The organism is Clostridium sp. DL-VIII (assembly GCF_000230835.1).
Lineage (GTDB): Bacteria > Bacillota > Clostridia > Clostridiales > Clostridiaceae > Clostridium.
The window spans coordinates 1,444,559-1,502,229 of the sequence record NZ_CM001240.1 but is presented as its reverse complement, the minus strand read 5'-3'; the positions used below and the strand labels follow the sequence as shown (position 1 = coordinate 1,502,229).

Here is a 57,671-nt window from a genome sequence, read left to right as displayed (position 1 = left end):
CCTCCTTAACTGCTCCGCAACCACTAACTTGTCCAATTCTTGGCTTAATTTAATAGTTACAGGCGATAATTTTCCATTTACATTAATGCTTGTATGCATCTTTTCTCTTACCTCTTCGATTGCTTTTTCTAATTGATTACCTTTAATCCCAACTAAAAAGCCTTGCATTATCTTTCCTCCAAAATAAATAATATTTATTATGTTAATTACTGGTAAATAGAAGCATCTAACATTGATCTATTCCCTGATAAATTTACTCTTACCAGTTCCATCTTTATTTATTGGAGATACCATACAGCCTATATTAAGTGGTTTCATTTTTTTAATAGCTTCATCCAATTCTTTTTCATTATGAATTCCATACTTTAATAGTGCTTTTTTAACTGCATCCATTTTTACGTTTCTCATACTTTCAGGTAACTTGTTTGATTGCTGCTCTTGTGATACTCCAAGAGCAGCATCTTTCTTTGTCCTTACCTTTTTCTTCTCCATCTAACTCATCTCCCTTTAAGTTATTTTTGATTAATTAAGTTTTGACATATCCATTCCTACAAGTATCCCTTGAACATAAGCAGAAACCGCCATTCGCTTTTCGTATGATAGCTTTCCAATATCCATCATTAGCTCCTGAAATTGAATTAAATTTTTATCTGTTAATTGTTCTTTCAAAATTTCTTTTTTCATGTTTATACCTCCTTATTGACTATGCCATAATTATATAATGTCATAGTCAAGTTTGTCAATATTTTTATTCAATTTTTCTTGACTCTGCCAACAAAAATTGATACTATCATTATTGAAAGGAGGAATTTATGAATGAATGAACGCTTAAAAGCTATCAGAAAAGAACTGAATTTAAGTCAAGATTCCTTTGCTAAACAACTTGGTATTACTGGGCCTGGAATTTCTAAAATTGAAAGCGGCTCTAGAAATTTGACTGAGCAAATGATAAAATCCATATGTAGAGAATTTAACGTTAATGAAAAATGGCTGAGAACTGGCGAGGGTGATATGTTTGATAATCTATCTAAGGCAGAACTTGTTGCTAACATAGTTGGAAATGCTCTTAAAACAGATGATGAATTTGTTCAAAATATTTTTATTGCCCTAGGGAAAATGTCTCCAGAGCAATGGGATAAAGTAAAAAAATTTGTAAAAGATCTAAAATAAAAGGTAGCTGAAAAGCCGCCTTTTATTCATGGAGGTAAAAAACTATAATGGAAGTTTATGAACGACTTAAAGACTTAAGAAAAAACGTCTTAAAATTGAATCAAGAAGAATTTTCAAAAAATATAGGATTGTCAAGGTCTAATATTGCCAATATAGAAGTCGGTAGAATAAATCTTACTGACAGAGTTATTTCTGATATTTGCAAAGAATTTAACGTTAATGAAAATTGGCTAAGGACTGGTGATGGTGATATGTTTAATGCTTCATTCAAATCAGATGATTCATTTATAAAGAATGTCTTCACTGTACTTGAGCAGCTCTCAAATGAAGAATGGGCATTATTAAAAAAAATTGTAGACAAACTAAAATAAAAGGCAGCTTCATAGCCGCCTTTTATTTTCCACTTATTCCAAGAATAAATTGATAAATAATTTTTAATTTTCTTTCCTCCCTAATATTGCTTAAGATTTCATAAATTTTTTCCCTCATCTCTTCCATCTTTCAACATTCCTTCCGATAAACGATATCGCTATTATTGATAAATAAATTATATCACTTACGAACATACATTCGCAATATGCAAATAAGATTTTATCTTTCTTTAGCAATTCATTTAGTTTTATTCATATGTTTTTCTCTTATACAGATACTATAACACACCTAAATATCCCTGACAGCGATATTTTCAGTCTATTTACGACAATTGTCAACATTTTCTACTTGTATTTTTATTTATTTTGTCGTATTTTAAGAGTAAAAAGGAGTTGGATGCTTTCAAGATATTATTTAAACTTAAGAAAAAGCGGATTGAGAAATGTAAAACTCAAAAAGATGTAGCCAGAATATCAGGGATATCTCAAAGTCATATAAGCGAAGTGGAAAATGGACTGGAGAGTCCGACGTTGAGGACAGTAGAACAAATTGCTAATTCCCTAAAGGTAAATCCTCTTGAATTATTAGAAATTGTAAACTAGTAAAATAACTGTTATCATTAATGCCAATTCTATTAACACGTATTTTTTAAATGTCTGTATAATCAGCACATGCCAATTATATGTTCCTATATAATTGAATTAAAGTTAATTGTAAGGAGCATATAAATTGTTTGGTGAAAGATTGAAAGAACTTAGAGAACGTCAAGGCATGAGTCAAACCGATTTAGCAGAATATTTAAATGTATCTCGGCAATCTGTTGGTGGATATGAAAATTATACAACTATTCCTCCGTCTGATATCGTTATAAAAATTGCAGACCTATTCAATGTTACCAGTGATTATTTACTTGGTCGCACCGATGAAAAATATAACTTTAATGAATTAAATGCTGATGATAAGAAACTTCTATCAATGCTATATGAAGATAAAGATATATTATTTAAATTGTATGAAAATAAAGATATATTATTAAAACTTTATGAGATTATAGTTTCTCACAAAATAACAAAAAAGTAATCTACATGCCATAATGACTGTAAGATTACTTTTTTTGTTATAAAAAACTATATTGTTAAGAAAGTGACTTTTGAAAAATACAGTATTACCTATATAAAAAATATTTTATCTGAAAATAATCCTTTGCAATTTTTCTCTTTACACGTATTATAATACGTGTTATAATATATTTGTAAGGAGGAATCCTAATGAAGTCATACTCTTCAAGGGAACTTGTTAAAATACTATTAGCTGATGGCTGGTATGAAGTTGCGTGTATTGGTGATCATCATCAATATAAACACCCATTAAAAAAAGGTAAGGTAACGATTCCTCATCCTAATAAAGATTTACCTATAAAAACGGTAAAAAGTATTTTTAAACAAGCAGGGATTGATTTAAATTAATCCCTCTTCCTTAACATTTTAAAAGGAGTGATTGTTATGAATCAGAAAGACTCATATACTTTTCCCGCTATTTTCACTTATGATGATGATGGAGTATCGGTTGAATTTCCAGATTTACCCGGATGTTTTTCTTGTGGTGATACTACTGAAGAATCAATCAAGATGGCTAAAGAAGCTTTAGCACTTCATTTATATGGCATGGAAGAAGATAACGATATAATACCAGATGCAGCTCTTATAAATAAGCTTAGTTTATCAGAAAATCAAATTCCAATGCTAATAGAGGTTTATATGCCTCTCTATAGAACTGCTATCGAAAATCAATCTGTAAAGAAAACTTTAACAATACCTCAATGGTTAAATAAATTAGCCGAAAAAAATAAAATTAATTTTTCTCAAGTCTTACAGCTCGCAATTAAGGAACAACTTGGTATCAAGGATAGAAAATAATTTAATGAGCTATGTATTTCATGGCTCTTTGAATTAGATTGGAGGTAATTTTTTTGAAAAAATCAGCACTTTACATAAGAGTAAGTACACAATATCAGATTGATAAGGACTCCTTACCTCTCCAGCGTGAAGATCTTATAAATTATTCAAAATATGTACTTGGAATTGATGATTATGAAGTCTTTGAGGATGCTGGCTTTAGTGGAAAAAATACAGATAGACCAGCGTTTCAAGATATGATGCATAGAATTAAAAATCATGAATTTTCTCACTTGATTGTATGGAAGATAGATAGAATATCTAGAAATCTTTTAGACTTCTGCACTATGTACGATGAACTAAAAGAATATAACTGCACATTTATAAGTAAGAATGAAAAATTCGATACTTCTTCAGCAATGGGAGAATCAATGTTGAAAATTATTTTGGTATTTGCAGAATTAGAAAGAAAGCTTACTAGTGAAAGAGTCTCTGCTGTAATGTTAAGTAGAGCTGAAAAAGGTCTCTGGAATGGTGCTAGCGTTCCTCTAGGATATAAATATACTAAAGGCATGAAATTTCCTGTTATAGATGATACTGAAGCCATTACAATAAAATATATTTATGATCTTTATGTCAATAACGGTTCGACTCCAAAAGTTGCTTATCAATTAAATCAAGAAAAGGTTAAAACTAAAAGAGGTGGAGTATGGACTCCAAAGACTGTAGGAGATATTCTTAGAAACCCTTTTTATGTCGGCACATATAGATATAATGTAAAAACTAGTGGCACAAGACGTTGGAAAGAAAAAAGTGAATGGGTTGTTATAGAGAATAATCATCCTGGAATAGTCCCAGTTGAATTATTTGAAAAGGTTAATACAATGCTATCAGATAACTATAAAGGCAAAAGACAATTCCAAAGAGAAAACACTAATACGCATATTTTTTCACAAATTTTAGTATGTGGAAAATGCGGATCTAATTTAACTGCTGGACTTGATGCTCCTCGAAAAGATGGTTATAGGCCATCACGTTATACTTGCTATTCTAGCCGAAATGACAATATGAATAATTGTAATAACTTTATAAGTGATATAACACTCTTACCGTTTATACTTAATTATATTGCAAATTTTATTAATCTGCAAAATAGAATAACACAGAGACATTCCCTTAGAGATATAGAAAAAATCTTGCTTCGCGGAAAATACTTTGCTGATGTAGAATGTATTGACAGAAAAGGCCTAGAAGAAACTTATCTTTCTTTTTCTATAGGCTTTACTGACTCTTCATTAAATAATCAATTAGATAACTCCGAAAATAACACAAATTCTGAATTAGAAAATCTAAAAAAAGAAAAAATTAAATATGAAAAAGCTTTGTCTAGACTTGAAGATTTATATTTATTTGATGAACAAGGTATCTCTAAAAAAGACTATTTATTTAAAAAGCGTGATATAACTGAGCATATACAAAAAATAAATGAGGATATTTCAAATGTTAATAAGAAAAATTCTAATATTACAACAGATATATCATTTTTAAATAAAGCAGGTAATTTCCTTATTCATAATGAACTTTCAAATAAAAAAAATATAGATTATAGAGAACTTTTACAAACAATTGATATTTCTCTTATTAAAGATTTTGTTAATACTGTTATTAATAAAATAGAAATAAACGATAAAAAAGTATATTCTATAACCTTTAGCAATGGGATTACTCATAGATTTTTATATAAAGTTAAATATCTCCAAGTGATTAGAACAAAAGAAAAGTTTTTATATAGAAAATTCGAACCACAAATAGTAGAATACCTAAATGAAAATAATTCTATAACTCGAAAGGATATTGAAACTATAACAGGGCTATCTCATTCAAGTGCAAATGCTCTTCTATTAGAATTATTAGAAAAACAAATTATTGAGAAAAAGGGAAATTCAGTTGCAACAAGATACTTTTTAAGGGCATAGGGTTACTATTCTAAGAAATAGTAACCTTTTTCCCATCCATCTAACCCCTTACATATCAAGGCTTAAAAGGAATCATATTTCAATTTACTTTCCGACAGCCTAGAGTAGCAAAAGCAACTAATCTTTTCCCACTTGAAGATTTTATTAGCTCTTTATATGTCATTTTTTTTAATACAGTCTTTCCATTACTTATTTTTATTTTTTTCATTTGATTTTCTTCCATTATAGTAGCATTCCTCCTAAATCTCCTAATTCATACTGAATTAATGCTGCACTTATAAATCCTGCTGTTTCCGTTCTAAGTATCCTGTTTCCAAGAGTTACAATATAAGCTCCTTGCGCTTTTAATGTATTTATTTCTTCCTCTTCAAATCCACCCTCTGGACCAATTAAGATTCCAACATCATTAATATTACTTAAATCTACATTTTCTTTTTCAAGCTGTCTCATAAGACTTTTAATACCGAAAGCTTCCGCATTTTCATAAGGTACTAAAGCTAAATCCATATCTTTTAGCTTGCTTAATGCCTCCTCAAAGTCAATAACTTCTCTAACTTGTGGTATAATGCTTCTTTTAGATTGCTTAGATGCCTCTAATGCTATTCTATTTAATCTATCAAGTTTTTTAAATTCTCCCTTAAGCTTAACGTCAACCCTTGCTGTGATTGTTGGGATAAATTCATGCATTCCAAGCTCAGTTCCCTTCTGCACTATTAAATCCATCTTTTGCCCTTTTGGTAATCCTTGAAATAAATGCACTTTAATTTTGCTTTCATTATTTATATCTAATTTTTTAATTATGCTGACTACAACTTCACTCTTTGTTATAGTCTTTATCTTTCCTAAATATTCTATGCCTTCACAATTATTTAATACTACATCTTCACCTTCGGATAATCTTAAAACTTTATATATATGTTTTACATCATCTCCAAGTATTCTTCCTTCTATATCTGTGATATTATAAGGTTCTGTAAAAAATTTATGCATAAAACCACCCTTCATTCAGTTACAAGTTAAGATTAATTAACCGCTTTAGCCACTATGCAGTTCCATTCTCCATCTTTATTTATTTCTATAACTTCAAAGCCGCACTCAGCAAACTTCTTTGTAACCATATCAACTCTATCATGTATTATACCTGATGTAATAAACAAACCGCCTTCATTCAATGCCTTTTTAACGTCCTCTGTTAATATACATATAACTTCTGCAATTATGTTTGCAACAACTATATCTGCTTTTCCTTCAACTACATCTAAAAGATTTCCTTCTAAAACTTCAATATTATCTAAATCATTAAAGCTTATATTTTCTTTAGATGAATCAACTGCTACTGGATCTAGATCAACACCTACTACATGTTTAGCTCCAAGCTTTGCAGCCGCTATTGCAAGTATTCCTGAGCCACATCCCACATCAAATACTGTTGTATTAGGCTTTACGTACTTATCTAGTGCCTGAATACACATTCTAGTAGTTTCATGAGTTCCTGTCCCAAATGCCATTCCTGGGTCTAATTCAATAATTATTTCGTCTTTCTTTTTTTCATACTCTTCCCAAATAGGTTTAATTACAATTTTATCTGTTATTTTAACTGGCTTATAATATTGCTTCCAATTATTTGCCCAATCCTCTTCATGCATTTTCTTTGCTTCTACTTTACCTTCACCAATATCAATTCCAAGATCTTTTATCTCTTCAAGCTTTTCTTTAACCTGCTCAACTATTTCTTCAACCTTATCATCCTGAGAAAAATATGCTTTTACAACAGCAGCATTTCCTTTATGTTCTAAGATATTTATATCTGCAAAATCCCAAGTCAATGGGCCTTGTTCTCTTGAAAGTAAATCCTCAGGGTCTTCAATTGCAACGTTTGGGCATCCTAGTCCATAAAATATTCCTGATATAGGCTCTAATGCCTCACTTTTTGTTATTATACTTACTTCAATCCATATTCCATCCATCTTTATATCAACCTTTCTCTGTGATTTATACTAATTTTTATGTTATCAACTTTCAACTGCAGCAATACGTCTCCTTAATTCAACCAATTATTAAACAATCAATCATTTTTTGTAGCAATTAAAAATTTTGTTTTTATTCCTTGCTCAGTAAACATTTTTTCATGTTCTGTCTCTACATTTCCTTCAAAGTCACTTTTATGAAGGTCATAAGTTATATATTTAATTCTAAACCCAGCTTCTTTAAAATATTCAAGAGATTCTTCAAATAATTCGTCATCATCTGTTTTAAAATATATTTCCCCTTCATCTTTTAAGAAAACCTTATATTGATTTAATTGATTTATGTGAGTTAATCTTCTCTTTTTATGCTTCTTTTTAGGCCAAGGATTACAGAAATTTATGTATATTCTGCTTACTATATCATCTTCGCCTAGCATTTCATTAATAATCCCTATTTCATGAGCCATTAATTTTATATTATCTGTTGATTTATTTTTTTCTTTATAAGCTCTTTCTATATTTCTCTTAGCTAAACCTAAAACCTCATCTTTTATATCAACTGCAATGTAATTAATCTCGGGATTCTCTGAACCATGTACTGCTATAAAAGTACCTTTTCCACATCCAAGTTCCAGATATATAGGTTTGTCATTTCCAAAAAACTCTTTCCATTTGCCTTTATATTCCTTAGGATTTACAACAAAAAAATCACTTGCTTCAAGTTCAGGTCTTGCCCATGGCTTTTTTCTCATTCTCATGCTAATTCACTCCATCTTTGGGCCAAAAAACAACAAGTAAATAATGCAATTTATATTTCGTGAGTAAAACAACGAAATATATTACATTATAATTACTCTTTCCATTAAGGATATAAGCGCAAAATAACTTTAGGCACAGAAATAAAATAATAAGTCCAAAACTTGCAGATGGACCTGTTATTTTTTTGATTGTGCATTATCTGCATTGTAACTTGCCGTTTTCAAAATGGCCATATGCTTTCATAATAATTATACCTATAAAAAATTTTATTGCAATTTTTTATTTTCTAATTTAATATCGCTTAACAATATGTTTAAACAGTATCAATAATATTCCCTAATGAATATAATGTATTATATTTTTATTTAACTATATAAATTTTAATTACAGGTTGCTATTTAAATTTCTCATATATGGACATACTAAAATATCAAATATTTAAGCAGGAGGTCCATATGAGAAAAAGATTAACTGTTAATACAAAGCATGCATCTTATGAAACTATAAAAGCGCTATATAAAAGTGAGAAAAATCCAAAAATTAAAACTAGATTATTAACTATATTGCATTTATTTGAAGGAAAATCTAGTGTTGAAATTTCTCTTCTTTTAAAACAATCTGATGCTACGATTAGAACGACTATTCATCGATATAATAAATTTGGATTAGAAGGCTTGAAAGACTTAGAGCACGCCCCAAAGAAAACAATTTTAACATCAGATGAACTTGCTATTGTTGATAATATTTTAAAAGAATCCCCCTATAATTCCGGTCTCAATTATAATAATTGGACTGGTGAACTTCTTGTAAATTGGGTAAGTTTAAACTTCAATAAAAAATTTCACTTGGTACAGCTTATAATATATTTTCTAGACTTAACTACTCAAAAACTAGAGCTAAAAGATTAAGTAATAAAATTGATAAAGAAACTTTAACTAATTTTAGAGAAAAACTATCGAATTTGATAATATCAAAAGACGAAAATACTGTGATTCTCTATGAAGATGAAGCTATTATAACATCAGAGCCGTCTGCGACTGCCGTTTGGACTAAAGTCGGAGTTCAGCCTATAGTTAAAACTTTACCAGGTGGCACAAGAAAAAGAGCTGTTATATTTGGTGCTACTAACCCTGAGACCGGTGATCTTATCTATAAGATTTCTGATAAAGGAAATTCAGATAATTTTAAGTCTTTTTTAAAATACGGTCTCTGAAAATTATCAAAATAAAAAGGTTATATTCATCGCGGACAATGCTAGATATCATCATTTTAAAGGTATAGATGATTTCTTAGAAGGTATAGAAAATATTTCTTTTTTATACCTTCCACCATATTGTTCTGAGTTAAATGCAATTGAGCACCTTTGGAAAAACTTACGCCAAGCTGTAATTCATAATACTGTATTTGAAGTTTTTTCTCAGTTAATTCAACAAATTAAGTCACATTTAGATGCATTAAATTTGGACAAGGGTAAACTAAAAAAGCTTTGTTATTTTATACAGTAGGTTTACCCCGTATGATATTAGCAGTTAGTTATTAAAATTTATATAAATTCAAAAACAAGGAGAGATACTTATGACAAAAGAAACACTCGATCCTGAGATAATACCAAAATACACGCAGGAACTAATTATTCCTCCAGTATTCTTGCCTAATAGAGTAACTGATTCTGTGAGTGGTGCTCTAAGCGATAATTATAAAATCAGTATGTGTCAATTTAAACAGCAAATTCTCCCTTCTGAATTTGCCCAAACTACTGTATGGGGATATAGCGGTATAATTAGAGATAAATTCACTGGAGAAAAAATTCAATTTAGGAGTTCTCCTGGAGCAACTTTTGAAGCCATACGAGGCATTCCTGTAAATGTTAAATGGATAAATGAAATTACAGACGCTTATTCATTAGCAGTTGATCCAAGTCTTCATTGGGCAAATCCTAATGACACCTCAATGATGCCTCCTGATGGGAAATGGCCTGATTTTCCACCTGGAGTTTACTGTGCTCAAAAAGATGTCCCATTAGTAACACATCTTCATGGAGGTGAACAGCAATCAACATTTGACGGTCACCCTGAAGCATGGTGGACTGCAAATGGTCTAACTGGCCCAAAATATATCACTGACACTTTTCACTACCCAAATACTCAAGAGCCAACTACATTATGGTATCATGACCATGCACTAGGCGTGACTCGTCTTAATGTAGTAATGGGACTTGCCGGTTTTTATATTATTAAAGATCCTGCTAATCCTTTTGATTACCCAGGTCCATTAATTACAAACTCAAAATATGAAATACCAATAGTTATTCAAGACCGTTCCTTTAATGCTGATGGCAGCTTAAATTTTCCTACTCAAGGTGACAATCCAGAAATCCATCCTTATTGGCAGCCTGAGTTTTTTGGAGACACCATTATGGTAAATGGAACAGTATGGCCTAATCTAGATGTTGACATGACCAGATATCGTTTTAGAATCTTAAATGGTTCAAATGCACGATTCTATAATCTTAAATTTTCAAATGGAATGCAATTTTGGCAAATAGGAACAGATGGCGGTTATCTTAACAAACCAGTACCACTAACTTCTATTCTTCTTGCTCCTGCAGAACGTGCGGATATACTTGTAGACTTTTCTGAGATTCCTAGCTGTACTAAAATAATTCTCTGTAATGATGCAAATGCACCTTATCCTACAGGTGATAAACCTAATCCTGATACTGTAGGACAAATAATGCAATTTACCATCAATCATAATACTGACATGATGATGCCTACTCCTCTTCCAAAAACACTAAGAGATACTCCTATACCACATTTGCCTGCTCCATCAAAAATAAGAATATTTACACTTTATGAAACTGCTGGAGCTAATGGTCCATTAATAGTAACATTAAATGGACAACGTTGGTCAGCTCCAATTTCCGAATTGCCAGTTGTAGGTTCAACAGAGGAATGGTATATAGTTAATCTAACCGCTGATGCACATCCTATCCACTTGCATCTTGTAGAATTCAAACTATCCTGCAGGCAAAAGTTCGAGGTAGATAAATATACCCAGGACTGGCTTAAATTAAATTCTGATTTAGGAAATCCACCATGGATGGTTAAACCGAAAACACTTTATACAACACCATATATAATAGGTAATCCTATCCCTCCAGAAGATAACGAAGCTGGCTGGAAGGATACTGTAAAAGCATATCCTGGAGAAATAACAAAAATGCGAATTCGCTTTGCTCCTCAAAATGCTAATTCACATCCTGGTGAAAATTTATTTCCATTTGATCCTTCCGCTGGTCCTGGTTATGTATGGCACTGCCACATCTTAGACCACGAAGATAATGACATGATGAGACCTTATCAGATTAAATCAGAAGAATAATCTAATTTTACACTGGAAAATACCATATTAACCAATTCATTAATATCTTATAATTATATTGGCCTAAAACCAAATGCACTAAACATTAAATTTAATAATGTCTAGTGCATTAAATTTATATATAGTATTTTTATTACTCATTTAAAATTAAATGTTATGATTCTATGTTTTGAAATAAATCCAGCTTTTTCAAGAGTTCTTTTTGAAGCATGATTATAATACCAGCAGCCGCAAATAGGTACCACATTATGTGCACAGCAATTTTCTCTTAATTTTGTTATAATATATGTTCCAATCCCCCTGTTTCTATACTCCTTTTTTACTATCATACCTATATCATAATAATCCATGCTTCTGAAAACTTTCTGAGCAACACCTGCTGCAAGTAAAGTTTCATCAGAATACAATACGAATATCTCTTCTTTTAAAATTTGTTCTTCTAAATTTTCAAAAAAGTCTTCGCTTATCTCAGAAATTTTTTCGCCATCTTTTAAATTTGCTAACCTAAAACATTTACTCTTAAATCCATCTAACGAATTTTTTACATTAACAAAATTTCTAAACAAATATCCTGAGCAAACAGCCTTTTTATTAAAATCTAAGCATAGGGACATCAACAAATAATCAAATGATTTACATTCTGCTGCTATAAAATATTCTTCCTCTAGCAAAGTTTTAAATATATCTTGCGCAAATGTTACCACTTCATCATTCAAATAAAACTCATACAGCACTTTATCTTTATCCACACAAAAATATCCCTGTGTTTTTGATTTTAGTTCAATTTTATAATAGTCACATCTATTAACTATCTGCTCAAGATATTCTTCTTGAGCAGAAGGCAGCGACCTCATATACACTTCTCTTTGCTCTTCTATTAATTCTATGGATTCTACCTTTTTTACTTCAATCATATCTAACCCCTTTCTCTCATACTCATATCGTTAATCATTAAAATAACTATACTTAAAATAATATTATTAATACAAACACCTTTATAGGTTTCCTTGCAGTAAAACCATTATTAGCAATTATATCTTTTTCAACACTTTGACTTCCTTCGTGCATAATCTTATTCAGAACTAGTATCTATTGATAATTTAGTATATCTAATCCTCAAAATATTTATATCAAACCATTATGCATAGCACATATTTAGTTTCTATATCCCTATAATTGAAAAATATTTTTTTACTATATTAAGCACAGTACCATAAATGAAATTTATACTATGCGGTGCCCTCCTCTATGTTTTCTCATATCGAATAAAAGTCCAGTAAACCAATAATCTATAAACTTTCCTTCTTTGACTAATTGTAAAATTTCATCTTTGCTTGCCCATTTCACTGATTGTACTTCTTCATATTGTAATTTTAGCTCTTTAATATTTATTTCTCGCTCAATAAAATAATAATCATCAAAACCAGCTTCAAAATTTATAGTAAAAAATGGTCGTTCACTTGATAGATCAATTTTATATCCTATTTCTTCTAGCGTTTCTCTTTCGGCAGCTTGTACGCTTGTTTCACCAGCCCAAGCGCTCCCTCCAACAGTTATATCCCACATATTAGGCCATCCTTCTTTCCATGGCTGACGTTGTTGAATAATCATCTCATTTCTTGAATTAAAAATACACACATGAACTACAAGATGAAAATCATCTTTTCCAAATTCACTGCCCCGCTTAATTTTTCTACCAGTTAAGTTTCTATTCTTATCATAAATATCCCACAGTTCCACTGTAACTCTCCTCACTTTTATAATTCTAATCAGTTCCTACTATACATAATCTTAAAACCTACTTTTTTTGCTAATTCAACAGATGCAATATTATTTTTGTCTACCCAATATACTGGTATAATATTATTTTCCGTTCATAAATTCGCAATATTTCCATATACAAATCAATTATAGCATATTCTGTAATTGTAGCATTTTTAAATCTATATCACTAATTTTTCTGACTTATTATATATAAAAAAAGAAACTGTTCAAATTTCAGCACAGCTGCTACTTAAACAGTTTCTTAAAAAAATTTGCTTATATTATCTATTTTTCCCGAATAATTTTTTCTTTGGAGCCACAGCTTCATCAACTTCTTCACCTGATGCTTTCATAAAGCTGTACAATGCCTCTCTCTGTTCTTTATTTAATGTCTTAGGAATATCAACTATGACTTTTACATATTGATCTCCTTTGCCACCTGAATTAACTCTTTGTATTCCCTTACCTTTTAATCTAAACATAGTTCCAGATTGAGTACCTGCCGGAACAGAATATTTAACATTTCCATCTACTGTAGCTACAGTTATTTCTGTACCTAAAGTAGCCTTAGCCATAGAAACATGAGCATCAATATATATATCATTTCCTTTTCTTGTGAATACCTTCGATGGAGTTACATTAATTCTAACATATAAATCTCCAGGGTTTCCACCTCTTAATCCATGTTCACCTTGACCACGTAGTGGCATAACATTACCTGTATCTACTCCTGCTGGTATGTTAACTTTTATCTTTCTTGTCTTTCTAACATTACCATTTCCTCTACAACTTGAACATGGTTTTTCTATTATTTTACCTGTTCCTCTACAAGTATCACAAGTAGAAGTTGAAACAAAGCTTCCAAGAGGAGTTTGTCTTTGAACTCTTACTTGACCTGAACCTCCACAAGTTGGGCAAGTCTTTGCACTAGTTCCAGGCTCAGCACCGCTTCCATTACAGTGTTCACAATTTTCATTTCTAGTTATTGAAATTTCTTTTTCTACTCCAAAAACAGCTTCTTCAAATGTTAAGGTTATTGTATATTCAAGATCATTACCTCTTACAGGACCATTTCTTCTTCTAGAACCTGATCCCCCTCCACCAAAGAACGATTCAAAAATATCTCCAAAACCTCCCATATCAAAGCCATCGAAACCTCCGAAGCCACCGCCTCCAAAGCCTCCACTTCCATCAAAAGCGGCAGATCCAAATTGATCATATTTAGCCTTCTTTTCTGGATCCGAAAGAATTTGATAAGCTTCATTTATCTCTTTAAACTTTTCTTCAGCTTCAGCATTCCCTTGATTTCTATCTGGATGATATTTTACTGCTAATTTTCTAAAGGCTCTTTTTATTTCATCATCACTTGCACCTTTTTCAAGCCCAAGCACCTCATAATAGTCTTTATTTGCCATTTGTTTATATTCACCACCTAGTACTTTATCAGTGTACAGTTCGCAATTCACGATTTACAGCGAACTGCATGCAATGTACAATGCATAATTTAAATTTAAACTCCACACAATCCAGATCATAAATGTATAAATAATAACTTCTCCAATTATAAATATACAATTTACAATAGTAAAATGTGCAACTTTTATTATTTTCTCTGCATACTTTAGAAAAGGGAAGACGAAATTGCCTTCCCCTATCTCTAATGAAACCCGACTCACATGCGTTCGCTGGGTAAGTTCGAATTGCAAAATACAAGATTTTGATTCTCACTTATATTAATAATTAAGTTTTATTACAACTAAACTATATTATTTATCTTCATCAACCTTGAAATCAGCATCTACTACATTATCATCATGTGGTGCACTTTGTGCTCCACCTGCTGCATCTTGGTCAGCACCTGCTTCTGCTCCAGCTTGTTGATACATCTTTGTAGCTATTGGATAGAATGATTGATTTACAGCTTCAATTGCTGCTTTAATTGCTTCTACATCATCGCCATCTTTAACTTTCTTAAGATCTTCAATCTTAGCTTTTACAGTAGCTTTTTCATCTTCTGTAGCTTTATCTCCTACTTCATTTAATGTCTTTTCTATTTGATAAATTGTTTGATCTGCGTTGTTTACAGCTTCAATCTTTTCTTTTCTCTTTTTATCTTCTTCTGCAAACTTTTCAGCTTCTTTTACAGCCTTATCTACTTCATCATCACTTAAGTTAGTTGAAGCTGTAATTGTGATGTTAGCTTCTTTTCCAGTTCCTTTATCTAAAGCTGATACTTTAACAATACCATTAGCATCTATATCAAATGTAACTTCGATTTGAGGAATTCCTCTTGGAGCTGGAGCTATTCCTGATAATGTGAATCTTCCAAGTGACTTATTATCCATAGCCATTTGTCTTTCACCTTGTACTACGTTGATTTCAACTGATGTTTGATTATCAGCAGCAGTTGAGAATACTTGACTCTTCTTTGTTGGAATAGTTGTATTTCTTTCAATTAATGGAGTAGCTATTCCACCTGCTGTTTCAATTCCAAGTGTTAATGGTGTAACATCAAGTAATACTACATCCTTAACTTCTCCAGTAAGTACACCTGCTTGAATAGCTGCACCAACTGCAACACATTCATCTGGGTTAACTCCTTTAGATGGTTCTTTTCCTGTAAAGTTCTTAACAGCTTCTACTACTGCTGGAATTCTTGTTGATCCACCTACTAAAATTATCTTATCAATATCACTTAATGAAAGTTTTGCATCAGCTAATGCTTTTTTCATTGGCTCAATACTTCTTTCAACTAAGTCATGAGTTATTTCATTGAATTTTGCTCTAGTTAATGTTAAGTCTATGTGTTTTGGACCTGTTGCATCTGCTGTGATAAATGGTAAATTAATGTTTGTTTGCATTGATGAAGATAATTCGATCTTTGCTTTTTCAGCAGCTTCTTTTAATCTTTGAACTGCCATCTTATCTTGCATTAAATCAATTCCATTTGAAGCTTTGAAATCATCAGCAATATAGTGCATTACTTTTTCATCAAAGTCATCTCCACCAAGTTTAGTATCTCCGTTAGTTGATAATACTTCAAATACTCCATCTCCAAGATCTAAGATAGATACATCGAAAGTACCACCACCTAAATCATAAACTAAAATCTTGTGTGCTGAATCCATTTTATCTAAACCATAAGCAAGTGATGCTGCTGTTGGTTCGTTGATTATTCTTAATACTTCAAGACCAGCAATTTTTCCTGCATCTTTAGTTGCTTGTCTTTGGCTATCGTTAAAGTAAGCTGGTACAGTTATAACTGCTTGTGTTACAGTTTCACCTAAATAGCTTTCAGCATCAGCTTTGATCTTTTGAAGTACCATAGCAGAAATTTCTTGTGGTGAATATTGTTTTCCATCTATATCAACTTTGTAACTTGTTCCCATGTGTCTCTTTATTGAGATAACTGTCTTATCTGGATTTGTAATCGCTTGTCTTTTTGCAACTTGACCAACTAATCTTTCTCCATTTGCTTGGAATGATACTACTGAAGGAGTAGTTCTAGCTCCTTCTGAATTTGCTATAACAGTTGGTTCTCCACCTTCCATAACGGCTACACATGAATTTGTAGTTCCTAAATCAATTCCTATAATTTTTCCCATGATATTATTCCTCCTAAAACTCTATTAGTTTATTTTAATTTGAATTTTTCAATTAAATATTTTAATAAGTAATTTTACTTTTTTAGTTAGCTACTTTAACCATTGTATGTCTTATTATTTTGTCATCTTTTTTATATCCCTTTTGGAAAACTTCAGCTACAACATTTTTGCCTAAGTTCTCATCTTCTACATGCATTACTGCATTATGAAGGTTAGGATCAAATTCTCCTGAAGCATCTATTTCTTCAACTCCAAGTTTTGCAAATGCATCCTTGCAGCCTTTAATAGTCATTTCAATTCCTTTTTTTAAATCTTCTATACTTCCATCTGCTGCAATAGCTCTTTCTAAATTATCAAGAACAGGAATAATTTCTTTTAATACATCAACATATGCATCACTATATATTCCTTCTTTTTCTTTAGAAGTTCTCTTTCTATAATTGTCATATTCAGCTGTTAATCTTAATAATCTGTCTTTTGTATTATCTAATTCTTCCTGCAATTTTTTATTTTCCTCTTCTAAATTATTTCCTGCATCTTTGCAAGTTTCATCTACAGCCTCGCTAGTTTCCTGATTTTCTACTGCATCATTAGCTGTAGCTTCAGTTACTTCTTCCTCTTTAATTTCTTCATTCTTTAGTTCTTCATCTTTAACATTATTTTCTGCCATATATCTAAGTAACACCTCTTCTCTTTAATCTAGGACTTATATTTTATCATTGCTTAATATATTATTAAGCTCCTTTATAACTTCAGACATGATTGCTATTACTTTTGAATAATTGATTCTTCTAGGCCCAATTAATCCAATTTTTCCAATAGGCCTATCTCTGAAAGAATATTCGGCTGATATTATACTGCAATCCTTAGCCTGCAGCTTATAATTTTCATCGCCTATGCTGACTGTTATATTATCCTGTGGATCAAATAAATCTATTAAAGCTTCTTTATCATTAAGAAGCGACAGCATCTCTTTTGCCTTATCAATATCATTGTACTCTGGATAATTGAATATATTGGTTGTTCCTTCCATAAACACTTCTGTAGTATCTGCTGAATTTAATGTTTCATATAATAGTGGTAAAATTGCATTAAATATTTCTTCATATTGTCCTAAATCTTTCTTCAGATTATTAATTACTTCTAGATTAATTTCCTGTATAGAAAGATTCACCAATCTATTATTGATAACTTTGTTTATTTGATTTAAAGTTTCTACTTCTGGAACCTTGCTATTGAGCTTCATTATATGATTTTTAATAAGCCCTGTGTCTGTTAAAAAAACTGATACTAAATTGTGTTCATCAACCTTAATAAGCTGAATAGATTTAATAAAACTCTTCTTAACCGATGGAGCTTCTATTATACAAGTTAACTTAGTAAGCTCAGATAATAAAGCGCTAGTCTGCTTAACTATTTTATCTACTTCAAGCATTGCAGTATCAATTATATATTGTTTAATCTTCAAGTCTTCTTCAACTGTCAATCTTTGACTCTCCATAAGCTGATCAACATATAATCTGTATCCTTTGCTAGAAGGAATTCTTCCTGCAGAAGCATGAGGTTGTTCTAAGTATCCCATGTCTTCAAGATCAGCCATTTCATTCCTAATAGTTGCAGATCCAATGCCCAAATTATAGTTCTTCGCAATAGTTCTAGATCCAACAGGATCTCCGCTGCGAATATAGTCATTGATAATAGCTTGAAGTATCCTTATCTTTCTTTCATCAATACTCATAACCTCACCCTCTTTTTGTTAGCACTCATTAAGCTCGAGTGCTAATGACTATGTTTTTAATATATTATTTATGATGTTTTTTGTCAATTCTATTTATTTTTATTATAACTTTATTTAGTTATTATTTTTTCGATTTTATAAATTTATCTCTTTATTACTGCTATTTTCTTTAGTTTTCTCCAGTAATCTTTTTGCAATCTATTTCATAATAAAAGATTTATTTAAATATCACATCATAAAATGAAATCGCTCATCACATAATTGGATAATTCTATTCCTTTCGAGCTCAGATACAGTTTCCCCGAACTTGAAATTAATAATCCTTTTTTTATATTTTTTTCAATTACATCTCCATAGACTTCATATATATCTTTATTAAATCTTTTGGCAAATTCACTTGTTTTTATGCCTTCAATCATTCTAAGTCCCATAAATACGAATTCTTCCATATCATCTTTTATAGTGTTTACATGAACTTCCTGCGTAACATCTTCAGCTTCATTTATTCTTTTTATATATTCTTCAATATCATCTATATTTTTGATTCTATTTTCGTTTATGAAAGAGCTAGCAGACACACCTAATCCTAAGTATTCATTGCACTTCCAATAGACCTTATTATGAAAACATTCCTTTCCTTTCTTTGCATAATTAGATATCTCATATTGATGGTAACTATATTGACCTAGAATTTCCTTTGCTGATAAATACATCTCTCTTTCCTGCTCTTCATCGGGGAGTTTCAGCTTATCCTTATCATATAAATCGTAGAAATAAGTTCCTTCTTCTATTATCAAGCTATATGCCGATATATGCTCTGGATTCAACTTCACAATTTCTTCTAAGGTCTCTTTAAAATCCTCACTACTCTGATTCGGTAAGCCAAACATTAAATCAACATTAATATTATCAAATCCAATCTCTCTGGCTAATAAATAATTGCTTTTAAATTCTTTATAATTATGTATTCTTCCAATTTCCCTTAGAATAGAATCTTTTGCAGATTGTAATCCAAAGCTTATTCTATTTACCTTACCGTCTTTCATAATACTAAGTTTACTTCTATTTACTGTTCCAGGATTGCATTCTATTGTAAATTCTATATCTGTCTTCAAATTAAGCTTATTTAAAGTATCTAGCAGACTTTTCAGATTGGAATCATTAAGATGAGATGGCGTGCCTCCACCAATAAATATGCTGTTTATAGAATAAGCCTCTGCTTTTTGCAGTATTTCCTTATTTAGTGCATCAATATATTTATCCATTAATTTTTCTTTTCCTGAATACGATGGAAAATCACAATAAAGGCATTTCTGCTTACAAAATGGTATATGTATATATAATGAAATATCTTTCAATTAAAATCTCCTCCAATTCCCTATTTATCTGTACACTAAAACAATTGAGCAAAGAGAGGAACTTATGCTGTACATTTCCTTTCTTTGCTCAATATTTATTTTAAGTAATTTTATTTTAACTTACTAAACTAATAATTTTTCTGCTTGTTCCTTTAATAAAGCTATTTTACTATCTGCATCAACAACTGAAAAACCATATACATCAATAAAATTGTAGAAGTAATTGGCAAAAGCTATTCTTTTATTACGTTTTATGCTTAATTTATCTCCTACTTCTTCTAAGAAAGTAACTTCTTTTTCATCATACTCTCCGTCAATAAGTGCAAGACCTATCAATTCAAAATAAATTATATTCTTTGTTCTTTCAGAAGAATCTTCTAAAACTCTGCATATTGAGTTTAAATCATCATCAGCTACTTCGTTTTCCTCTATATTTAATTCCTTTAAATAATCATAATAAAGATTTTTTTCTTCTTTAGCAAAGGTATTATCTATATTCGCAAGATTCTTAACTAATTGCATAAATACAATTCCTTCATTCTTACTAAGTTCATTCAAAAACATATAACCCCTCCATCTTTCTACCAATAATTATTTGCATACTACTATCTACTATTATACAAATAATTCCTTGAAAATAATATCTTTTATTTATAATAATTTTAGGAATCTATATTGTCTTATGCCTAGTATATAGAAATAAATCATAAGATTTACTTCTTACTTGTAACTTGTAAATTAAGCTTTTATATCTATCTATAATCTAGTCTACCTTTAAAACAGCCATAAATGCTTCTTGTGGAACTTCAACAGAACCAACCTGCCTCATTCTCTTCTTTCCTTCTTTTTGCTTTTCAAGCAGCTTCTTCTTTCTTGAAATATCTCCACCATAACATTTAGCTAATACATCTTTTCTCATTGCTTTTACGGTTTCTCTCGCAATGATTTTAGATCCGACCGCAGCTTGAATTGGAATTTCAAATAACTGTCTTGGAATAATTTCTTTTAATTTTTCTGCAATTCCTCTTCCTTTATGGTAAGCTCTTTCTTCGGGAACTATCATTGATAATGCATCAACTATATCTCCATTTAATAATATATCTAGCTTAACTAACTTAGTCTGAGTATATCCTTTGAATTCATAATCCAAAGAAGCATAGCCTCTTGTTCTTGATTTTAAGGTATCAAAGAAATCATATATTATTTCATTTAAAGGAATATCATAGTTTACAACTGCCCTAGTTTCTTCTATGTATTGCATATCAATATATGTTCCTCTTCTATCCTGGCATAATTCCATAACTGCCCCTACATAATCTTTAGGCGTTATTATAGATGCCTTAACTACTGGCTCTTCCATATAATCTACTTCTGTTGCAGGTGGAAGATTTGTTGGATTTGTTATTTCAAGAATGGTTCCGTCTGTTTTTATTACTTTATATATAACTGATGGTGCAGTAGTAATTATGTCTAAGTTAAATTCTCTTTCAACTCTTTCTTGAATTATTTCCATATGTAATAATCCTAAGAATCCGCATCTAAATCCAAAGCCAAGTGCTATAGATGTTTCTGGTTCAAAACTTAAAGCTGCATCATTTATCTGTAATTTTTCTAATGCTTCTTTAAGTTCATCATATTTTGCTCCATCAACCGGATATATTCCTGAATAAACCATTGGTATAGCAGGTTTATACCCAGGAAGTGCTTTGTCTGTTTGTCTGTCAGCTTCTGTAATCGTATCTCCAACTCTCGCATCCCTGACATTTTTAATTGATGCTGTTACATATCCAACATCCCCAGCACTTAAGCTGCCAATTGGAAGAACTCCCGGAGTAAATACTCCAACTTCAGTAACTTCATAAACTTTATTAGTTGCCATTAACTTAATTTTGCTTCCAACCTTCACGCTTCCATCAAAAACTCTTGTTATACATACAACACCCTTGTAGCTGTCATAATATGAGTCGAAAATAAGTGCTTTTAAAGGAGCTTCTTCATCTCCATCTGGACTAGGTATATTTTTAACAATGCTCTCTAAAACATCTCCTATATTAAGTCCGGTTTTAGCCGATATAGCAGGTGCTTCCTCTGCATCTATACCTATTACATCTTCAATTTCCTTCCTAACCTCATCTGGTCTTGCAGAAGGCAAATCAATCTTATTTATTACTGGTGCAATCTCTAAATCATTATCCAAAGCTAAATAACAATTAGCTAAAGTCTGAGCCTGAATACCTTGAGTCGCATCAACAACCAATATTGCACCTTCACAAGCTGCAAGACTTCTTGAAACTTCATAATTGAAATCTACATGTCCCGGAGTATCAATTAAATTAAGAATATATTCTTCACCGTTATCTCTTCTATATACAAGTCTCGCTGCTTGAGACTTTATTGTAATTCCTCTTTCTTTTTCTATCTCCATATTATCTAGAACTTGCTCTTCCATTTCCCTTTTAGTTAAGGTTCCTGTAGTTTCAAGTAATCTATCCGCAAGGGTTGACTTACCATGATCAATATGTGCTACTATTGAAAAATTCCTGATATGTTTTTGTCTTTCACTTTTCATATGCATGACTGTCTTTTCTCTTTAAAACAGTCCTTTCACCCCCGTTATAATTAAATCAGCTAAATTATAACATACATACATAAAAAAAGGCTATTAAAACTTTAGGTACAATCAAATAAATAACAAGTCCATTTGCCAGCCTATTTTCATGTGCCTTAAGCTTAGATTTAAATTAAAATAGCCTTAGATTTATAATTTACTCATTTATAGTTTTATATTTTTAAACATCTCTTGTATTTTTTTTATATAAGGAGATTCTTCTTTAATTTTAAAATCACTGTTTCCTAATCTTACCAAAATATCCTTCCCATCTTCCTCATAAATCTTTAAAAACGAATTATCTTTAATAAAATTAGAAAAATCCTCTCCAAATTCATCACTTACAAGTTTATAATTTTCATTTGTATTTCCAAGCGGAGATAATGCCTTAGTATTAATCAAATCTATCTTAATTATTCCAATAAAAACTAACACTAAAATAAAAAATACCGGCAGCACTTTTCTACTAAAAATCTTCTTCAATAAAAACACCCTTTAAATAATATTTTTTAATACTTCATCGTATAAAAATTTTATTTAAATTATCTCCATTTTTAAAGTTTATTATTCAATACTATTAATTTATATCATTCTATTCAATAAACCCTCTCGTCTTCATTTTCTCTGGATTAATAAATATCGCCATTCCTGTTTTCATTTTTCTAAAGCTTTGTTTTTCATAAAAAGTTTCTTTTCCCGGTGAAGCATATAAAATAAAATTGCAATTAGGAGTAAATCTTAATATGTGATCAATAATTGCTGAACCTATCTTTTTCCCTTGATATTCTGCCAATACTGCAACATCGTAAATTGCTGATTGATAAACTCCATCCGAAATTGCACGTCCAAAACCAATTAACTTATCCCCATCAAAAGCAAATACAGTAGTATGACTATTTTCAAAAGCTTTCTTATGCACTTCTCCTTCAAAATGTGTCATTCCAACCTTTTTTAATATATTAGCTACATCATTCCAATTGACATTTGAACAATTATATTTAAATTTTATATTCATCCTTTTTCCTCCTAGTGTTAATATTAGTCTAATTATTTAATACATAGTATATATCCATACCTAAGGTAGAAGTCAACTAGCAAATTTTAAGTATATATATTGCAATAATAATTCTACATTTTACGCAAGTTTTATTTTTTATTTAAAATTTCTGCAATTACTCTGGCCATACACTGTGCTGTAACCTTTGATTCCTCTGGTGTATTAGTATGAGAACCTATTTCAAAAAGTAAACATCCATCACTCTTATCTTGATTAAATGCATTTTTCCCTCTATGATATGTTAATATTTTTATTGGCAGTGTCGGAAATAATTCTGCTGTTTTATTAAACACTTTCTCTGTAAGCTCTTTATTTTTTGCATATCTTGTACTATTTTCTGCATCTACAAACATTATCTTAGATGCGCTCATTCCATCTACTTCTGTGGTTGTTGCAGATTTATCCTCTACAGAATCTCTATGAAGATCTATAAGCATTTTAAAATCCCCATATTGCTTTAGGTATTTATCTACAGTTTCACCAGATCTTGTGTAACTATCATTATATGAAATGCAATGATTTGTTTTATCATGAATTACCGATATCCCATAATTCTTTTCAAGTTCATCCGCAAGAACATCCCCAACCCCTACTACATTGGTATCTTCATCTAAACTTTCAGGCTGTGAGGCATTGTAATTTTCAGTTGTATGGCTATGATATATTAATACTTCTGGTTTTGATTCATTCAGCTCTTTTTTTAAGCTCGGATCATAAATCTTTGAATTTGTACTATCAGTATTATTAACTGGTACCTTTAAAATACTATCATCATTTATTTGAAATAAACTAAATGTAGAATCTGGTTTACTAACACTATCACTATCCACATCAGTGAAATAACTGACTTCATTTTGAATTATCCCTTTGTAGCTCAAATTATTAATTCCCAAAACCTGTAAGCATACATTACTTAATGAAAGCTTATTCTCCGAGTAAGTCCCTTCATCATAAATCTGAGATTCTACTATTGGCGCTCCTAAATTTAACATCTGTACATAAGCAAATGCTCCTCTTTCCTTGCTATTTTTCAAAATATTGCCAAGCCTTATGAATAATAAACTTATAATTAGTATTAATACTATTACTCCAATACTAGTATTTGATTTCATTCTTATTCTTCTATTAATTTCACCTTTTTTTCCTCTACTAATGTATGCCACTTTGATCCCCCCTTGTATTTCTTTTATATTTATATTAATCAATTTACATAATTATTCTGATTTAATTTTCAATTAACTGCCTTCCTATAATTTCTTCATATGATAGAAAAAAATTATATAAAAGTAAAAGCGAGCCAAAAGGCTCGCTGCAAAATCATTTTCAATAAAAATCCTTTAGGTTTTCTTCATTAATTGTAAATTATCCACAGGATACCCTAAAGAACATAAACTGTTAACTATAAACTTAATAAATTATCCCATAAATTTATTGATTTCTTCCATATTCATATTAGGTTGTACTGCCATATTTATACCATTAGCTATTATTTTTGATAAAGAATTAATAACCAGGTCTATCTCCTTAGGTGTAACTATCATATCCATTCCAGTTTTTGATGACATTACTTCTCTAATAAGCCTTTCTTTTTCATATTTATCAAGAGATTTTAACATCTTATAGAAATCTCCACCACTTGATGAGTTGTTAATTAAAGAATCTATAACCGAGTCTATGGTATCATTAGCAATTGTGGTAGCATCTACTACAGTAGGCACTCCTATTGCAATTACCTTAATTCCTAAGTTTTCCTCATTTATCTGCTTTCTATTATTGCCTACCCCGGCACCTGGTGATATGCCTGTATCTCCAATCTGGATTGTTGCATTCACCCTTTCAACCTTCCTTGCTGCTAATGCATCTATGCATATTACTAAATCTGGTTTAACTTTTTCCACAACTCCTTTAACTATTTCCACAGTTTCAATACCTGTTACTCCCAATACTCCTGGTGACACTGAGCAGACTGGTCTAACTGAATCATCAATGGCTTCAGGCATTACTGTCTGCAAATGTCTTGTTACCATTATTTTTTCTGCAACTTTAGGCCCTAATGCATCAGGCGTTACCTGCCAGTTTCCAAGTCCAACAATTAACACCGTCTTTTCAGTATCAACCTTAATTAATCTTCCCAAAACCTCTGAAACAACCTCTGAAACTCTATCCATAGTCTCACCATCATAAGCTGTAAACTCTGGCATATCTACTGTTATATAATTGCCTTTCGGTTTTCCAAGTTTTTCAGCTCCTTCATCATTTTTTATTTTTACAGTAGTTACTTTAATATCTTTTTCACTTTCTTCAATAACTTCTATACCATCAATATCTTTTTCACCTTTATGGCTTTCTTTATAAATATCTCTTGCTTCAAGTACCAAATCTGTTCTAACATTAATCATAATTAACACCTCGTTATAAATTTAGTTAGTATTATTTTTCCTTTTTCTTTAGATTTAATACTTGAATTACATAACTTGTGATGTTATAATAAGGTTTGTTGAATATGAACTCGTACGCAGATTTCCCCAAAAACTGCAGAGACCCTATAAAAATCTAAGGGGGTGAACTAAGAATGGCAAATATAAAATCAGCAAAAAAGAGAATTAAAGTTACTGAAACTAAGACTTTAAAGAACAGAATGGTTAAGTCTGCTTTAAAGACTGCTATAAAGAAGTTTGAAGCTGCTGTAGAAGCTAAGAATAATGAAGAAGCTAAAGCTTTATATACATCAGTTGTTAAGTCATTAGACATGGCTGCTACTAAGGGAGTTGTCCATAAGAACATGGCTGCTAGAAAGAAATCAAGATTAGCTGCTAGATTAAACGCTATGGCATAATCTTAAAACCCATCTAATTACAGATGGGTTGTTTTTTTATATTATTTCTTAACAGTAAGTGTATTTATGAGCAGGAATTCCATTTCCATAGTCTTATCTATTCCTGTTGATTTTAATTTTGTTTCAGTGCTTACACAAAGCTTAATCAATTCTGATAACTGCCTTTGGGTAAACTTACTAGCCTGGCCCATTAGTTTTTCACATACAAATTGAGGCAATTTATAATCAGATACTATATCTTCTACTCTTTTCCCATTCATTATTTTTATTTTTATTTCATATAACCTTAGGAAATGTTTTTGAATTGCACTTATTATGAGCATATGCTGATCTGACTTATATAAAATTTCCTTCATTATGTCTATAGCCTTATCAACTTTTTTCATGGCTATTAATTCTACCAAATCGAAAATATCTTCTTCATTAGAATTCAAAATAAGTAAATTAATATCCTCTTTTCTTATTTCCCTACCTTCACAATATGAAACAAGTTTATCAATTTCTCTTTTTATGATATCAAAATTGTTCTGAACCTTTTCGCAAAAGTACATTAATTCAACACGCCCAATTGTTTTTCCTTTATCTTTAAATATATCAGAAACCTTTTTTAAATATTTATCCTTCTTTAATTTATCACAATGAACTACAGTTAATGATTTCTCAATGGTGCCTAATTTTCTATTCTTATTAGGTCTTTCTCTTTTATCATTTAACAAATAATACATGATTAAAATAGTATATGGAGGCAAATCCAATATGTATTTTTTAAGTTCATTATATATCTTAGTACCTGTAGAATCACTTTTTTCCTGCAAAAAACTTGCTCTATACACTAGAACAACTTTTTTCTCTCCCATAAAAGGCATTGTTTCACACGCATTCACAATATCATCTAAACTCGTATTCATTCCATCTATTTTAATTAAATTAAGTTCTTCTAACTCTTCTGGTATCTCTCTTTTTGTAATTAAGCTTATCCCATCTTTAATAAGCTCTTCATCTAATCCACAAAAAACATATCCATTCTTTACGTTACCTTTTTCAGTTTCTTTTTCATAAACTTCATAATTAATCACTTTAATTTTCCTCTCAAACAACACTTATTTCAGTTATGAGTTAAAAGTTATATGAAGAAGAAAAGCCTCTGGCTTTTCCTAAACTCATAACTCATAATTTTTTCTATACTACTTTCCCACTTATTACAAATATTCTATTAATGGGCGCATCTTTAAAATTTATTATATCATACTCTTTAGATTCATTCTCAGTACTTGTCATTTTTAATAAATATTTTTTCTCAGGCGTTTCTAAGATATAATTTTTCCCTTGAGATTTAATACTTCCTATATCTTTTATCCTAATTAACTTTTCTTCTCTATAGTATTCAGTTGCGAAAGCTGCTTCTGATAATTTCTTTATGTCAATTTGGTTTTTATTAGCCATAAGTACTCTCTCCCCCCTGTAACTAATCAATATAGCGCCTTCATTATAATATGAAATATTTAAAATCGGACTGTATATCTGAATAGCTATTGCAAGAATTGATATAAGAGGAATATAAATAAAACTCCTATATCCTTTTCTTACAAAATAAAAACTCAGCATTATAAAGAAATAAAAAAGTACTATATATTCGTTTCCGTAAAACATTGGCAGTGAAACTTTATCAATAATATCTAAGGTCCAATCAAAAGCTTTTATTATATATAAATTTAAGTAACTGCAGAAATCAAATACTTTAGGCCAAATATATGTGATTACTAATATATTTCCTGTGATAACCATAAGATCAACAAAAGGTGCTAAAAATAGATTTCCAACAATAAAATTTACAGAAAAATTCTTAAATATCAATATCAAAAACGGTAAAGTAAACACTTGAGCACTTAATGCCAAGCTTAATGATTCTCTTAATTTACCAGGCATTTTATAAAGTTTTTCATTTAATTTTTTATTATACATTATTATTCCTAGAGTAGCCACATACGACAGTTGAAAGGATATATTAAAAATACAATAGGGCTGATAAACAACTAATATTATAGCTGAAAAACACAATGTAGAAATTGAACTTTTATTTCTTTTTAATATCCCTGCTCCTTCAACACAGGCAAGCATTACAAATGCTCTTATACTAGAATAACTGCTACCTGTAAATATAACATATGCCCCTGTTAAAATAATCCCTAGTTTGCTGCCTAGAAAAATTCTAAAAAAACCATATATTATAACTACATGCAGGCCTGAAACGCTTATACTATGTATAATACCTAAATTATTCATATCATCTTTATCTTCTGCATCTAGATAATCTGAATAGCCAAAAGCAATTGATGATATTAATCCAGCTTTCCTTTCCCCTAAGTTTTCTTCTAGTCTATAGTATATATTTCTCTTAACATTATAAAGCTTTGTTATAAGATCATCGTTTGTCTTTACTATAAATTTAGGTTCAACCTCTCCAACAACTCCACTTACTTTATCCTGTATCCTATTAATTTTTCCTGCAACTTTATACTTCTCCCCCACCTTTAAATCTTTCCTGTTAGTTTTTATTGTGATGCTCTTTCCTTCAAATTCTCCTTGAATACCAAAACTGCTTACCTTTGTTATCCTTACTTCATCATTTATTTCACTAGGAACTTTATAATACGAATAATTGATTAAAACTCCTATTATAAAAAATATACTCATAATACAGCTGAAGCTGAACCCACAATAATAAAACATACAAATAAAAAAAGAAGCCACAATAAATATTGCAAGCCCCATTAATTCTTCATTTATCCCATAATAAATGCATCCAACCATTAATGATAAAAAAACATATACTAATGGATTTCCCACTTCATTTATTTTTTTATGAAACATTTGCTCACCTCATTAGTGAGTTTTGCCACTTTCTAGCTAAAATTTCAAAAATAATCAAAAATATTATAGAAACTCCTAATTCTAAGAAAATTATATTTCTTGGAATGAAATTATTAATCAAAATAATGCTAGCTGAGCCTATAATTATTATTAATAATGCTATTAATCCCATAATAAGTTCATGAGACTTTCTTCTTATAGAAATACTTCCATTAAAAAACGTAAACAGCAGAACTCCTATAGACAAAATAACCAAAGGTACTATTGCTCCTTCTTTATCATCAACTCTATAAATAGAAATCATCGTTATTATACTTAATACTAATCCTCTAAATATCATTTCATTAGTACTAATTTCTCGTCCATCTTTTAATAAAATCATTAGAGATAATGGGATAAATAAAATTCCATTTATAATCAAAACATTCCATAAATTTAAATCCGCTGTTTGTCCCATTATCAAACTTCCTACTAGAACTAAAAGTTCTGCAAAAATAGTCATAAAATATATTTTGAAACCTCTATCTATATTTCTAGCAAAAGACTTAGAGAAATCTCTTATTTTGAAAAAACCATCTAGATAATTCTCTTGAATATACACATCAGCTACTTTTTTAACTATTGAAGACGCTTTTCCTTTTCCTATTCCCACATTTGATAAATTAAGAGCTGGTAAATCGCCTAAAGTTTCTCCTGTAGTAGCAACACTATGGCCATCTTTAATGAATAACGAAACTATTTTAGACTTAATTTCAGGATTCACCCTACAAAATACTCTTACTCTGCAAAGGAGATCTTTAAGCTCTTGTTGATTTAAGGAGTCTAACTCTATGCCCGCTACTACTTGGTTTTTATTTCTTATTATATTAGCTTTTTTTGCATTTGTTATAGCACTTAATTTACTTTCTTCAGTGAACAGAATTGGAACTATCGCTTTATCTTTAATTCGATTTATACTTTCTTCAAGGCTTTCCTCAAGCGGATTTTCAAGTCCTATTATTCCTACAAAAACCATGTGGCTTTCTATATTTTCAGACCTAGATGGCTCATAATTAAAATTTCTGTAGGCAAAGCCTTGAGTTATAAGACCTTCAATAGATAAACTCATATCTATTTCTTTTATCCTAGACTTATATTCCTCTGTAAGTTCTTTTTCTACACCTTCAATCATAATGTAAGTACATTGATCTAAAACCGCATCAACATTTCCTCTGGTATTAGCTCTATATCTCTTGTTAACTCTAGATACAACAGTTAGAAATCTCTTATCAGAATCCATAGGTATTTCCAAAACCTTTGGGTTCTTGCTATCAATAGAAGCTTTATATATTTTCTTTTTAGCAGCATAATCTAAAAAAGCAAGTTCATCTAATTCACCTTTTCCGCCTGTTTCAACATCTGTATTATAAATTGCATTGTTACATATTAACGATATCTCAACTATTCTATCAAAAGTTATCTCTTTTACATACGGATCATTAGTTGATACTAAGGTGTTATTAAGAAATAACTTTTTTACTATCATTTCCTTTTTACTTATTGCTCCAACCTTATCCAAAAATAAAATATTTATGTCTTTTACTAAATTAAATACCGAAAAATTAATTATTTCAATATTTTCATTTGAAAAATTCTTAACCACATTTTTTAAAACGAATTTAGCAATTATCGTAATTGGGAAAAATCCAAGTGCAAATAATGCTATAGATATGTAATTTCCTTTAGCATCCTGTCCCGAATGTATAAAATATAAACCTATAAGGACAGTTCCTATAAAATATGTTAATAAATATTTCTCTAAAAACTTAGCTATCATCTTCCCAAAATTATGTTTTCTGTTGCTTGCATATGTAAGCATGGCAAGCATTCTTCCTAATTGAGTAGAATTCCCAACGGAAATAACTATTCCAAGCCCGCTTCCTGACTTTATTGCAGAACCCTTAAACAATATATTTTTCATCTCAGCAAGTGAAGAAATAGTTCCTATTATTTTTGTTTCAAATTTCTCTTTATAAAAAGCTTCTCCAGTTATGCTCTTTTCATCTACTTTTAAATCATTAGCACTTATAATTCTCAAGTCTGCCTGAATAACAGAATTAACATCGAATTTAATTATATCTCCAATTACTAGTTCCTCAGACTTGACAACTCTTTGTATGCCATCCCTAATGACGACTACATCTGCTGAATTTAATCTCTCTAAAGCATCAATTTCCTTATCTCTCTTAGTAGTATGCATTATAAGCATCATTAAATTTAATATTACTGATAATGTTACCAGTCCTCCAAGTAAATAACTTTTTAATACAAATAAAATTATTGCAATCAATATGTATACAATCATAGATTTTTGCTTTAATGCATTAAATATATGTTTGTAAAGTTTATTTCCACTAGGTAAATCAATTTTATTTGTACCGTACTTGGATCTCAAAGCTTCACAATCATTTTCACTAATCCCCTGTTGAATATTACTATTTAATAATTCGACTATTTCAGCCCAAGAACTATTACAATACTTTTCCAATAACAACCCCCACCATTCTAACTCACTTCATTATATATCCCTAAATTATTATACTATATTTATCATTTTATATGTAAATATTCATATATAGTATAATTATACGTTCTTATACATTAAAAGGCAAAATATTAGTATCACTTTATTTATTTTTCGATATATTTTTATCTTTTCTTAACACTTTAACGGAATATATAATATATATTATAATACTATTTTTTTGTTTTTGGGTTAAATATAAGTGCCATTAAATATCCAAAAAATATTGATGCTGTTATCCCGCCGGCAGCACCTTTTATTCCCCCTGTGAAAGCACCTATAAGTCCAGTTTCTTTTACATCCTTTATTGCTGCTTTAGCTAATGCATTTCCAAAACTCGGAAGAGGAACTGTAGCACCAGCACCGCCAATGTTTATTAATTTATCGTACCATCCAAAGGCTCCTACAACAACTCCCATAACCACAAATACTACTAATATTCTTCCGGGTGTTAATTTAGTAGTATCTATAAGTATTTGTCCTATAACACAGATAATCCCGCCAACTATAAATGCACTTATATAATTCATATAAATTTTCATTCCTTTCTAATAAAATATTTTCTAAAAATTTAATAATTATATTAATAGACATCTATACAATAATTGCTTTTTGATATACTTAATTCATTTCAATAGCAACCGCATGAGCTATTCCAGGAATAGTTTCTCCTTGAAGTGATGATGTCGTACTCATAAGTGCACCTGTTGAAACTAGTAATACTTTCTTAATTTCCTTCTTTATAAGCCTTTTATATAAATATCCGGTAAATACAACTGCTGAACATCCACATCCGCTTCCACCGGACTTAGTATTTTGTTTTTCATTATCAAATATAATTTCCCCACAGTCTATATGCTGCTTTCTAATATCATACCCAAATTCTTGTATTAACTTATCTGCAAGTTCTCTTCCTATTACACCTAAATCTCCTGTTGCTATAATATCATAATCCTCAGGTTTTCTTCCTGTATCTTTAAAATGATTTGCAATTGTATCAACAGCAGCTGGTGCCATAGCTGCTCCCATATTATTTGCATCCTTCTGTCCATAATCTTTTACTTTCCCAGTTGTTACATAGGTTACTTCAGGATAATTTCCTTCATGTCCAAGAATTACTGCTCCTGAACCGGTTACTGTCCATTGTGATGTCTGTGGCCTTTGTGATCCATATTCAAGTGGAAATCTAAATTGTCTTTCAGCTGAACTAAAGTGAGAAGAAGTCGTTGCAACCACATATTTAGCAAAGCCGCCATCCATTATTATCGACGCTAAACTCAATGATTCTGACATAGTAGAACATGCTCCATACAATCCAAAAAAAGGAATACTAAATTCTCTAGCTGCAAAACTTGACGATATTATTTGATTTAATAAATCTCCAGAGAATAAATAATCTATATCTGTTTCCTTTAAATTTGCTTTTTTTAAAGCTTCTGATATGGCTGTAAACATCATTTGACTTTCTGCCTTCTCAAAGCTCTCTTCTCCTAAAGTGTCATCATTTAATATTTCGTCGAAGTAACTACATAAAGGTCCTTCACCTTCCTTAGGACCTACTATTGAATGTGCTGCTATTATCTTTGGTGGATTATCTAATTTTACTGTCTGACCACCTATCTTTTTATTATGAATTTGCATATTAAACACCACTCCTTCAATCAGTTACAGTTTATGCCCTTTAGGTATCTTATGGGCGATTTACAGTTGATCTTGAAAAGTCTTCAATTTTTCTCAAAAATATTTGTCTAAAAACATTTTTAACTATTTTTAAAATAATGTAATTATGTAATAGATTATCCCTACAATCACAGAGCTTCCAATTCCATATACTAATACAGGACCCGCAATAGTAAACATTTTAGCCGCGACTCCAAATATAAAGCCCTCTTTCTTAAACTCTATAGCTGGTGACACTACTGCATTTGAGAAACCTGTTATTGGAACGACTGTACCTGCTCCTCCGAAATTGGCTAACTTTGAATATATGCCTGTTCCTGTGAGTAGTGCTCCTAAAAATATCATTATTATTGGTACAATATTCATCACTTGCTCCTCCGGAAATCCAAGTCCTACTGCTGTATTATAAATAAACTGACCTACATCACAAATTAATCCACCAACTAAAAATGCTTTTAAACAATCTGTAATTATTTTAGATTTTGGTGTAGCTTCAGCTGCCATAGTTTGAAACTTTTGCTTAACTTTTTCTTCTTTCATAGTTTCATTAATATTCAAAATGATCAGCCTCCTTTTTATCTATATATCTAGCATTTGCGCAATCATAAAAATTAGTCGTGTTATTTTTTCCCACAGTTATCTCAGTTTACAGTTGCTAAAGAAAAAGCTACTGATTTTTCAAAAAGTAAAAAATTAATTTTTTAAATATACGTCTTCTAGATTCTGATTTATAGCTATTAGAGAATAAATTATTGATACGCATGCTAAAAACAGGCAGTCTAAATTCAAGCTGAAGCTAGACTTCCTGCTAATGCACCATAAAAAACAATTTAAATATAAAAGAAGCTTGCATTTGTTTAACTTTTTATTATTTCTAACAAATATGCATTCTCTTTACCATATACATAAAAATTCTTTATTCAACTTATATTAAATATATATAACTTTCCTCAGACTTAAGTTTATTTCTATACCAAAAATAAGTAACATGTTATGCGAAGTGCTTCATTGGAATTTTGATGGTAATGATTCTCGACTAGAAGTTGTTCCAAAAAGCTAGTTCAAAGCGTGCCTTTGAATCTAGCTTTTTGCGTGCAACTTCTAGTCCTAGAATCATCCATGTAAATGCCTTAGAAGCCGGAGCATAATATGTTACTTATTTTGACTAGCCACTAGTCTTAAGTCTTGTAAATGTGAATTTATTCTTCTAATTTCTTTTTCATTTCGGATAAGACTTTCTTTTCGATTCTTGATACTTGAACCTGGCTTATTCCAAGCATTTTAGCCACTTGAACCTGGGTTTTGTCTTTAAAATAGCGCAGCATTATAATTTGTCTTGCTTTGCTATCTAAGCTTCTAAGTGCCTCCTTCAACGCTATCCTCTCAATGAGATTCCCATCATCTATGCTTTTCTCACTTAGTTTATCTATTAAAAGCACTGGTGCTCCATCATCTTGATGTATTGTATCATACAAATACTGTAAACTATTAGAAGATTCTATTGCAAATAAAATCTCTTCTTTATCAACATTGGCATATTCCGCAAGTTCCTCTATCGTTGGTGATCTTTTAAGCTTTTTAGTTAAAATTTCTTTATAAAAATGTACCTTTCGTGCCAGACTTTTAACATTACGGCTTACTTTTATCATTCCGTCATCTCTTAAAAATCTTTTAATTTCTCCTATAATCATAGGAACTGCATAAGTTGAAAATTTAACATTATAAGTTAAATCAAAATTATTTATAGCTTTTACAAGTCCAATTGATCCAATTTGAAATATATCTTCATAGTCATATCCCCTATTTAAAAACTTTTTGCTTATGGATGATACCAATGGCAGATTCATCTCGATTAATTTATTCATTGCATCGGCATCACCATTTCTTGCTAAAATTAATAACTCAGGATTCTTATTATAATTATAATCCTCTCTACTTAAATCCTCTTTGTCCATATTATTTCACCTAACTTACCATGTTGAATTTCTTCTTAATTACCACCTTTGTACCAGTTCCCTTTTTACTCTCTACTTCTAACTCATCCATAAATGTTTCCATTACAGTAAAGCCCATACCTGATCTTTCTAAATCCGGTCTTGATGTATATAGTGGTTCCATAGCCTGCTTTACATCATCAATGCCAATTCCTTTATCAGTAATTGCTATGGTTACTTCATTCTCATTAGTCTCTGCTTCGATTTTAATAATTCCGTCTTCTCTATTTTCATATCCATGTATTATAGAATTAGTAACCGCTTCTGATACTGCCGTTTTAACATCATTGATTTCGTCAATTGTTGGATCTAATTGAGCAACAAAAGCCGCAACTGCAACTCTTGCAAAACCCTCATTTTGAGATTTGCTTACAAATTCTATGCTCATTTTATTGTCAGCCATGATAACCCCTCCATCTAAATGCACCTTACTGCTTCATCTACAGTATTATAATTTTTAATAATTTTATATAAACCTGCAAGTTCAAATATCCTATTAACGTTTTTATTTGGTTCTGCAATGCAGAGTTTTCCACCCTTATTAGATATTTTTTTATATCTTCCAAGAACGGCTCCTATTCCAGAACTATCCATGAAGGTAACCTCTGAAAAATTTAAAATAACTTTATCTATATTATCTCTATCAATCCTATCATCTATCCTAACTCTAACTTCTTCAGCGCTATTATGATCTAATTCGCCGCTAAGAATAACTATTAAAGCATTTCCATGCTTTTCAAATTTCAAATACATATTATTTAAGAATATCTCAAACTAACACTTTAAACTTATAATATTCAAAATAATATCATTTATTGGTATTCACAATGAAAAATAACCTAATTATCATTGTAACTTCCTATAATATTATGTGAACTTATATAATAAGAGATATCCTCCCTTCGCCTCCTTCTCATATCCATTTTCCCTTTTACCATATTTTAGCATAATGTTTTGTTCAACGTCAAACATTTTTTACATTTTTTTCTATTTTTATATTAAAAATATCCCTGCACAAACTTTAAATTCATGCTGGGATATCTTTCTTTCATCTATTTTTTATCATATATATCTAATAAAAAGACTATATTAATTTTATATTTCTAATAACTTCTTTTTGAATTTCCTACCTAAACATGCTTTAAACTATTTCTTCTTTTTCCCACTCTTATATTTTAGCATTTCATTTTCTATTTCTTTATAAAAACTTTTTACAGTTTCCCCTTCACTTAACATTAATAATTCAATAGCATCATCTAAAGTTTCCATTGTATAAATGTGAAATTTCTTTTTTCTAATATCTTCTTCAACTTCACTTCTTAATATTAATTCATCTACATTTGCACTTGGAATCAAAACGCCCTTATCATTTATTTTATCTACTATACTGCATACTCTATGAAACCCCTCAACTTTCTCATTAACGCCTCCAATTGCCTGAATTTCTCCGAACTGATTTATAGAGCCAGTCACCGCAATATTTTGTCTTATAGGCTTTTGACTTAAAGCTGAAAGAATACAAATAATTTCTGCAACAGATGCGCTGTCACCTTCAACCATTCCATAGGTTTGTTCAAAGCTCAATTGAAGATCTACCGGAAGCCTTTCATAAGGGCTTACTAATTTTGTTATTAATCCCCGAAGTATACTAATAGATTTTTCATGAATATTTCCACTCATTTTGCATTCCCTATGAATATCTATTATTCTTCCATCACCCATGTATGACAAACATGTTACCCTCATTGGCTTTCCAAAACTATACGATCCATTTCCAACTACTGAAAGAGCATTGATTACTCCAACCATTTTTCCGCTTGTGGTGATTAAAATTTTCCTATTTTTATACCCTTCCATCATATCTTCCAAAATCTTTTCATCCTCATATGCAACATCTATTATATCTTGTTTCTTTATAACTTTCCTTCCAGCTTCTTTTGCATTATTGTTACCTAAATACAATAGCTTATTTATATAATAATCATCTACTGATATCTTATATTTTTCTCCACTAATCCTAGATAAGAATTTTATTATTTCATCAAATGCATCATTTGCTATTTCTAATAAATTATCCTTCTTTATTTTTTCTTTAATTATTGATTCAATAGAGTTCCTGATAGCTATATTATATTTCACTTCAGATTCCGCTTCAATTTTAATTGGAAAGACTCTCTTAAAATCTTCATCATTATCGTAAAGTATTCTAAAACTCTCATAATCTCCTATTAAAATCACTTTTAGGTTTATTGGAATAGATTCCGGCTTCAATCCTGCAATAGAAATCATTTCTAGATAATTCCTGGTATAATTGTAACTTACTTTCCCATGGATTAATGTCTTTTTTAAATAATAATAACTTACCCCACTGCTTATTAAAGAATTTAATCTTAATATTAAACAACCTTCATTAGCCTTTAACAAACTGCCTGCACTAATCAATGAAACATCCGTGATATACCCTCCATTACTGTTTCTATATTCAATATTTCCGATTAAATTTGTAATGGTTGGATCATCTTCATAAATGACTCTTGGATGATCTATGCTAGAATTATCAACAATTACATTTACATCATATTTAGAAAATATTTCTTTGATATATTCCTCATCTTCATCTAGATTTATGGTATAACATTCGATTATTTTTTCTTCTACATCATCATACATTTGAAGCAAATACTTATAAACATCATCCTGAGAAATAAATTGTAATAATAAATCATCTTTATATTTCTGCATACTCTTTTTAATAAAATCTTTATAAATATTTTTAAGTCTTTCAATTGATCTTATCTCAATGTCCTTTAATGCTTCTAAAATACCTTCTGCTTCCTTTTTTAATTTTGTTGCTTGACTCTCTATAGTTTCCTGGGTCGTAGATTCTAGCTTTTCATACTCATTTTCAGTCATTTCATTGCCCTCGTCCTTTAATGGTATAAAAACAAATCCACCGCTAGTTGCTTTAACATCAAAATTTTTAGTTTTTGCAGATTCCATGAGTTTAGTTATATAATTACTTCTTTTTTCACTTATCTCTTCAATTATCTCTTCCTTCTCATCATCTGAAGAGTTACTATAAAAATTTATTATGCATTCAAGATATTTCTCTTTAATATCTTCAATCATTTCCTTTAGTAAACTACCTTTACCATTTGGTAAAAATAGAGCAATAGGATTTAGTTGATCTAAAGATGTCACATAGCAAATATCTTTAGGCGGAGGTAGAGTTTCATACACGCCATTGATATTTTCTATTAATTTTTTCATTTTTTCTTTTGAAAATGAATCCACATAATATATATTGTATCCGTCTTTTTGAATGGTTAAACTCTTCTTGATTTTATTTAAAGTAGGCGTTAATTCAGGTATTCTATCATTCTTGTTTTTTTTAATTGTATCTGTGCAAGATGCACAAAAAATAATTTCACTTGGAGTTAATTCTTTCTTCATATTCTGCTCTACTTTGAAGCTACAACTAAATATAACTAAAATATTTCAAAGCAGACTCCTCCCTAAATTAATAGTATATAATATTAATATTCTTTAGATATCAAAATAGATATATTTTTTTTTCGAAAATTTTAATATATATTATCCGAATATGAATATAGCTTATTTGATGACCAATCGAAATCACATACATATAATTATATCTATATCTAAGTCTAACTTCTGAAATATTTATTTATATAAGAAATTTAAAAGCAATCTTTCAATAAAAAATTTCAATCAACATTCATAGTTTGTCTTTACTAACATATATTTAATTATAAATAGAAAAAATCTGAACCATTAAAATTCGAGGTGATATAATATATGATTGGTAAATCCGAGAAAAATAGAAAATTTAGAATTATCCCACTAATTATATCAATAGGACTTCCTCTTCTGATTGGAGGCATATCATCATTAATAATTCCAAACATGAGTTCAATATATAAAAGCTTAAACAAACCATTTTTTGCACCTCCCCCAATAGTATTCCCAATTGTATGGACCATTCTCTATATACTTATGGGAATAGCTTCATATATGGTATATATAAAAAAGTTTAAATCTGTTGATGTGAGTTCTGCAATGTTTGTATATTTAATACAATTACTTCTCAATTTTTTATGGACAATAATCTTTTTTGGCTTCAGGCTTTATGGCTTAGCCTTTTTAGAATTATTCATACTTATTATATTTGTAATCTTAACAATCAAAAGATTTTATGATAAAGCTGGTAAAAAAGCAGCATTATTAATGTTTCCATACTTAATCTGGCTCATATATGCAGCAGCACTTAACTTCTTTATCTGGATGCTGAATGAAATGTAAAATACAATTAGGAGTTACGGAAGAAAAGCAATTGGCTTTTCGAGCTTTCTCTTTGAGTTTCATCCTTAACTCTTAACTGTATCTATATTGTTATTCTATATATATATCAGAAAATTCTACATCCACTTTCTCCTCTAATGGATTCATATTCCAGTGATCTTCAATTGATTCTTTATATTCTGGATTCGCTACTCTAAGCATAGTAATTATAAATTTATTTCCACTTTCATCTGATAAAAGTTTTATAGTTCCGCCTTGAAGCTCAATCAGTGCTTTAGTTAAAAACAAACCTAATCCACTGCCTTCCTTCAATCTATTAAAAGCTTTATTCAATTTAGTGAATTTATCAAATATATACGGAATTGTTTCCTTATCAATTTTTAAACCATCATTTTCAATTTTTATAACCACATAATTATCCATATAATTTCTTACACTGACATTTATATTTCCACCCATTTTTCCATACTTAACAGAATTTGAAAGTATGTTTAGTACAATTCTTGTAATCATATCCTTATCACAATATACATAAATTTCTTCTTCATCTGCATCAAAAGTCAAAGTATTTTCAATTAATCTTATATACTTATTTGATGCTAGTGCAGCACTTTCTACAAGTTCTACTATATTGTATATTCTGCAATCAGGATTTACGTAACCTTCTGAAATTTTATTAGCATCTATAAAATTATTTATAGTCCTTATTAATCTAAGACAATTTTGTTTTATTATCTTCCTATTCTTGTTTACCCCATCCATATTATTTTCTTTTAAATAAATCTGATCAACTTGTAATGCGGAAAATATTAAATTTATAGGTGTTTTAAGCTCATGAGAAGTATTTGCAAAAAATTCTTTTTTAATTTCATCTTCCTTTAGACATTCTTCAAGCGCCTCTTTTATCTTTCTATTTTCATTTATTTCACTTATATCGTGAATATATAAAACTTTACTATTATTATCTATAGAAATTAAAAATATTTCTACATCTAAATTGCTGCCTTTCATCTTTGCCCAAGGAATATAATTTTGTGATTTTTTTATATACTCTAAAGTTATATCAAAATATTTATTTATAAAATCGCATAAATCAATTCCTAAAATTTCATCTATACTTATATTTAATGTTTCTGAAGCACTTTTATTTATATATTGAAGCTTATTGGAATAGAATAAAAATACCCCTCCATAAATAGAATCTATTAATTTATTGTTTTTATCTCCACTCCTTTTAATCATAATATTAATATCTTTTAAAATTGCATTTCTCCTTTTTAATATGCTATTAAGATCTTTCTTTGTTTTAATTGCTATTTCTATATTGTTATTAATTTTTTCCGCCGAATTACAAAGTATTTCACTTGTCATATAGTTGTAAAACTTTAGCAAAGCAACAGTCTTTATAGTTATTATAATTTCAGTAATTTCAATATAGCCATAAATAAAGGATATCAACCCTATATAGTTGCTCATTATAGAAATTGCATAAACTACTACTTGAGTAGCTTCTTCACTTGAAAACTTAGATCTAATTTTTAAAATATTTTTTAAATATGTTATACATATACCTATACTTAATAATAAACTTAAAACAATACTATTGATTAAAAATGTCTCTCTGTAATCCTCCCCGACAGCAAGTAATACTGCAACTATCACAGTATAAAATATACAGATTATAAGACTCATTAAATTACTGTTTTTTAATCTAAGAACATTTCCTATTATGCAGTACTCAAAGATAGCTTGAATACTACACAAGAGAAATATATAATGTTTTGGAACAAATTCAACTACAGACATAATCCCAATAAAATTTATGCTTATTATTGAAGTTAGAATTAAATACATAATTCCAAAACCTTTCATAAATGTATTATCAACAAATCTTGTTCTTATCATATTGACATACATAAAAGCCACAATTGCTGCTATTGTAATAACATTATCTAATAGCAGATAAATTTCAAAATGTTTCACAAAAACTACAGATATAATTAATAATATACTTCCAACTATATACTTTCTCATACTATTATCTATACTTATTTTGCTTACTAAAAGAAAAACATTATTATGCATGACTACTCTCCTTTTGGGAATTCCATTTTTACAGTTGTTCCTATATCTTCATTTCTTTTTATTTCTATGTTTCCACTTTGTAGTTCAACCAATTGTTTTACTACACAAAGACCAATTCCTGTCCCACTCTTGCGGCTGAACTTACAATTTTTACCTACTGCATATCTGTTAAATGCATTGCTAATAAATTCTTCGTCAATTCCGCTTCCACTATCCTTTACTAAAATTTCAACCTTTTCACCTCTATCATGTAATATTACCTCTATCTTCCCTCCATCTGGAGTAAACTTCACAGCATTTGAAACTAAATTTAAAATTATTCTATCCATAAACTCAATGTCAATATTTAAATAACATTCTTCTGTATTAGTATCAAAAATTAAATCTATATTATTAAGCTTAACATAGTCAACTAGTGACATTACATTATCTTCTATAGCTTCTACTACATTAATATTCTCTATTCTTGGAATAAGATAATCAGAATTTATTTTAGAATTATCTATTAAATTATTAGTTAATTTAATAAGTGAGATGCAATTTTGTTTACATATATTATGATATTTCGTTAATAAAGATACATCCGCTTTCTCAATATATATTTTTTCCACCTGCATTGCTGAATAAATTACATTCACAGGAGTTTTCAAATCATGGCTTATGCTTGAAAGAAATTCTTTCCTAATACTCTCATCAATTTTATTGCTTTCAACTTCTTTTTTTATTTCTTCAATTTGTACTTTAGTTGTATTATCCTTAATTAATAATAACTTTTTTGTGAAATCTTCATAATTTGATAAATATTTTGCCTCAATGTATTTTTTCTGACTTCCAATATGAAAGATTGCATTATAATCCGTCTTATCATGATTTCTATCTATAAATTCAATATAATTGTTTATATGTTTGTTTATTATATTCCTTTCTTTATGAATGCCAGCAAATTTTAAAAATTGTTTATTTACAAATATAATCCTGTCATTCTCTGAATTTAACATAATAATTGGATGTGGCATAAATTTAAAAAATGTATAATATAAATATTCTTTACTTTTCAAAAGATTTATTGATTTTTCTAATCTTTTATTACTAGCTGATATTTTATAATTTAATTCATCTAAGTAACTATTTTGCTTACCTAATGATTTTGATAAAGCTTTATATGGTTTTCGTACTAATTGAAATATAACAATATTCCATGCTATTCTAAAGCTTATTAGATGAATAACTTCAGCTAATATTAAAGGTAAATATGAGTCATTGCGAACAAAGCCATATATATTTATCATAACTATAACTGCCGTATAAAAGACATAAGTTTTAATGATATTCCATCCATATTCCTTTAATGGATCTTCATTTTTTAAACTTAAAGCTATTTTTATAAATAATACTCCTTCAATGGCAGGATAAACTTTTTCTATGAAACTTAAAAATATATCATCAAAATAAGTTAATATAGTAAGAATTATAATAAAATTAAATACAATATATGATAATCTTTTTAGCTGTCTTTTATTTAAATAGTATTCACTTAATATATATCCTACAAAACTTTCCATTAAAAGCATGCTATCTCTACTCGATTCTATTCCTTTAAAAGGTTCATTTATAATACCAACTCCAGTAATATCCATTATAAATTCAAATGTACATATAAAAATCATCAATGAAAAAAACATTATTACAATTCTAGAAATATATTCCTCACGAATTTTTCTTACTTGTTTAAAAAACATAAATATAACTATGCTTAAGCTTATATAAAAGATTCTAAATATTAATAATATATGCATCTTATCACTAACTACAAGATTTAATATAAAATATGCAAGTATACTAGATATATACAGATATGCAATCATATATTTATTCATAAGAAATTTCTTCAATGTCTCCATACTCTTCTCCCCCTTAAATTTATAATGTATATACCAATATTTATAATACCATTTTTTACTATCTTTTTCTTCATTTTCCTTAAAATTTAACCAAATAAGAATAATTTTATTTAAAGTAATACTTTTTTAAAGCTTTTTGCTAAGTATTATCAATTTTTTATAACTTATGTCACTTATTTATCTCAATATGCCATTTATATGATGTCTCATAAAAGTTTTCAAAAAAAGAATAGCCAACAAATGATAACTTTGGCTATTCTAATATTTTATTTTTTAAAATTTAGTGGCGCATTATACCACTCATATTTAATTTTTCCATTGTTACTGATGTTAGTTTATTTATTGTACCTTTTGCTACTATTCCAACGACAAGTATTATAACTGCATAAACACCTAACATAGCCATATCCTTAAACAATATTGGATACATAATTCCTGCCATAACTTGTCTCATTCCATTTATAGCATAAGTAAAAGGTAAATATGGATAAATTTTTTGGAATATAGGCGGCGTAACCTCAATCGGGAAATTCCCACTAGATCCAGCCATCTGTAATACAAGCACAACTACCATAATTGCTTTTCCTACTGCTTCTAATAAACTACCAAAAGTATAAACAATACTTATAAATATTATGCTTATAAATGCACTATATAAAACAAACATTATCGGATGGACTGCATAAATCTTTAATATAAGTAACACTCCTGCACTTGCAATAACTGCCTGGCATAACCCAACAGATAGAAACAAATATAGCTTGCCTAAATACATTTCATAAGGCCTAATCTTTGTACCATCCTCAAATTCTGGTGCTTTTAAAGATAATAGTGCTGAACCTAGCAAAGCTCCTACCCATAAACATAGTGTTGTATAGAATGGCGTTGCAGCCGTACCATAATTCACCCATGGAAATAGTCTATTATCTTGTATTTCAACTGGGCTTGCTACGAAGTCACTTTGATTTTCCCAATTATTTATCATCATATCCAGTAATTCATCTATACTATCATCTTCATCTTTCTCTCTAAGATCATCGGCTAATTCATGAACTTTATCTCTATTCTCTGGAAACTTATTTTTTAAATTATTTAATTCATCGAGAGATATATGAGCTGCATCTTGAGAAACGTTTAACAAATTATCAACATCTGGTAATGTATTTATTGCTTCTTCTATAATGTCCAAACTGTTTTCTACAATATTTCTAGTTAAATCAAATCCCTTTTGGGCTCCTGGTACAATCTCAGAATCATAGCTGTCTTCAGCATCAGCCACTAAAGTATGAACTTCATCTACTACTTCTATAAGATCCTTAAGATCTTGAGTATCTAAGTCTTGATTATCTATTTTCTCAATATCCTTATTACATCTATCAACTACTATCTGTGATTTATCTTCAATTGTATTTAATTTATCTATAGTATTAGAAATTATTTTACTTATATCTTTTAAATCATTCTGCATATTGTTTATTGTATCTACCTGTTTATCAAGTTGGTCTCTTAATCCCTTCACCTCATCTAAATTATCAACCTCATCGCCAAATGAAGGTATCTCTATATTTATTTTACTTAATTTATCAATAAGCTTCTTTGTACTTCTAAGTTTAGATTCAGTATCATTAAGAGTTTCCTTTGTTGCCTTTGCAGTATCTCGTACATTTAACAAAGTTTTCTTGGAAACCTCTGGGATTATATTATTATCTAAATTCTTTAATTCCACACTTGAATTATCAAGGACATTCTCCGATTTTTCTAAATCTTCCTTTATTATTGGTGAAATGTCTGATATTTCTCCTTGAGTATCATTCAAAACTCCTTTACTGTTTTTTAAGAAATCCTGTGAAGAATATAAAGAATCTGATATAGTTGGAAGCATATCGCTGGTTTTTGTTAGTACCTTTGTCAGATCTTCTGTTCCACTGCTTGCAGTATCCAAAAGAGTTTCTATCTCTGACATATTATCATCTAATTCATAAATATTATCTACAATTTTTCTAAGTTTTGGTCTATTATCCTGTACATCAACGCCTCTTTCATTGCAGACTCTAAATACTATTCCTGAAACAGTTTTTATTATATTTTCATCTACTTCGTTTTTTACACTTTTTATTCCTGAATCCGTCATTTTAGGAGCGACTGCATTTTTCTTTTCATTTACTGTATATATAAGCTTTGGCTTTTCAACATCCTTCTCCATTAAGGTAGTTGCATCCTCAGAAAAATTTTCTGGAATTTCAATTGTTGCATAATACTTTTCTAATAGCAGATCTCTTTGCGCACTTTCCTTGTCTGTAAACACCCAGCCTAATTTATCATTATCCTTAAGCTTATCAACTAAATCATTTCCCAAATTTATATTTTGTTCTTTATAAACAGTTCCCTTATCATCATTAATGACTGCAATCTTAATACCGCCAGTATTAGAATATGGATCCCATGAAGCTTTTATATTAATCCAGGCATACATTGATGGAATAATTATAATTATTATAATCATAAGCCTTGCTACCCAATTGGTTCGTATTTTATTTATATCTCTTTTATAAATTTTAAATGCATTCTTCATAATTAATTCCTCTGATACTTATAATATTACTTGCTTTAGGCACCTTTAGAAATATTGCGTGCAGCCTTTGATCTGTTATTTTCTTTTGTGTGCCTTAACCATTCATAATCGAACTGTCCTTAAGTTTTTTAACTATATTTATTCTTTTCTCATTTATTGACTTCTTAAATAGCACACCAATGATAATTGATCCTATCATAAACAAACCCAATATGATACTATCTTTAAATAAGATGGCATATACTATTCCAGCCATTATCTGACGAACTCCGCTTATAGCATATGTAAACGGAAGGAATGGAAATAACTCTTGAAAACCTACTGGATTAACTTCTATAGGGAAATTACCACCAGTTCCTGCAACCTGTATTACCAGAAGTACTACTCCAATTACTATTCCCCCATAGCCTAAAAGACTTACCGAAGTATAAATTATGCAATTAAACACAATGCTTATGAATATACAATATAATACAAACATTATAGGATGTACTGCATAAGAATGTAGAAGAAGCAAAGCTCCTAAGCTTGCAACTAGTGCTTGTCCTATTCCTATGAATATAAATAATGACAATCTTCCAAAATACTTTTCATAATTTTTTAATTCCTTTTTATCCTCCAATGGCTGTACCTCTGTTTCAATTAATACTGAAAGTATATATCCTCCAATCCAAAGACAAAGAACTGTATAAAATGGTGTTACTGTAGAACCATAATTAGGCCATGGGAATAGCCTATTATCTTGAATTTCCACTGGACTAGATAGAAAATCACTTTGAGTGTTCCAATCATTAGTTATCATGTCTAAAAGCTCATTTATATCATCTTCATTATCTATCTTTTTTAGTCTCTCCGCCAATTCATGAACATTATTCTTAATATCCGGAAATTTTTCTTTTAACTTTTTCAGCTCATCATTAGATAAATCTGCCGTATTTCTAAATGTATTTAACATTTCTTGAACATCAGGTAAAGTCTTCTTTCCCTGAGCTGATAAATTTAATCCGTCATCTAAGATTTCTCTCATTGAGTCAAATCCCTTATTGATTGTTGGTGCAATTTCAGAATCATAGCTGTCTGTTATATTTGAAATCAAAGCATGAACATCATCTAATACCTTGATAGTATCAGTTAGATTTTGTGTATCTATTGGATTACCGCCATTATTCAATTTATCAAGATCTCCGTTAATTCTATCTATTAATTTATCTAAATTATCATCAATAGCATCAAACCTATCAATAACTTTTGATATTTCCCTGCTTTCTTCATTTAATGCATCTTGTGCATTTTTTAACGCTTCCCTCTGCTTATCAAGGCTCTCTTGAATTTTACTAATTTCTTCTGAATCTTGAAGCCCTGCTGGAATTGAAAGTTTAGGAACTTCAATCTCACTAAGCTTATCAATGGCTTTCTTAATATCCTTAAGTTTTGTCTTTGCATCATCAACGCTTGTCTTAGTAGCCTTGACAGTATCTAGAGCTTGAAGTAATGTCTTCTTTTCAACTTCGGGCATTATTTTTTCATCAATATTTTTAAATTCTACATTTGTAGTATCAAGTGCATTTTCAGCTTCTATTAAATCCTCTTTAATTTTAGGTGATTCTTTCTGCAAATCCTCTTGATTCTCATCCAAAACATTTTGAGTGTTATTTAAAAATTCTGTAGTTTCATCTATGGTATCTGCAGCTGTAGGTATAAGTTCATTAGTTTTATCTATTAGATCCGATGCACTTATGGTTCCGTTAATTGCTTCATCCAGCATCTGTTCAAGTTCTGGCATATTATCATCTAACTTATAAACCGAATCCATTATATTTCTAAGCTGAGGTCTATTATTCTGTATATCCACTCCAATTTCATCACATAATCTAAACATTATTCCTGAAATATTCTTAACTATATTTTGATCCAGTTCAGTTTTCACTGTCTCTACTCCTGCATCAGTTATCTTAGATGCTATTACATTTTTCTTTTCATTTACTGTGTATATTAGCTTTGGTTTTATAAGATCTTTTTTAGTTATTGTAACAACATCCTCTGAGAAATCTTCTGGAATTTCAATTGTTGCATAGTATTTTTCATTAATTAGCCCTTCCTCTGCAGTTTGCTTATCCACAAAAACCCAGCCTAATTTATCATTATCCTTAAGTTTATCAACTAATTCCTTACCTAGATTTATATCTTGATCTTTATATGCCGTACCTTTATCTTCATTGATAACTGCAACTTCTACTCCTTTTGTATTGTCATAGGGATCCCATGATGCTTCTATATTGGTTAGAGAATACAAAGAAGGTATTATCATCAATGCAATTACCACAACCGAAGCTGCCCAATTAGTAAATATATTTTTTATGTCCCTTATAAAAATTTTTACTACATTCTTCATAACTTATCCCTCTAAGGTAACTATTTTATATATAAGTAAAATTTATGAATAATTTATCTATATAAATTATAACACCAAAATGACCAATAGTCATTTTGATAATTACTTTTTTAATATTATTCATTATATTACATTTAAATTTATGAGCTTAGAAATCTTCTGAGTACAAAAAAATAAAAGCCTTTTATATATTATTAAGGCTTCCATTTTTCAACTTGGTATAATTTTTCTATTGAAATCATTATATATAATGGATGCTCACTACAATCATGAATATATATCCGAGAATTCTACGTTTATCTTCTCTACTCTGCTTTCATATACACACTTATCAGATACTTGTTCATCCTCAACAAGTTTAGATGGTAATTCTATAATGAACTCACTTCCTTGTCCAAATTCACTAAGAACTTTAATATTTCCTTCATGCATGTCTACAATGGATTTGACAAGTGACAATCCTATGCCACTGCCTTCCTTATTCCTTGCAAGAGTTTTATCTACTTGTCCAAATCTTTCAAAAATAAAATCCAATTTATCTGCTGGAATACCAGTTCCATTATCTTTAATAGATATAACTATTTTATCTTCCTTATCCCATAAACTTACTAATATCTGTCCACCTTCATTTGTAAACTTAATAGCGTTAGATAATAAATTTAACATAATTCTCTCAATTTTATCTAAGTCAATTGCCATTTCTTTTTCCTCTGCATCAGTATCAAACACTAACTCAATGCCCTTATTCTCAGCATAATCCACAACTGACAGAGTTATACCTTCAACAACGTTTACTATATCATGATTATGTAAGTCAAGTTTAAAATAACCAGAATCAAATTTTGACATATCCACCAAATTATTCACAAGCCTTACAAGCCTGTAACAATTTTGCTTCATAGTCTTCAAATATTTACTTAATTTTGCTTCAATTGTATAGTTAATTAAAGCATTATCTGCTAAAGATAATAATTGAATAGCACCTAGTATAACATTTAAAGGTGTTTTAAGCTCATGGGATATGTTAGAGAAAAATTCAACCATCATTTTATTGTGTTCATTTGTTTCATTTATTACTTTTTTGTTCTCCAATACATTACGTTCAAGAGTATGCAATTGTTTTTTTAAAGTAATATCCCTAAACATAACCATAGCTGATGGCTTATTCTTGTACATGCAAAAACAATTTGTGACTTCAATATCAATGATTTTCCCATCCGTCCTTAACATTTTGCTTTCAGTAAATGGAGTACTTAGCTTATTATATATTGCATTATTAATTCTATCATAAGCTGAATTTCTAGTTTCTTTAACCATTATTGTTTCTACATCCAATCCTATAGCATCGTTAACTTTCTCTAGCCCCATAAGCTCTGCCATTCTTTTATTGGCAAATATAAATTTATTGTCATTAATAACAAAAATAGCGTTATCTGAATTATTTATTATCATGTTAAAACATTGTTCATTTCTATATAAAATCTCTTCGAATTGTTTTAATTTATCATCAGCTAAACCCAAATCATAATTTAAATCATAATATGGCTTTTTTAAGCCTGTTTCAACAATTCCCTTGTATAAGAAATACACAGCAATAACTTTAATTATATGCCCTACGACAGTTCTCCACTCACCCCAAAACACATAGCTTGTAAAAAACATTTCAGTTATTGCTGATAATATAAAAAAAGATTCAATACAAAAAAATAAATATCTATCTATTTTTGCTTTTAATCTAAAATAAATGACAGCCGTACTTAAAAACATTATAGAAATTATGTATTCACTGATTATCTTAAATGGTGTTAAACCAATTTTTCCAATATAGCAAGTAGGAAATATATTAAAAATTACTATTGATAATAGTAAAGATATACTAATGCAAATATATATTATCAACATACCGTAAGCACTAAGTTTCTTACTAGGTTTTAATATGTAATTTAATGAAATTAAACCTGTAAAAGCCTCCAAATACCTTGCAGCGATCCATAATTGAGCTGAAATATCCATATTATTAGCATTATCTAAAAATGGCATTCCTTGATACATTAATAGATGAAATATTCCAATTACAGCTACGAAAAAACAACCGGTACCAAGAATAAGTATTGAATTATTTCTATTTATGCCATACGTATTAAACGTAAACACAAATACTAATATAAACATAACATTAATAAATAGTTCAATTGCTGTGTGAAAGAATAGATTACTGTGCAAATTGATTATTAATAAGAATACCATAAAAATTAAAAATATACTCCATTCTATTAACAGCTCAAATTTTGTGTTTTTTAATTTTTCTTCAAATTTCATCATATGCCTCATAATTTCCCTCCAAATATTGTTTATTATTTAACTTCTTTTGCTTCTTAATAGCAATTTTACTATATTACTTATAATTTGTAAAGTTTTTACTTTTTATTCAATATTTGTAGTTTTATTAAAGATAAGTTAAATAAATACATGTTTTAAATATACTTTATGCATTTTTCATTTTTATAAGAAATAACTGCCACACAATTAATATTAATTGTAGGGCAGTTATTTTCATATATTTGATGTTGCTTTATTAAGTTTTGTTGAATTAGAAGATAAAGTATATTTACTTTCAATATCAATATTAGATAAATTCAATTAAGTTAAGAAAATGCTTATTGCTATATTCTCATTTTCTCTCAAATTGAAGATTTACTTCTATTTTCAGATCTTAAGGCTAAAGTAACTACAGTGCCTATAATACATAATCCTCCAATTACTTCGAACATCCCCAATGGAACATGTAACCAAAATACTGATACAATAGTGGCTGATAATGGTTCTGCACTTCCTAGCAAACTAGCATCAGTTGGTCCAATATATCGTAAACTATCGATATACAAATAAAATGGAATCAAAGTACCAAATATGACCACAAATACTACATATGCACCAGAAATTAAAGACCAATTTTGACCATACATCTGCCATGGTGGATTTATTAAACTCAGCCCAATTCCTCCTATAATCATCCCCCATCCTACAACAATAACAGCCCCCCATTTTTCAAGTAATGTTTTCGGATATAATGTATAAAATGCGAGGGCAATAGCTGATCCAACTCCCCAAGCAACTGCTGATAATGAAATAGTAAGTCTTTGAAACGTCCCGTTTGTTACTAGAAGAAATGTTCCCAAAATTGCTAAACAAACTGCAATATTTTCATATAAACTTGGAATCTTTCTGAATCGTATTGCTAAATATATTACTATAAACATTGGAGCTAAATACTGCAACAATGTAGCTGTAGCTGCATTTCCTGATTCAATAGACATAAAATAAGCATATTGTACTCCAAGCATCCCAACTATTCCAAATATTAATATACTTACCCTTCCAGTACTATCATTCAAAATTGACCAAACTTTATATTGCCTATTGTTCTTAATACCAGCAAATAAAAGTAATAGTATACCTGTTATTATCATTCTTACTGTGACTAACCAACCAGGCTGAAAGCCCTCATTTTGAAAAAGCTTTTGTGCAACGGTACCAGATACTCCCCACAAGGTAGCCCCGATAATGGCCATTATATATCCTTTATAACGTAAATGCTGCATAACTTTTAACTCATCTCCTATCTCCATAAATTGAGTATTTTCTTTATTATTCTTTTTTAAGTTAATAGTGTTGATATATTGACTTATTTAAATAAATCTGTAATAATTCTAATATTATTTCAAATATATAACAATTACTATATTGTCAAAGATTAAAACTATATTAGCGAGATGATAAAGATGCAAGCAACAAAAATAGAAGTAAACGATGATTTACAGGAAACATTAAAACATGGTTCTAATGATTTCCCAATAGCAATTTATACTGATAAATTTAATCTATTCGAAGAAGGATATATCAGATGGCATTGGCATAAAGAAATACAATTCTCATATTCACTTTATGATAAAGTAGTTTTCTTTATTGAGGATGAAAAGATAATTTTATCGCCTAATGAAGGAGTTATGATAAATTCAAATGTACTTCATCAAATTAAGCCATATACCACTAATAATTGTATGATGTTTTCTATTGATTTCAATTCAACTTTAATAGGAGGTGCCGAACTGTCGCTTATTGAAAAGAAATATTTAACTCCAATTATTAAAAATAGAAACTTAAAATACATCTCTTTAAAACCTAATATTCCATGGCAAAAAAGCATACTAAAACATTTAAAAAAGGTATTTACCTTATCTCATGAAAAACCATATGGATATGAATTAGAAATGCGAAATTATTTAAGTATTGCTTGGTTAAATCTAATTAAAGAAATGAAAAATGAAATAAATAGTTCACCACTTACAATGTCAAATGATGATGAACGTGTAAAATTAGCGATGCAATATATACACAAATACTATACACATAATATTTTGTTAGATAACATTGCAATGGCTGCACATATCAGTAAAAGTGAATGCTGCCGCTGTTTTAAAAGACTTTTAAATGTAACACCTTTTGAATATTTAATTGAATACAGAATTTCAAAGGCATCAGAACTGCTTGTAAAAAGTGAGGCTCCTATTTCTAATATTGCCCTTGACGTAGGATTTAATGGAATAAGCTACTTTGGAAAAATATTTAAGAAACATACAAACTATACACCCTCTGAATATAGAAATAAATATTCTGGATATAAGTTAACTTAGAGCAAAAGCTTAGTAAAATAAGAGATAAACCTTTGTCTGCCTACTTTATTTGATCAAGAAATACCTTAATATCTCTACTAAAGTCTTTAATGCCACATAACTCGCTTATTTAAATAAAAGTGTAATTCTTAAACCTATGTCTGACTCGTATTCATCCATCATATGTGTTATGATAAACATATTATATGAATCAAAAAAACAAGCTCTAAAATAAAGGTATTTCACATAAGGCACATGAAAGAAAATAATAGACCAAAGATGTGACGCATATTTTGCGTTAGGCAAGGACGTAAATTCTGCTCATAGCGGGTCTATTAATAAAATTTGCTGACGCAGTATAACACAAAATAGGCAAGCATACTGGTCTGTTATTTTTTTGATTGTGCCCAACATGTCGAAAATTATATTGAGATTAATAATATATTTTATGGAAGGTGGTTTTTATGAATTTTATTTGGGATGGCAGTTTATCTATAGGAATTGATAATATTGATAATCAACATAAAGAATTGTTTAATTGTATTGATAAATTATTAGTGTCTATTGAAAATCTGAAAAGTGATGATGAAGTTATTAAGACTTTAAAATTTCTTGAAGATTATGTAATTAAACATTTTAATGAAGAGGAAGAAATTCAAAGAAAAACAAATTATCCTCTGCTTGATATACAACATATACAACATGAAAATTTCAAAAATGATCTTAAAGAGTTTAAAAGAGTATTTGAGACACATGGCGCTTCAACTCTATTAGCTTTAAATATTCAACAAAGCTTAATTGATTGGCTTAAAAATCATATAATGAATCTTGATAAAGACTTAGGAGATTTCTTGATTGAAATCGGATATAATAAATAAAATTTATTCTTGATATTTTATACTTATTATGCCTAATTTCTATCATTTTTTTCTTCAACACATAAACCACATTTACACAAAAAAACAACACACGATTCGGCTATTTTTCCGAAATAATCGTGTGTTAATTTTCTATATCACCTACGATATATATTGTGTTGGTGCAGGTAACGGGACTTGAACCCGTACGTTATTCAACACACGCCCCTCAAACGTGCCTGTCTGCCAATTCCAGCACACCTGCAAATACCGTTAACTCCTTAATAATAATTCATTTTAATAAAAAATTCAAGCAAAATTTTTTAAATGTTTTCATTATATATTGATTTCACGATTGCTATCCAAATTTATTATAAAAAATAATATACTTAGATACAATATATAAACTTCCACTTCATTCATTCACTTATAATTTTAAATATACTTCTGCACTAGACTTAAATGTATCTGTTTTAGGTCGATATACACTTAAGTTTAGCTTACATATTTTGTATCCATATAGATAAACAAATTAAAAATTCAACTTATATATAGAATGTTTATGCATTTAAGTTAAACTTTTGTGTATACCTAAATCAGAAATTACATACATATTTGTGCAAGAGGCATTTGAAATTGAGCTGCTTAAGGTTCTTAAGCAGAAAACCCAAATCTATGATTTGGTGTGAATCGCTTACTCAGCGAACGAATGTGAGTCGAGTTTCCTCTGAGGGTTGTTCCATTTACTGCTTGTCATGAACTTGTTTCAGGAACATGCAGGGATGGGCACAACCTTCCACTTAGAACCTTCCAGCGAAAATTTCATAAGTCCTCTGGAAGAAATATGTATGTAATTTCGGTAAGATATCACATAAGTTCAAGGTCAAAGTTGTCTATTTATAAGTGTGCTAATTTAAAAATTTTACGCTCCATAAACTTTTGGTTAATTCTAGTACTTTATCTACATCAAAATAGCTTTTCTTATCTCTATAAAGATATTCGTATATATGATAATAAGTATTTACTTTATCTACGTATTTTTTTGTTTCTCCAAAAGGTATATAATCTATACTCTTTCCGTTTGATGAATATTTTTCATCTATAAGCCATGATTGCACATTAGATGGACCTGCATTATATGCTGCGATTGTCAAATCCAAATCCTTATTAAAGGTATCATTTAATCTTCGAAGATACCAACAGCCCATTCTAATATTATATTCCTCATTATATAGATCTTCTTTAGAAAATGTACCATATCCCATTTCATTGGCAGCCCATTCTCCTGTTTCTACTGTTATTTGCATAAGTCCCACCGCATTCTTATGTGAATGAGCATCATCATCAAATTTACTTTCAGTCTTTATCACTGCTAGTACTAATAGTGGATCTAAATTATACTGTGAACTATATTTATCTACATATTCCTGATACTTATAAGGAAAGAACTTTTCCTTTATCAAATATCTAGAACCTAGTCCTATTACTATTATTGCTATTAATATGAGTATTAGTGAATAAAAGATCTTTCTTATAAATCTCATCATCTTCTCCTTAACTTAGCATAATAATTTTATAAAATCGATCAAATCATAAACTTGTTTTTGTGTTTCAACAAGATCATTATTATTATCAATAATAATATTGGCAAACTCTTTTTTTTCTTCCATGGACATTTGAGAATTTATCCTGCTTACTGCATCAGCTTTACTTAATTTATCTCTGTTCATAACTCGTTGAATCTGGACTGAATTATCGGCATATACAAGTATAATATAGTCCATTTCGTTATGCATATTATTTTCAATTATAGTTGGTGCATCTAATATTATTATCTTTCCACCCTTTTTTTCTAACTTCTCTATTTCCTCTTCTATAGCTTCTTTAATGTATGGCATTATAATGCTTTCATATTTTACCCTCTGCTTTGGAAATCTAAAAATATGGTTTCCAAATTCTTTTCGCCTAAATTCCCCTCTCCAATCAAAGAAACCTGCTCCGAATTGCGCACGGACCATTTCTAATATTTTAGGATTTTTCTCAAGAACTTCCTTAGCTATAGCGTCTGCATCTATAATTTTAAATCCTTCAGCTTTCAAAATATTGGATACAGTACTTTTTCCTGTACCAATTCCACCTGTTAAACCAATTTTAATCATTTTTTTATAAACCACCCTTTGTTCAGTTAGTAGTTATGAGTTAAAAATTATGAGTTAATTATAAAATCCCATTGCTTTTCTTTTAAACTCTTAACTCCTATCTTATAACTCTTAGCTAATATGTTATTCCATCATTGCATATATAACAAAACTTATAAGTAGTACATTTAATCATAAACTCATTAAATATTACTTCGCTTCGTACCAAGTTTTACCGAAGTTAACATCTACATCGAGTGCTACTTTTAGCTTAATTGCATTTTCCATTTCGTCTGCAACTAATTTTTTAACCTCTTCAAATTCGTCTTTCTTAACATTTAGTATAAGTTCATCATGAACTTGAAGTATCAATTCACTTTTTAACTTCTTTTCATTTAATTTGTTATATACATTAACCATTGCAAGCTTTATTATATCAGCTGCGCTCCCTTGAATTGGAGCATTCATTGCCAATCTATCTCCTAGAGCTTTTACAATTTTATTTGAAGCTTTTATTTCTGGTATGAATCTTCTTCTATTTAAAATTGTTAATACATATCCCTTTTCCTGAGCTTCTTTAACTACATTCTCTAAGTATTCTTTTATCTTAGGATATCTTTCAAGATAAATTGCCATATATTCTTCTGCTTCTTTTTTACTAATCTTCAAGTCTTCCGCTAAACTAAACGCACTTATTCCGTATACTATTCCAAAGTTTACAGCTTTTGCTCTACTTCTCATTATAGAAGTAACTTCATCCACTGGAACTTTGAATACTTCTGAAGCTGTCTTTGTATGAATATCACTATGGTGCTTAAATGCATCTATCATATTCTCATCTCCTGCAATATGTGCTAAAACCCTTAATTCTATTTGAGAATAATCGCAGGAAATTATAGTATCAGTCTCTTCCATAGGTATAAACACTTTTCTTATTTCTCTTCCCATTTCATATTTAATAGGAATGTTTTGTAAATTAGGCTCTGTACTTGATAATCTTCCTGTTGTAGTTACAGTTTGATTAAAATTAGAATGTATACGTCCATCCTTATCAATTACATTTTTTAATCCTTCTACATATGTAGAATTGATTTTTGTAATTTGTCTGTAATACATTATTTTAGCTATTATCT

At 29.5% G+C, this 57,671-nt stretch carries 53 protein-coding genes and 1 tRNA gene (2 of these 54 running past the window's edge); 14 read left to right on the top strand and 40 right to left on the bottom strand.

The window, feature by feature from the left end; genetic code table 11:
* The 3 genes from CDLVIII_RS06785 to CDLVIII_RS31100 form a co-directional block, all read right to left on the bottom strand.
* Positions 1-168, bottom strand: the 5' portion of a protein-coding gene (locus CDLVIII_RS06785) for an aspartyl-phosphate phosphatase Spo0E family protein (RefSeq protein WP_009168693.1). The gene continues 12 nt to the left of window position 1, outside the view; only the first 168 of its 180 coding nucleotides appear in the window; its start codon is at positions 166-168; its stop codon lies beyond the left edge, outside the window.
* A 69-nt stretch (positions 169-237) separates the two neighbouring features.
* Complete coding sequence (locus tag CDLVIII_RS06780) at positions 238-492, bottom strand: hypothetical protein (protein ID WP_009168692.1); 255 nt, start codon at positions 490-492, stop codon at positions 238-240.
* Positions 493-522: 30 nt separating this feature from the next.
* Complete coding sequence (locus tag CDLVIII_RS31100) at positions 523-684, bottom strand: hypothetical protein (protein ID WP_009168691.1); 162 nt, start codon at positions 682-684, stop codon at positions 523-525.
* Between the two features lie 132 nt (positions 685-816).
* Here CDLVIII_RS31100 and CDLVIII_RS06775 point away from each other — a divergent pair, with 132 nt between their 5' ends.
* The 7 genes from CDLVIII_RS06775 to CDLVIII_RS06745 all read left to right on the top strand — a co-directional run bounded on the left by CDLVIII_RS06775 (position 817) and on the right by CDLVIII_RS06745 (position 5,413).
* Positions 817-1,170, top strand: a complete 354-nt coding sequence (locus CDLVIII_RS06775; protein ID WP_009168690.1) for a helix-turn-helix transcriptional regulator — start codon at positions 817-819, stop codon at positions 1,168-1,170.
* 47 nt (positions 1,171-1,217) lie between these two features.
* Entirely contained in the window at positions 1,218-1,541 is a 324-nt protein-coding gene (locus CDLVIII_RS06770; RefSeq protein ID WP_009168689.1) for a helix-turn-helix transcriptional regulator, read from the top strand.
* Between the two features lie 366 nt (positions 1,542-1,907).
* On the top strand, positions 1,908-2,144 hold the full coding sequence (locus tag CDLVIII_RS06765; protein ID WP_242835848.1) for a helix-turn-helix transcriptional regulator: 237 nt from the start codon (positions 1,908-1,910) through the stop codon (positions 2,142-2,144).
* Positions 2,145-2,271: 127 nt separating this feature from the next.
* The gene (locus tag CDLVIII_RS06760; RefSeq protein WP_009168687.1) at positions 2,272-2,622 is read left to right on the top strand and encodes a helix-turn-helix transcriptional regulator; all 351 of its coding nucleotides are present in this window, start codon (positions 2,272-2,274) and stop codon (positions 2,620-2,622) included.
* A 188-nt stretch (positions 2,623-2,810) separates the two neighbouring features.
* Entirely contained in the window at positions 2,811-3,008 is a 198-nt protein-coding gene (locus tag CDLVIII_RS06755) for a type II toxin-antitoxin system HicA family toxin (RefSeq protein WP_009168686.1), read from the top strand.
* A gap of 36 nt (positions 3,009-3,044) precedes the next feature.
* Positions 3,045-3,458, top strand: coding sequence for a type II toxin-antitoxin system HicB family antitoxin (locus CDLVIII_RS06750; RefSeq protein ID WP_009168685.1), 414 nt, complete (start codon positions 3,045-3,047; stop codon positions 3,456-3,458).
* A 53-nt stretch (positions 3,459-3,511) separates the two neighbouring features.
* Positions 3,512-5,413, top strand: coding sequence for a recombinase family protein (locus CDLVIII_RS06745; RefSeq protein WP_009168684.1), 1,902 nt, complete (start codon positions 3,512-3,514; stop codon positions 5,411-5,413).
* A gap of 79 nt (positions 5,414-5,492) precedes the next feature.
* Here CDLVIII_RS06745 and CDLVIII_RS31095 read toward each other — a convergent pair whose 3' ends face one another.
* The 4 genes from CDLVIII_RS31095 to trmB form a co-directional block, all read right to left on the bottom strand.
* Positions 5,493-5,636: a hypothetical protein gene (locus CDLVIII_RS31095; protein ID WP_009168683.1), complete on the bottom strand. Its 144-nt coding sequence runs from the start codon at positions 5,634-5,636 to the stop codon at positions 5,493-5,495.
* Entirely contained in the window at positions 5,636-6,403 is a 768-nt protein-coding gene (locus CDLVIII_RS06740) for an RsmE family RNA methyltransferase (protein WP_009168682.1), read from the bottom strand. Before CDLVIII_RS06740 ends, CDLVIII_RS31095 begins: the two co-directional genes overlap by 1 nt.
* 32 nt (positions 6,404-6,435) lie before the next feature.
* Positions 6,436-7,380: a 50S ribosomal protein L11 methyltransferase gene (gene prmA / locus CDLVIII_RS06735; RefSeq protein ID WP_009168681.1), complete on the bottom strand. Its 945-nt coding sequence runs from the start codon at positions 7,378-7,380 to the stop codon at positions 6,436-6,438.
* Positions 7,381-7,478: 98 nt separating this feature from the next.
* Positions 7,479-8,138 (bottom strand): tRNA (guanosine(46)-N7)-methyltransferase TrmB, encoded by a 660-nt coding sequence (trmB, locus tag CDLVIII_RS06730; protein WP_009168680.1) that lies wholly within the window; start codon positions 8,136-8,138, stop codon positions 7,479-7,481.
* A 456-nt stretch (positions 8,139-8,594) separates the two neighbouring features.
* Between trmB and CDLVIII_RS29185 the strand changes: the two genes are divergently transcribed.
* From CDLVIII_RS29185 to CDLVIII_RS06715, 3 genes are all read left to right on the top strand, one after another.
* Positions 8,595-9,047 (top strand): helix-turn-helix domain containing protein, encoded by a 453-nt coding sequence (locus CDLVIII_RS29185; protein ID WP_009168679.1) that lies wholly within the window; start codon positions 8,595-8,597, stop codon positions 9,045-9,047.
* Positions 9,048-9,100: 53 nt separating this feature from the next.
* Positions 9,101-9,352 carry a hypothetical protein gene (locus CDLVIII_RS06720; RefSeq protein WP_035301688.1) on the top strand — a complete coding sequence of 84 codons (252 nt, stop codon included), beginning with the start codon at positions 9,101-9,103 and terminating at the stop codon, positions 9,350-9,352.
* Positions 9,353-9,714: 362 nt separating this feature from the next.
* A complete protein-coding gene (locus tag CDLVIII_RS06715) occupies positions 9,715-11,523 on the top strand; it encodes a multicopper oxidase (RefSeq protein WP_009168678.1) in 1,809 nt (602 codons plus the stop codon).
* Positions 11,524-11,660: 137 nt separating this feature from the next.
* Here CDLVIII_RS06715 and CDLVIII_RS06710 read toward each other — a convergent pair whose 3' ends face one another.
* The 13 genes from CDLVIII_RS06710 to gpr all read right to left on the bottom strand — a co-directional run bounded on the left by CDLVIII_RS06710 (position 11,661) and on the right by gpr (position 26,052).
* Positions 11,661-12,437: a GNAT family N-acetyltransferase gene (locus tag CDLVIII_RS06710; RefSeq protein WP_009168677.1), complete on the bottom strand. Its 777-nt coding sequence runs from the start codon at positions 12,435-12,437 to the stop codon at positions 11,661-11,663.
* 310 nt (positions 12,438-12,747) lie between these two features.
* Positions 12,748-13,263: an NUDIX domain-containing protein gene (locus tag CDLVIII_RS06705; protein ID WP_009168676.1), complete on the bottom strand. Its 516-nt coding sequence runs from the start codon at positions 13,261-13,263 to the stop codon at positions 12,748-12,750.
* 305 nt (positions 13,264-13,568) lie between these two features.
* A complete protein-coding gene (gene dnaJ / locus CDLVIII_RS06700; protein WP_009168675.1) occupies positions 13,569-14,702 on the bottom strand; it encodes a molecular chaperone DnaJ in 1,134 nt (377 codons plus the stop codon).
* Positions 14,703-15,053: 351 nt separating this feature from the next.
* Positions 15,054-16,892, bottom strand: coding sequence for a molecular chaperone DnaK (dnaK, locus tag CDLVIII_RS06695; RefSeq protein WP_009168674.1), 1,839 nt, complete (start codon positions 16,890-16,892; stop codon positions 15,054-15,056).
* Between the two features lie 82 nt (positions 16,893-16,974).
* The gene (grpE, locus tag CDLVIII_RS06690) at positions 16,975-17,562 is read right to left on the bottom strand and encodes a nucleotide exchange factor GrpE (RefSeq protein WP_009168673.1); all 588 of its coding nucleotides are present in this window, start codon (positions 17,560-17,562) and stop codon (positions 16,975-16,977) included.
* Positions 17,563-17,598: 36 nt separating this feature from the next.
* A complete protein-coding gene (gene hrcA, locus CDLVIII_RS06685) occupies positions 17,599-18,630 on the bottom strand; it encodes a heat-inducible transcriptional repressor HrcA (RefSeq protein ID WP_009168672.1) in 1,032 nt (343 codons plus the stop codon).
* A gap of 233 nt (positions 18,631-18,863) precedes the next feature.
* On the bottom strand, positions 18,864-19,988 hold the full coding sequence (hemW, locus tag CDLVIII_RS06680; protein WP_009168671.1) for a radical SAM family heme chaperone HemW: 1,125 nt from the start codon (positions 19,986-19,988) through the stop codon (positions 18,864-18,866).
* Positions 19,989-20,111: 123 nt separating this feature from the next.
* Complete coding sequence (locus tag CDLVIII_RS06675; protein WP_009168670.1) at positions 20,112-20,552, bottom strand: hypothetical protein; 441 nt, start codon at positions 20,550-20,552, stop codon at positions 20,112-20,114.
* Between the two features lie 199 nt (positions 20,553-20,751).
* Positions 20,752-22,557 (bottom strand): translation elongation factor 4, encoded by a 1,806-nt coding sequence (lepA, locus tag CDLVIII_RS06670; protein ID WP_035302111.1) that lies wholly within the window; start codon positions 22,555-22,557, stop codon positions 20,752-20,754.
* Positions 22,558-22,761: 204 nt separating this feature from the next.
* Positions 22,762-23,079: a hypothetical protein gene (locus tag CDLVIII_RS06665; RefSeq protein ID WP_009168668.1), complete on the bottom strand. Its 318-nt coding sequence runs from the start codon at positions 23,077-23,079 to the stop codon at positions 22,762-22,764.
* Between the two features lie 109 nt (positions 23,080-23,188).
* Entirely contained in the window at positions 23,189-23,611 is a 423-nt protein-coding gene (locus CDLVIII_RS06660) for a GNAT family N-acetyltransferase (RefSeq protein ID WP_009168667.1), read from the bottom strand.
* A gap of 131 nt (positions 23,612-23,742) precedes the next feature.
* Positions 23,743-24,765 (bottom strand): stage II sporulation protein P, encoded by a 1,023-nt coding sequence (locus tag CDLVIII_RS06655; protein ID WP_186005587.1) that lies wholly within the window; start codon positions 24,763-24,765, stop codon positions 23,743-23,745.
* Between the two features lie 303 nt (positions 24,766-25,068).
* A complete protein-coding gene (gene gpr, locus CDLVIII_RS06650) occupies positions 25,069-26,052 on the bottom strand; it encodes a GPR endopeptidase (protein ID WP_009168665.1) in 984 nt (327 codons plus the stop codon).
* 173 nt (positions 26,053-26,225) lie between these two features.
* Here gpr and rpsT point away from each other — a divergent pair, with 173 nt between their 5' ends.
* A complete protein-coding gene (gene rpsT, locus CDLVIII_RS06645) occupies positions 26,226-26,489 on the top strand; it encodes a 30S ribosomal protein S20 (protein ID WP_009168664.1) in 264 nt (87 codons plus the stop codon).
* A gap of 41 nt (positions 26,490-26,530) precedes the next feature.
* On the opposite strand, the gene holA is transcribed toward rpsT, so the two are convergent.
* From holA to CDLVIII_RS06595, 10 genes are all read right to left on the bottom strand, one after another.
* Complete coding sequence (gene holA / locus CDLVIII_RS06640) at positions 26,531-27,565, bottom strand: DNA polymerase III subunit delta (RefSeq protein ID WP_009168663.1); 1,035 nt, start codon at positions 27,563-27,565, stop codon at positions 26,531-26,533.
* 103 nt (positions 27,566-27,668) lie between these two features.
* Positions 27,669-29,360, bottom strand: a complete 1,692-nt coding sequence (locus CDLVIII_RS06635) for a ComEC/Rec2 family competence protein (RefSeq protein WP_009168662.1) — start codon at positions 29,358-29,360, stop codon at positions 27,669-27,671.
* Between the two features lie 4 nt (positions 29,361-29,364).
* Entirely contained in the window at positions 29,365-31,887 is a 2,523-nt protein-coding gene (locus CDLVIII_RS06630; RefSeq protein WP_009168661.1) for a cation-transporting P-type ATPase, read from the bottom strand.
* 209 nt (positions 31,888-32,096) lie between these two features.
* The gene (gene spoVAE / locus CDLVIII_RS06625) at positions 32,097-32,453 is read right to left on the bottom strand and encodes a stage V sporulation protein AE (protein ID WP_009168660.1); all 357 of its coding nucleotides are present in this window, start codon (positions 32,451-32,453) and stop codon (positions 32,097-32,099) included.
* 91 nt (positions 32,454-32,544) lie between these two features.
* On the bottom strand, positions 32,545-33,564 hold the full coding sequence (gene spoVAD / locus CDLVIII_RS06620; RefSeq protein ID WP_009168659.1) for a stage V sporulation protein AD: 1,020 nt from the start codon (positions 33,562-33,564) through the stop codon (positions 32,545-32,547).
* 129 nt (positions 33,565-33,693) lie between these two features.
* On the bottom strand, positions 33,694-34,143 hold the full coding sequence (gene spoVAC, locus CDLVIII_RS06615) for a stage V sporulation protein AC (RefSeq protein ID WP_035302110.1): 450 nt from the start codon (positions 34,141-34,143) through the stop codon (positions 33,694-33,696).
* Positions 34,144-34,802: 659 nt separating this feature from the next.
* Complete coding sequence (sigF, locus tag CDLVIII_RS06610) at positions 34,803-35,558, bottom strand: RNA polymerase sporulation sigma factor SigF (protein WP_009168657.1); 756 nt, start codon at positions 35,556-35,558, stop codon at positions 34,803-34,805.
* A gap of 10 nt (positions 35,559-35,568) precedes the next feature.
* A complete protein-coding gene (spoIIAB, locus tag CDLVIII_RS06605; protein WP_009168656.1) occupies positions 35,569-36,000 on the bottom strand; it encodes an anti-sigma F factor in 432 nt (143 codons plus the stop codon).
* 14 nt (positions 36,001-36,014) lie between these two features.
* Complete coding sequence (gene spoIIAA, locus CDLVIII_RS06600) at positions 36,015-36,350, bottom strand: anti-sigma F factor antagonist (RefSeq protein WP_009168655.1); 336 nt, start codon at positions 36,348-36,350, stop codon at positions 36,015-36,017.
* Positions 36,351-36,743: 393 nt separating this feature from the next.
* On the bottom strand, positions 36,744-39,050 hold the full coding sequence (locus tag CDLVIII_RS06595; RefSeq protein ID WP_009168654.1) for an AAA family ATPase: 2,307 nt from the start codon (positions 39,048-39,050) through the stop codon (positions 36,744-36,746).
* A 366-nt stretch (positions 39,051-39,416) separates the two neighbouring features.
* Here CDLVIII_RS06595 and CDLVIII_RS06590 point away from each other — a divergent pair, with 366 nt between their 5' ends.
* Positions 39,417-39,920: a TspO/MBR family protein gene (locus CDLVIII_RS06590; RefSeq protein ID WP_009168653.1), complete on the top strand. Its 504-nt coding sequence runs from the start codon at positions 39,417-39,419 to the stop codon at positions 39,918-39,920.
* A 90-nt stretch (positions 39,921-40,010) separates the two neighbouring features.
* Here CDLVIII_RS06590 and CDLVIII_RS06585 read toward each other — a convergent pair whose 3' ends face one another.
* The 6 genes from CDLVIII_RS06585 to CDLVIII_RS06560 all read right to left on the bottom strand — a co-directional run bounded on the left by CDLVIII_RS06585 (position 40,011) and on the right by CDLVIII_RS06560 (position 52,499).
* Positions 40,011-42,005: a HAMP domain-containing sensor histidine kinase gene (locus tag CDLVIII_RS06585; RefSeq protein ID WP_009168652.1), complete on the bottom strand. Its 1,995-nt coding sequence runs from the start codon at positions 42,003-42,005 to the stop codon at positions 40,011-40,013.
* A 2-nt stretch (positions 42,006-42,007) separates the two neighbouring features.
* The gene (locus CDLVIII_RS06580) at positions 42,008-43,906 is read right to left on the bottom strand and encodes a HAMP domain-containing sensor histidine kinase (RefSeq protein ID WP_009168651.1); all 1,899 of its coding nucleotides are present in this window, start codon (positions 43,904-43,906) and stop codon (positions 42,008-42,010) included.
* Between the two features lie 280 nt (positions 43,907-44,186).
* Entirely contained in the window at positions 44,187-46,478 is a 2,292-nt protein-coding gene (locus CDLVIII_RS06575; protein WP_009168650.1) for a YhgE/Pip domain-containing protein, read from the bottom strand.
* A gap of 94 nt (positions 46,479-46,572) precedes the next feature.
* Positions 46,573-48,870, bottom strand: coding sequence for a YhgE/Pip domain-containing protein (locus CDLVIII_RS06570; protein WP_009168649.1), 2,298 nt, complete (start codon positions 48,868-48,870; stop codon positions 46,573-46,575).
* Between the two features lie 267 nt (positions 48,871-49,137).
* Positions 49,138-51,201: an MASE3 domain-containing protein gene (locus CDLVIII_RS06565; protein ID WP_009168648.1), complete on the bottom strand. Its 2,064-nt coding sequence runs from the start codon at positions 51,199-51,201 to the stop codon at positions 49,138-49,140.
* A 350-nt stretch (positions 51,202-51,551) separates the two neighbouring features.
* Positions 51,552-52,499, bottom strand: coding sequence for a DMT family transporter (locus tag CDLVIII_RS06560; protein WP_009168647.1), 948 nt, complete (start codon positions 52,497-52,499; stop codon positions 51,552-51,554).
* Positions 52,500-52,652: 153 nt separating this feature from the next.
* Between CDLVIII_RS06560 and CDLVIII_RS06555 the strand changes: the two genes are divergently transcribed.
* Positions 52,653-53,564, top strand: a complete 912-nt coding sequence (locus CDLVIII_RS06555) for an AraC family transcriptional regulator (RefSeq protein ID WP_009168646.1) — start codon at positions 52,653-52,655, stop codon at positions 53,562-53,564.
* Between the two features lie 443 nt (positions 53,565-54,007).
* Positions 54,008-54,421: a bacteriohemerythrin gene (locus CDLVIII_RS06550; RefSeq protein WP_009168645.1), complete on the top strand. Its 414-nt coding sequence runs from the start codon at positions 54,008-54,010 to the stop codon at positions 54,419-54,421.
* 159 nt (positions 54,422-54,580) lie between these two features.
* On the opposite strand, the gene CDLVIII_RS06545 is transcribed toward CDLVIII_RS06550, so the two are convergent.
* The 4 genes from CDLVIII_RS06545 to polA form a co-directional block, all read right to left on the bottom strand.
* A tRNA-Leu gene (locus tag CDLVIII_RS06545) sits at positions 54,581-54,665 on the bottom strand.
* A gap of 643 nt (positions 54,666-55,308) precedes the next feature.
* Positions 55,309-55,944, bottom strand: coding sequence for a lytic transglycosylase domain-containing protein (locus tag CDLVIII_RS06540; RefSeq protein WP_009168644.1), 636 nt, complete (start codon positions 55,942-55,944; stop codon positions 55,309-55,311).
* Between the two features lie 15 nt (positions 55,945-55,959).
* Positions 55,960-56,559 carry a dephospho-CoA kinase gene (gene coaE / locus CDLVIII_RS06535; protein ID WP_009168643.1) on the bottom strand — a complete coding sequence of 200 codons (600 nt, stop codon included), beginning with the start codon at positions 56,557-56,559 and terminating at the stop codon, positions 55,960-55,962.
* 189 nt (positions 56,560-56,748) lie between these two features.
* A protein-coding gene (gene polA, locus CDLVIII_RS06530; RefSeq protein WP_009168642.1) for a DNA polymerase I crosses the window boundary here: on the bottom strand, positions 56,749-57,671 show its end. It continues 1,681 nt past the right edge of the window; only the last 923 of its 2,604 coding nucleotides appear in the window; the start codon falls outside the window, past its right edge; it ends in the stop codon at positions 56,749-56,751.

Coding starts and splice junctions, on each gene's coding strand:
- CDLVIII_RS06780 (WP_009168692.1), bottom strand. CDS start 492: ATGGAGAAGAAAAAGGTAAGGACAAAGAAAGATGCTGCTCTTGGAGTA.
- CDLVIII_RS31100 (WP_009168691.1), bottom strand. CDS start 684: ATGAAAAAAGAAATTTTGAAAGAACAATTAACAGATAAAAATTTAATT.
- CDLVIII_RS06775 (WP_009168690.1), top strand. CDS start 817: ATGAATGAACGCTTAAAAGCTATCAGAAAAGAACTGAATTTAAGTCAA.
- CDLVIII_RS06770 (WP_009168689.1), top strand. CDS start 1,218: ATGGAAGTTTATGAACGACTTAAAGACTTAAGAAAAAACGTCTTAAAA.
- CDLVIII_RS06755 (WP_009168686.1), top strand. CDS start 2,811: ATGAAGTCATACTCTTCAAGGGAACTTGTTAAAATACTATTAGCTGAT.
- CDLVIII_RS06750 (WP_009168685.1), top strand. CDS start 3,045: ATGAATCAGAAAGACTCATATACTTTTCCCGCTATTTTCACTTATGAT.
- CDLVIII_RS31095 (WP_009168683.1), bottom strand. CDS start 5,636: ATGGAAGAAAATCAAATGAAAAAAATAAAAATAAGTAATGGAAAGACT.
- CDLVIII_RS06740 (WP_009168682.1), bottom strand. CDS start 6,403: ATGCATAAATTTTTTACAGAACCTTATAATATCACAGATATAGAAGGA.
- prmA (WP_009168681.1), bottom strand. CDS start 7,380: ATGGATGGAATATGGATTGAAGTAAGTATAATAACAAAAAGTGAGGCA.
- trmB (WP_009168680.1), bottom strand. CDS start 8,138: ATGAGAATGAGAAAAAAGCCATGGGCAAGACCTGAACTTGAAGCAAGT.
- CDLVIII_RS29185 (WP_009168679.1), top strand. CDS start 8,595: ATGAGAAAAAGATTAACTGTTAATACAAAGCATGCATCTTATGAAACT.
- CDLVIII_RS06715 (WP_009168678.1), top strand. CDS start 9,715: ATGACAAAAGAAACACTCGATCCTGAGATAATACCAAAATACACGCAG.
- CDLVIII_RS06710 (WP_009168677.1), bottom strand. CDS start 12,437: ATGATTGAAGTAAAAAAGGTAGAATCCATAGAATTAATAGAAGAGCAA.
- dnaJ (WP_009168675.1), bottom strand. CDS start 14,702: ATGGCAAATAAAGACTATTATGAGGTGCTTGGGCTTGAAAAAGGTGCA.
- dnaK (WP_009168674.1), bottom strand. CDS start 16,892: ATGGGAAAAATTATAGGAATTGATTTAGGAACTACAAATTCATGTGTA.
- grpE (WP_009168673.1), bottom strand. CDS start 17,562: ATGGCAGAAAATAATGTTAAAGATGAAGAACTAAAGAATGAAGAAATT.
- hrcA (WP_009168672.1), bottom strand. CDS start 18,630: ATGAGTATTGATGAAAGAAAGATAAGGATACTTCAAGCTATTATCAAT.
- CDLVIII_RS06675 (WP_009168670.1), bottom strand. CDS start 20,552: ATGTTTTTGAATGAACTTAGTAAGAATGAAGGAATTGTATTTATGCAA.
- lepA (WP_035302111.1), bottom strand. CDS start 22,557: ATGAAAAGTGAAAGACAAAAACATATCAGGAATTTTTCAATAGTAGCA.
- CDLVIII_RS06660 (WP_009168667.1), bottom strand. CDS start 23,611: ATGAATATAAAATTTAAATATAATTGTTCAAATGTCAATTGGAATGAT.
- CDLVIII_RS06655 (WP_186005587.1), bottom strand. CDS start 24,765: ATGAAATCAAATACTAGTATTGGAGTAATAGTATTAATACTAATTATA.
- gpr (WP_009168665.1), bottom strand. CDS start 26,052: ATGATTAATGTTAGAACAGATTTGGTACTTGAAGCAAGAGATATTTAT.
- rpsT (WP_009168664.1), top strand. CDS start 26,226: ATGGCAAATATAAAATCAGCAAAAAAGAGAATTAAAGTTACTGAAACT.
- CDLVIII_RS06635 (WP_009168662.1), bottom strand. CDS start 29,360: ATGTTTCATAAAAAAATAAATGAAGTGGGAAATCCATTAGTATATGTT.
- spoVAE (WP_009168660.1), bottom strand. CDS start 32,453: ATGAATTATATAAGTGCATTTATAGTTGGCGGGATTATCTGTGTTATA.
- spoVAD (WP_009168659.1), bottom strand. CDS start 33,564: ATGCAAATTCATAATAAAAAGATAGGTGGTCAGACAGTAAAATTAGAT.
- spoVAC (WP_035302110.1), bottom strand. CDS start 34,143: ATGAAAGAAGAAAAAGTTAAGCAAAAGTTTCAAACTATGGCAGCTGAA.
- sigF (WP_009168657.1), bottom strand. CDS start 35,558: ATGGACAAAGAGGATTTAAGTAGAGAGGATTATAATTATAATAAGAAT.
- spoIIAB (WP_009168656.1), bottom strand. CDS start 36,000: ATGGCTGACAATAAAATGAGCATAGAATTTGTAAGCAAATCTCAAAAT.
- spoIIAA (WP_009168655.1), bottom strand. CDS start 36,350: ATGTATTTGAAATTTGAAAAGCATGGAAATGCTTTAATAGTTATTCTT.
- CDLVIII_RS06595 (WP_009168654.1), bottom strand. CDS start 39,050: ATGAAGAAAGAATTAACTCCAAGTGAAATTATTTTTTGTGCATCTTGC.
- CDLVIII_RS06590 (WP_009168653.1), top strand. CDS start 39,417: ATGATTGGTAAATCCGAGAAAAATAGAAAATTTAGAATTATCCCACTA.
- CDLVIII_RS06585 (WP_009168652.1), bottom strand. CDS start 42,005: ATGCATAATAATGTTTTTCTTTTAGTAAGCAAAATAAGTATAGATAAT.
- CDLVIII_RS06580 (WP_009168651.1), bottom strand. CDS start 43,906: ATGGAGACATTGAAGAAATTTCTTATGAATAAATATATGATTGCATAT.
- CDLVIII_RS06575 (WP_009168650.1), bottom strand. CDS start 46,478: ATGAAGAATGCATTTAAAATTTATAAAAGAGATATAAATAAAATACGA.
- CDLVIII_RS06570 (WP_009168649.1), bottom strand. CDS start 48,870: ATGAAGAATGTAGTAAAAATTTTTATAAGGGACATAAAAAATATATTT.
- CDLVIII_RS06565 (WP_009168648.1), bottom strand. CDS start 51,201: ATGAGGCATATGATGAAATTTGAAGAAAAATTAAAAAACACAAAATTT.
- CDLVIII_RS06560 (WP_009168647.1), bottom strand. CDS start 52,499: ATGGAGATAGGAGATGAGTTAAAAGTTATGCAGCATTTACGTTATAAA.
- CDLVIII_RS06555 (WP_009168646.1), top strand. CDS start 52,653: ATGCAAGCAACAAAAATAGAAGTAAACGATGATTTACAGGAAACATTA.
- CDLVIII_RS06550 (WP_009168645.1), top strand. CDS start 54,008: ATGAATTTTATTTGGGATGGCAGTTTATCTATAGGAATTGATAATATT.
- CDLVIII_RS06540 (WP_009168644.1), bottom strand. CDS start 55,944: ATGAGATTTATAAGAAAGATCTTTTATTCACTAATACTCATATTAATA.
- coaE (WP_009168643.1), bottom strand. CDS start 56,559: ATGATTAAAATTGGTTTAACAGGTGGAATTGGTACAGGAAAAAGTACT.